This window comes from Aestuariimicrobium sp. G57, assembly GCF_050110855.1.
Lineage (GTDB): Bacteria > Actinomycetota > Actinomycetes > Propionibacteriales > Propionibacteriaceae > Aestuariimicrobium.
Window position 1 is genome coordinate 161,959 of record NZ_JBNINW010000005.1, and the last position, 57,671, is coordinate 219,629.

Annotated in this window: 52 protein-coding genes (1 of these 52 running past the window's edge); 27 read left to right on the forward strand and 25 right to left on the reverse strand. The window is 67.8% G+C overall.

Features of this window, described 5'->3' with window-relative positions; translation table 11 throughout:
- Positions 1–132: 132 nt before the first annotated feature.
- The 6 genes from ACQCX5_RS12445 (at position 133) to ACQCX5_RS12470 (ending at position 5,764) form a co-directional block, all read left to right on the forward strand.
- Positions 133–1,737: an ABC transporter permease subunit gene (locus tag ACQCX5_RS12445; RefSeq protein WP_434542348.1), complete on the forward strand. Its 1,605-nt coding sequence runs from the start codon at positions 133–135 to the stop codon at positions 1,735–1,737.
- 77 nt (positions 1,738–1,814) lie between these two features.
- Positions 1,815–2,672, forward strand: a complete 858-nt coding sequence (locus ACQCX5_RS12450; RefSeq protein ID WP_434542420.1) for a sugar ABC transporter permease — start codon at positions 1,815–1,817, stop codon at positions 2,670–2,672.
- 2 nt (positions 2,673–2,674) lie between these two features.
- Complete coding sequence (locus ACQCX5_RS12455) at positions 2,675–3,343, forward strand: hypothetical protein (protein ID WP_434542349.1); 669 nt, start codon at positions 2,675–2,677, stop codon at positions 3,341–3,343.
- A gap of 17 nt (positions 3,344–3,360) precedes the next feature.
- The gene (locus ACQCX5_RS12460) at positions 3,361–4,074 is read left to right on the forward strand and encodes an ABC transporter ATP-binding protein (protein ID WP_434542350.1); all 714 of its coding nucleotides are present in this window, start codon (positions 3,361–3,363) and stop codon (positions 4,072–4,074) included.
- Positions 4,074–4,838, forward strand: coding sequence for an ABC transporter permease (locus ACQCX5_RS12465; protein WP_434542351.1), 765 nt, complete (start codon positions 4,074–4,076; stop codon positions 4,836–4,838). The genes ACQCX5_RS12460 and ACQCX5_RS12465 overlap by 1 nt, the downstream gene beginning before the upstream one ends.
- On the forward strand, positions 4,826–5,764 hold the full coding sequence (locus tag ACQCX5_RS12470) for a COX15/CtaA family protein (protein WP_434542352.1): 939 nt from the start codon (positions 4,826–4,828) through the stop codon (positions 5,762–5,764). The genes ACQCX5_RS12465 and ACQCX5_RS12470 overlap by 13 nt, the downstream gene beginning before the upstream one ends.
- On the opposite strand, the gene ACQCX5_RS12475 is transcribed toward ACQCX5_RS12470, so the two are convergent.
- Entirely contained in the window at positions 5,728–6,141 is a 414-nt protein-coding gene (locus tag ACQCX5_RS12475) for a hypothetical protein (RefSeq protein WP_434542353.1), read from the reverse strand. The genes ACQCX5_RS12470 and ACQCX5_RS12475 overlap by 37 nt on opposite strands.
- Before the next feature lie 86 nt (positions 6,142–6,227).
- Positions 6,228–7,196 carry a heme o synthase gene (locus ACQCX5_RS12480; RefSeq protein WP_434542354.1) on the reverse strand — a complete coding sequence of 323 codons (969 nt, stop codon included), beginning with the start codon at positions 7,194–7,196 and terminating at the stop codon, positions 6,228–6,230.
- Positions 7,197–7,823: 627 nt separating this feature from the next.
- Here ACQCX5_RS12480 and tal point away from each other — a divergent pair.
- From tal to pgl, 4 genes are all read left to right on the forward strand, one after another.
- Positions 7,824–8,927: a transaldolase gene (gene tal / locus ACQCX5_RS12485; RefSeq protein ID WP_434542355.1), complete on the forward strand. Its 1,104-nt coding sequence runs from the start codon at positions 7,824–7,826 to the stop codon at positions 8,925–8,927.
- A 117-nt stretch (positions 8,928–9,044) separates the two neighbouring features.
- On the forward strand, positions 9,045–10,580 hold the full coding sequence (gene zwf / locus ACQCX5_RS12490) for a glucose-6-phosphate dehydrogenase (RefSeq protein WP_434542356.1): 1,536 nt from the start codon (positions 9,045–9,047) through the stop codon (positions 10,578–10,580).
- A 12-nt stretch (positions 10,581–10,592) separates the two neighbouring features.
- Positions 10,593–11,579 carry a glucose-6-phosphate dehydrogenase assembly protein OpcA gene (locus ACQCX5_RS12495; RefSeq protein ID WP_434542357.1) on the forward strand — a complete coding sequence of 329 codons (987 nt, stop codon included), beginning with the start codon at positions 10,593–10,595 and terminating at the stop codon, positions 11,577–11,579.
- Positions 11,576–12,316: a 6-phosphogluconolactonase gene (gene pgl, locus ACQCX5_RS12500; RefSeq protein WP_434542358.1), complete on the forward strand. Its 741-nt coding sequence runs from the start codon at positions 11,576–11,578 to the stop codon at positions 12,314–12,316. The genes ACQCX5_RS12495 and pgl overlap by 4 nt, the downstream gene beginning before the upstream one ends.
- Positions 12,317–12,393: 77 nt before the next feature.
- On the opposite strand, the gene ACQCX5_RS12505 is transcribed toward pgl, so the two are convergent.
- The 5 genes from ACQCX5_RS12505 to gap all read right to left on the reverse strand — a co-directional run bounded on the left by ACQCX5_RS12505 (position 12,394) and on the right by gap (position 16,321).
- The gene (locus ACQCX5_RS12505) at positions 12,394–12,750 is read right to left on the reverse strand and encodes an RNA polymerase-binding protein RbpA (RefSeq protein WP_434542359.1); all 357 of its coding nucleotides are present in this window, start codon (positions 12,748–12,750) and stop codon (positions 12,394–12,396) included.
- Positions 12,751–12,838: 88 nt separating this feature from the next.
- Positions 12,839–13,084 (reverse strand): preprotein translocase subunit SecG, encoded by a 246-nt coding sequence (gene secG, locus ACQCX5_RS12510; RefSeq protein ID WP_434542421.1) that lies wholly within the window; start codon positions 13,082–13,084, stop codon positions 12,839–12,841.
- A 157-nt stretch (positions 13,085–13,241) separates the two neighbouring features.
- The gene (tpiA, locus tag ACQCX5_RS12515) at positions 13,242–14,027 is read right to left on the reverse strand and encodes a triose-phosphate isomerase (protein ID WP_434542360.1); all 786 of its coding nucleotides are present in this window, start codon (positions 14,025–14,027) and stop codon (positions 13,242–13,244) included.
- The gene (locus tag ACQCX5_RS12520; protein ID WP_434542361.1) at positions 14,024–15,235 is read right to left on the reverse strand and encodes a phosphoglycerate kinase; all 1,212 of its coding nucleotides are present in this window, start codon (positions 15,233–15,235) and stop codon (positions 14,024–14,026) included. Before ACQCX5_RS12520 ends, tpiA begins: the two co-directional genes overlap by 4 nt.
- Before the next feature lie 81 nt (positions 15,236–15,316).
- The gene (gene gap, locus ACQCX5_RS12525) at positions 15,317–16,321 is read right to left on the reverse strand and encodes a type I glyceraldehyde-3-phosphate dehydrogenase (RefSeq protein WP_434542362.1); all 1,005 of its coding nucleotides are present in this window, start codon (positions 16,319–16,321) and stop codon (positions 15,317–15,319) included.
- A gap of 192 nt (positions 16,322–16,513) precedes the next feature.
- Between gap and ACQCX5_RS12530 the strand changes: the two genes are divergently transcribed.
- From ACQCX5_RS12530 to ACQCX5_RS12540, 3 genes are read left to right on the forward strand one after another with little or no spacing between them, the layout of a single operon-like run.
- Positions 16,514–16,981 carry a hypothetical protein gene (locus ACQCX5_RS12530; protein ID WP_434542363.1) on the forward strand — a complete coding sequence of 156 codons (468 nt, stop codon included), beginning with the start codon at positions 16,514–16,516 and terminating at the stop codon, positions 16,979–16,981.
- Positions 16,978–17,448 (forward strand): hypothetical protein, encoded by a 471-nt coding sequence (locus ACQCX5_RS12535; RefSeq protein ID WP_434542364.1) that lies wholly within the window; start codon positions 16,978–16,980, stop codon positions 17,446–17,448. Before ACQCX5_RS12530 ends, ACQCX5_RS12535 begins: the two co-directional genes overlap by 4 nt.
- Entirely contained in the window at positions 17,445–18,206 is a 762-nt protein-coding gene (locus ACQCX5_RS12540; RefSeq protein WP_434542365.1) for a hypothetical protein, read from the forward strand. Before ACQCX5_RS12535 ends, ACQCX5_RS12540 begins: the two co-directional genes overlap by 4 nt.
- Positions 18,207–18,211: 5 nt before the next feature.
- On the opposite strand, the gene whiA is transcribed toward ACQCX5_RS12540, so the two are convergent.
- From whiA to uvrC, 4 genes are all read right to left on the reverse strand, one after another.
- Positions 18,212–19,222 (reverse strand): DNA-binding protein WhiA, encoded by a 1,011-nt coding sequence (whiA, locus tag ACQCX5_RS12545; protein WP_434542366.1) that lies wholly within the window; start codon positions 19,220–19,222, stop codon positions 18,212–18,214.
- Between the two features lie 21 nt (positions 19,223–19,243).
- Entirely contained in the window at positions 19,244–20,209 is a 966-nt protein-coding gene (locus ACQCX5_RS12550; RefSeq protein WP_434542367.1) for a gluconeogenesis factor YvcK family protein, read from the reverse strand.
- Positions 20,206–21,042 carry an RNase adapter RapZ gene (gene rapZ, locus ACQCX5_RS12555; RefSeq protein WP_434542422.1) on the reverse strand — a complete coding sequence of 279 codons (837 nt, stop codon included), beginning with the start codon at positions 21,040–21,042 and terminating at the stop codon, positions 20,206–20,208. The genes ACQCX5_RS12550 and rapZ overlap by 4 nt, the downstream gene beginning before the upstream one ends.
- Positions 21,043–21,185: 143 nt before the next feature.
- The gene (gene uvrC, locus ACQCX5_RS12560; protein ID WP_434542368.1) at positions 21,186–23,156 is read right to left on the reverse strand and encodes an excinuclease ABC subunit UvrC; all 1,971 of its coding nucleotides are present in this window, start codon (positions 23,154–23,156) and stop codon (positions 21,186–21,188) included.
- Positions 23,157–23,234: 78 nt separating this feature from the next.
- Between uvrC and ACQCX5_RS12565 the strand changes: the two genes are divergently transcribed.
- A complete protein-coding gene (locus ACQCX5_RS12565; RefSeq protein ID WP_434542370.1) occupies positions 23,235–23,642 on the forward strand; it encodes a ubiquinol-cytochrome c reductase iron-sulfur subunit in 408 nt (135 codons plus the stop codon).
- A gap of 6 nt (positions 23,643–23,648) precedes the next feature.
- Here the strand turns inward: ACQCX5_RS12565 and uvrA are convergent, their stop codons facing one another.
- Positions 23,649–26,681, reverse strand: a complete 3,033-nt coding sequence (gene uvrA / locus ACQCX5_RS12570; RefSeq protein ID WP_434542423.1) for an excinuclease ABC subunit UvrA — start codon at positions 26,679–26,681, stop codon at positions 23,649–23,651.
- A gap of 116 nt (positions 26,682–26,797) precedes the next feature.
- Here uvrA and ACQCX5_RS12575 point away from each other — a divergent pair, with 116 nt between their 5' ends.
- Both ACQCX5_RS12575 and ACQCX5_RS12580 read left to right on the forward strand, forming a co-directional pair.
- Positions 26,798–27,550, forward strand: coding sequence for a maleylpyruvate isomerase family mycothiol-dependent enzyme (locus ACQCX5_RS12575; protein WP_434542371.1), 753 nt, complete (start codon positions 26,798–26,800; stop codon positions 27,548–27,550).
- 25 nt (positions 27,551–27,575) lie between these two features.
- Complete coding sequence (locus ACQCX5_RS12580; RefSeq protein WP_434542372.1) at positions 27,576–28,232, forward strand: MBL fold metallo-hydrolase; 657 nt, start codon at positions 27,576–27,578, stop codon at positions 28,230–28,232.
- Here ACQCX5_RS12580 and uvrB read toward each other — a convergent pair whose 3' ends face one another.
- The 5 genes from uvrB to rpsA form a co-directional block, all read right to left on the reverse strand.
- Positions 28,233–30,320, reverse strand: coding sequence for an excinuclease ABC subunit UvrB (gene uvrB, locus ACQCX5_RS12585; RefSeq protein ID WP_434542373.1), 2,088 nt, complete (start codon positions 30,318–30,320; stop codon positions 28,233–28,235). It lies immediately after the preceding gene.
- A gap of 41 nt (positions 30,321–30,361) precedes the next feature.
- Positions 30,362–31,375, reverse strand: a complete 1,014-nt coding sequence (locus ACQCX5_RS12590) for a hypothetical protein (RefSeq protein ID WP_434542374.1) — start codon at positions 31,373–31,375, stop codon at positions 30,362–30,364.
- The gene (locus tag ACQCX5_RS12595) at positions 31,375–32,604 is read right to left on the reverse strand and encodes a PrsW family intramembrane metalloprotease (protein WP_434542375.1); all 1,230 of its coding nucleotides are present in this window, start codon (positions 32,602–32,604) and stop codon (positions 31,375–31,377) included. The genes ACQCX5_RS12590 and ACQCX5_RS12595 overlap by 1 nt, the downstream gene beginning before the upstream one ends.
- A 70-nt stretch (positions 32,605–32,674) precedes the next feature.
- Positions 32,675–33,310: a dephospho-CoA kinase gene (gene coaE / locus ACQCX5_RS12600; RefSeq protein WP_434542376.1), complete on the reverse strand. Its 636-nt coding sequence runs from the start codon at positions 33,308–33,310 to the stop codon at positions 32,675–32,677.
- 105 nt (positions 33,311–33,415) lie between these two features.
- Positions 33,416–34,867: a 30S ribosomal protein S1 gene (rpsA, locus tag ACQCX5_RS12605; RefSeq protein WP_434542377.1), complete on the reverse strand. Its 1,452-nt coding sequence runs from the start codon at positions 34,865–34,867 to the stop codon at positions 33,416–33,418.
- Positions 34,868–35,210: 343 nt separating this feature from the next.
- Here rpsA and ACQCX5_RS12610 point away from each other — a divergent pair, with 343 nt between their 5' ends.
- Both ACQCX5_RS12610 and ACQCX5_RS12615 read left to right on the forward strand, forming a co-directional pair.
- A complete protein-coding gene (locus ACQCX5_RS12610; RefSeq protein ID WP_434542425.1) occupies positions 35,211–35,957 on the forward strand; it encodes a class F sortase in 747 nt (248 codons plus the stop codon).
- Between the two features lie 21 nt (positions 35,958–35,978).
- On the forward strand, positions 35,979–38,804 hold the full coding sequence (locus ACQCX5_RS12615; RefSeq protein WP_434542378.1) for an FAD-binding and (Fe-S)-binding domain-containing protein: 2,826 nt from the start codon (positions 35,979–35,981) through the stop codon (positions 38,802–38,804).
- A gap of 16 nt (positions 38,805–38,820) precedes the next feature.
- Here the strand turns inward: ACQCX5_RS12615 and dusB are convergent, their stop codons facing one another.
- The 5 genes from dusB to ACQCX5_RS12640 form a co-directional block, all read right to left on the reverse strand.
- Positions 38,821–39,969 carry a tRNA dihydrouridine synthase DusB gene (gene dusB, locus ACQCX5_RS12620; RefSeq protein WP_434542379.1) on the reverse strand — a complete coding sequence of 383 codons (1,149 nt, stop codon included), beginning with the start codon at positions 39,967–39,969 and terminating at the stop codon, positions 38,821–38,823.
- Positions 39,969–41,363, reverse strand: coding sequence for a glycine--tRNA ligase (locus tag ACQCX5_RS12625; RefSeq protein WP_434542380.1), 1,395 nt, complete (start codon positions 41,361–41,363; stop codon positions 39,969–39,971). Before ACQCX5_RS12625 ends, dusB begins: the two co-directional genes overlap by 1 nt.
- A 65-nt stretch (positions 41,364–41,428) precedes the next feature.
- Positions 41,429–41,737: an antibiotic biosynthesis monooxygenase family protein gene (locus ACQCX5_RS12630; RefSeq protein WP_434542381.1), complete on the reverse strand. Its 309-nt coding sequence runs from the start codon at positions 41,735–41,737 to the stop codon at positions 41,429–41,431.
- Positions 41,738–41,757: 20 nt separating this feature from the next.
- Positions 41,758–42,990, reverse strand: a complete 1,233-nt coding sequence (locus ACQCX5_RS12635) for a Dyp-type peroxidase (protein ID WP_434542382.1) — start codon at positions 42,988–42,990, stop codon at positions 41,758–41,760.
- Positions 42,987–43,514: a copper chaperone PCu(A)C gene (locus ACQCX5_RS12640; protein WP_434542383.1), complete on the reverse strand. Its 528-nt coding sequence runs from the start codon at positions 43,512–43,514 to the stop codon at positions 42,987–42,989. The genes ACQCX5_RS12635 and ACQCX5_RS12640 overlap by 4 nt, the downstream gene beginning before the upstream one ends.
- An 85-nt stretch (positions 43,515–43,599) precedes the next feature.
- On the opposite strand from ACQCX5_RS12640, the gene ACQCX5_RS12645 reads away from it, so the two are divergent.
- Positions 43,600–44,001: a Fur family transcriptional regulator gene (locus ACQCX5_RS12645; protein WP_434542384.1), complete on the forward strand. Its 402-nt coding sequence runs from the start codon at positions 43,600–43,602 to the stop codon at positions 43,999–44,001.
- A 3-nt stretch (positions 44,002–44,004) separates the two neighbouring features.
- Here the strand turns inward: ACQCX5_RS12645 and recO are convergent, their stop codons facing one another.
- Positions 44,005–44,799: a DNA repair protein RecO gene (gene recO / locus ACQCX5_RS12650; protein ID WP_434542385.1), complete on the reverse strand. Its 795-nt coding sequence runs from the start codon at positions 44,797–44,799 to the stop codon at positions 44,005–44,007.
- 81 nt (positions 44,800–44,880) lie between these two features.
- Here recO and ACQCX5_RS12655 point away from each other — a divergent pair, with 81 nt between their 5' ends.
- From ACQCX5_RS12655 to ACQCX5_RS12680, 6 genes are all read left to right on the forward strand, one after another.
- Positions 44,881–46,074, forward strand: a complete 1,194-nt coding sequence (locus ACQCX5_RS12655) for an ROK family transcriptional regulator (protein WP_434542386.1) — start codon at positions 44,881–44,883, stop codon at positions 46,072–46,074.
- A 132-nt stretch (positions 46,075–46,206) separates the two neighbouring features.
- Positions 46,207–47,805: a multiple monosaccharide ABC transporter ATP-binding protein gene (gene mmsA / locus ACQCX5_RS12660; protein WP_434542387.1), complete on the forward strand. Its 1,599-nt coding sequence runs from the start codon at positions 46,207–46,209 to the stop codon at positions 47,803–47,805.
- Positions 47,802–49,079 (forward strand): multiple monosaccharide ABC transporter permease, encoded by a 1,278-nt coding sequence (mmsB, locus tag ACQCX5_RS12665; RefSeq protein WP_434542388.1) that lies wholly within the window; start codon positions 47,802–47,804, stop codon positions 49,077–49,079. Before mmsA ends, mmsB begins: the two co-directional genes overlap by 4 nt.
- A 94-nt stretch (positions 49,080–49,173) precedes the next feature.
- Entirely contained in the window at positions 49,174–50,277 is a 1,104-nt protein-coding gene (locus ACQCX5_RS12670; RefSeq protein ID WP_434542389.1) for a substrate-binding domain-containing protein, read from the forward strand.
- A gap of 89 nt (positions 50,278–50,366) precedes the next feature.
- Complete coding sequence (locus tag ACQCX5_RS12675; RefSeq protein ID WP_434542390.1) at positions 50,367–51,467, forward strand: substrate-binding domain-containing protein; 1,101 nt, start codon at positions 50,367–50,369, stop codon at positions 51,465–51,467.
- Between the two features lie 18 nt (positions 51,468–51,485).
- Positions 51,486–52,280: an isoprenyl transferase gene (locus tag ACQCX5_RS12680; protein WP_434542391.1), complete on the forward strand. Its 795-nt coding sequence runs from the start codon at positions 51,486–51,488 to the stop codon at positions 52,278–52,280.
- A gap of 6 nt (positions 52,281–52,286) precedes the next feature.
- On the opposite strand, the gene leuA is transcribed toward ACQCX5_RS12680, so the two are convergent.
- Positions 52,287–54,032 carry a 2-isopropylmalate synthase gene (leuA, locus tag ACQCX5_RS12685; protein ID WP_434542392.1) on the reverse strand — a complete coding sequence of 582 codons (1,746 nt, stop codon included), beginning with the start codon at positions 54,030–54,032 and terminating at the stop codon, positions 52,287–52,289.
- A gap of 241 nt (positions 54,033–54,273) precedes the next feature.
- On the opposite strand from leuA, the gene ACQCX5_RS12690 reads away from it, so the two are divergent.
- Positions 54,274–55,746, forward strand: a complete 1,473-nt coding sequence (locus tag ACQCX5_RS12690; RefSeq protein ID WP_434542393.1) for an amidohydrolase family protein — start codon at positions 54,274–54,276, stop codon at positions 55,744–55,746.
- A 14-nt stretch (positions 55,747–55,760) separates the two neighbouring features.
- On the opposite strand, the gene ACQCX5_RS12695 is transcribed toward ACQCX5_RS12690, so the two are convergent.
- Positions 55,761–56,471, reverse strand: coding sequence for a DsbA family oxidoreductase (locus tag ACQCX5_RS12695; RefSeq protein ID WP_434542394.1), 711 nt, complete (start codon positions 56,469–56,471; stop codon positions 55,761–55,763).
- A gap of 116 nt (positions 56,472–56,587) precedes the next feature.
- Here ACQCX5_RS12695 and ACQCX5_RS12700 point away from each other — a divergent pair, with 116 nt between their 5' ends.
- Positions 56,588–57,671 carry the 5' portion of an FAD-binding oxidoreductase gene (locus ACQCX5_RS12700; protein WP_434542395.1) on the forward strand. 326 nt of this gene lie beyond the right edge of the window, so the window shows 1,084 of its 1,410 coding nt (coding positions 1–1,084); the start codon lies at positions 56,588–56,590; its stop codon lies off the right edge, out of view.

Below are 57,671 nucleotides of genomic sequence, written 5' to 3' on the forward strand. Positions count from 1 at the left end.
AGGAGGGGGAGACAGAGGGAAAGGGGTGGGCCGCGTCGGGGCGGTGGCCGCCCTCCCCCCCCCCCCCCCACCGCGCTGCCCTGCCCACCCCCGGTCTTCCCCGCACAGGTCGTCCCACCCAGAAAGTCGTCGATGAGCACCTCACTCGAAGAACGCGAAGCCCGCGGCACCAGGGCGCGCGCCACCTATTCCACGAGCCTGTGGGCCTGGGTGGTCAAGATCCTGCTGCTCGGCAGCGTGGCCGCCCTCTGCCTCACGGCCGCGTTGATCGCAGCCTCCAAGCAGTCGTGGCTGGTCATGGCGGCGTTCATCGCCATCGCCATCGTGGCGATGGTGGTCTACCTGCCGCCGAACCGGTTCCTGCCCGCGAAGTACCTGACACCGGGCCTGATCTTCCTGCTGGTGTTCACGGTCGGGGCCATGGCCTACACGATCTGGGTGGGCTTCACGAACTACGGCGACGGGCACAACAGCTCCAAGAAGGACGCGATCAACTCGATCATCCAGACCAACCAGGCGCGCGTGCCCGACACGCCGACGCTGCCCTCGACCGTGGTCGAGAAGGACGGTGCCCTCTGGCTCGCAGTCGTGGTCGACGAGGGCGGCACCAAGGTGGTGAAGGTCGGCAAGAACGACACCCCCGTCAGCACCGTGGACGGCGCCGAGCTGACCTCGCTGGGGGCGATCAGGGCCCTGCCCGGCTACCGTGTGCTGCCCTTCGCCGAGATCTCGCAGCGCTCCGCCGACGTGAGCGCCCTGCAGGTGCCGCTCACCGACAAGCCCGAGGACGGCTACTACCGCACCACCACCGGCTCGCAGGCGTTCGTCTACAACTCGACGATCACATACGACGCGGCCGCGGACACGTTCACCAACCCTGACGGGGTCGTCTACCGCGACAACGGCAACGGCAACTACGCCGCCGACGACGGCACGGTGATCGAGCCGGGCTGGCGAGTCGGCGTCGGGTTCGACAACTTCAAGTCGGCGTTCACCAACCCCGACATCCGCGGCCCGTTCATCTCGGTCACCGCATGGACGTTCGCGTTCGCCCTGCTGAGCGTCGCCACAACGTTCGTCCTTGGCCTTTTCCTGGCGATCGTGCTGAACGACCCGGGCATGGCGGGCCAGAAGGTCTACCGCACCCTGCTGATCCTGCCCTACGCGTTCCCCGCGTTCCTCTCGGCGCTGATCTTCGCAGGCCTGTTCAACCAGGAGTTCGGCTTCATCAACCAGGTGATCCTGGGTGGGGCCAACATCCCCTGGCTGCTCGACCCGTGGTGGGCCAAGGCCGCGCTGCTCATCACCAACCTGTGGTTGGGCTACCCGTACATGTTCCTGGTCGCCACCGGCGCGCTGCAGTCGATCCCCGAAGACATCCTCGAGGCTGCGAAGGTCGACGGCGCCTCGCCGTGGCGCACGTTCATGAGCATCAAGCTGCCACTGCTGATGGTGCCGCTGGCGCCGCTGCTGATCAGCTCGTTCGCCTTCAACTTCAACAACTTCACCCTCGTGTTCCTGCTCACCAAGGGCTGGCCGCAGTTCGAGGGCACATCGCTGAACGTCGGCCACACCGACATCCTCATCTCGATGGTCTACAAGCTGGCCGGCCTCGACGGCACCGCACGCCATGACTACGGTCTCGCGTCGGCCTTCTCGATCCTCATCTTCATCATCGTCGGTGTGGTCTCCTACCTCGGATTCCGCCAGACCAAGACCCTGGAGAACCTGAACTGATGAGCGCAGAACTGACCTCCACCGACTCCGGTGCCGCGCTGGCCACGACCGCCAGCGCCCTGCCACCTCGTCCCCGCATGTCGTTCGGACGCTGGGTCGCCGCCCGCGGCTGGCGCCACGTGATCGCCTGGGTGGCGATCGTGTTCGCGGCGTTCCCGCTGGTGTACGTGCTGTCGGCGTCGCTGAACCCGAACGGCAGCTTGACGGGCTCGAACACGCTGTTCACGACGTTCTCGCTCGACAACTACCGGCAGTTGCTCACCGACTCGCTGCGCCCCTATGGCCGCTGGTACCTCAACACCCTGTTCATCGCCGGCACCACGGCAGTCGGCACCGTGCTGCTCGGCGCAATGGCCGCCTATGCCTTCAGCCGCATGCGGTTCAAGGGGCGCCGGGTTGGTCTGATGAGCCTGCTGCTGATCCAGATGTTCCCGCAGCTGCTGATGGTGGTGGCCATCTTCCTGCTGCTTTCGCAGCTGGGCGACGTCATCCCGCAGCTGGGCATCGGCTCGGCGCTGGCGCTGATCATGGTCTACCTGGGTGGTGCGCTCGGCACGAACACCTACCTGATGTACGGCTTCTTCAACACGGTGCCGATGGCCCTCGACGAGGCCGCAAAGGTCGACGGGGCCAGCCATGCCCGCATCTTCTTCACCATCATCCTGCGGCTGGTCGCGCCCATCCTGGCGGTGGTGGGGCTGCTGAGCTTCGTCGGCACGTTCAACGAGTACGTGGTCGCGTCGGTGGTGCTGGGCAACGACCCGCGCCAGAACACCTTGGCGATCGGCCTGTACCAGTACGTCTCGACGGAGTTCAACAGCTACTGGCAGGTCTTCGCCGCGGGCGCGGTGCTGGCGTCGCTGCCGGTGCTGATCCTGTTCCTGTGGCTGCAGAAGTACATCGTCTCGGGCTTGACGGTGGGCGCGGTCAAGTAGCCGTGGACCACCTCGGCGAAACGTTCGTGGCTCGGGTCACGCTCAGGGTCAAGCCCGACGAGGTGCGCCCGGCCTTGGGCCATGACCTGCACGCACTGCTGCGAGCGCAGTGCCCCGTGCAGACGTTGCCGACCGAGCCCACGACCGGGCTGACTGTGCACGAGGCATGGTGGCGCATTCTTGCGGCTGATCAACTCGAAATGCTGCTGCAGGTGGGTGCCACGGTGCCCCAGACCCCTGCCCTGTTGGCTGAGTTCGTCCGGGTTGTGCTCGAGATCGCCGAGCACGTCGGCCAACCCGTCCCCGAGGCACTGCTCATCGACACCCCACCCCTGCTGGGCGGGTCGCCAAGCTCGCCACCGGACGCTACCGGCCTGCCCAGACTGGTCGCCGACCTCGCCATTGAAGACGTCGAACACGGCCACCCTTCCGCAGCCCTGTTCACCAGCCAGCAGGGCTTCGCCGAGGCCGTCCGGCCATGGGACTGCCTGGTGCTGCAGGACGAAGGGCCCAGCGTGATCGTCGACTGCGCCGCGGGGCCGGGAGCGCTTGCACACCTGGTGGCGACGTTCGCCGAGGGCATGGGTTCCGTGGGAGCTGCCAGGCTTCGGTGCCGGCTTTTCGCCACACCACCAGCAGGGGGTGACCTCGGCGCGGCTCGTCCCTCGTGAGCGCCTAGACTGTCCGGGTGCCCGACCTGCAAGACCCACTCAGCCTCACCGACGTCCACGTGCGGTTCGGCGACACGCAGGCCCTGGCGGGCCTCACCCTGCACGCCGCCGCCGGTCAGGTGACCGCGGTGCTGGGGCCGAACGGTGCGGGCAAGACCACGATGGTACGCTGCTGCACGGGGCTGGTGACGCCCGATTCCGGCACCATCAGCATCGTGGGCGCCGTGCCCGGCTCCCCCACCGCACAGGCCGAGGTCGGGGTGATGCCCCAGGCCGCCGGGGCCTGGAATGCGATCCGTGCCCGTGAGCTGCTCGTCCACCTCGGACGGCTGCACGCGAACCCCCACGACGCCGACGAGCTGTTGGCACTGCTGGGCATCGCGCACGTCGCGAAGACACCGTACCGGCGGCTGTCGGGCGGCCAGCAGCAGAGTCTCAACCTTGCCGCTGCCCTGATCGGCCGACCGCGGCTGGTCTTTCTGGACGAGCCCACCGCCGGCCTCGACCCGCACGTGCGCCAGAAGGTGTGGCAGGTCATCCGTGACCTGCGCGATGCCGGCGTCGCCGTGGTGCTCAGCACCCACCTGATGGACGAGGCCGAGGCCCTTGCCGACCAGGTCTGGATCATGAACGCCGGCCGCGTGACGGCGTCCGGAACCGTCGCCGAACTCACCCGCGAGGCGAGCCTCGAACAGGTGTTCCTCGCCACCACGACCCCCGGGGGCAAGTGATGATCGATCTGCGTCCGGCGCCGCAGGCGCGCCCCGCCGCCGCCCGCGTGCGCGCCCAGGGGCTGCTCGAGACCCGGTTGATGCTGCGCAACGGCGAACAACTGCTACTGGCACTGGTGATCCCCATCGTGGTGCTCGTCGGGGGCGAGATGTTCGCCACCCGCTTCAACCTGTCGCTGGACGCGCTGGTCGGTTCCGTGCTGGCCATGGCGGTGTGGTCGACGGCATTCACCTCGATCGCGATCGCCACCGGTTTCGACCGCAGGCAGGGTGTACTCGAGCGGCTCGCGGCCACCCCCCTCGGCCGGTCCGGGCTGGTGGGCGGCAAGGTGGTCGCCGTCGTGCTCGTCACCGCCCTGCAGTGGGTCGTGCTGCTGGTCGTGGCACTGGTGATCGGCTGGCGTCCCCACGTGTCGGCGCTCGCGACCATCGTGATGCTGGTCGGCGTGGTGCTGGCCGCCGCCGCGTTCACAGCGTTCGCGCTGGCGCTGGCCGGCACGCTGCGGGCCGAGGCGACGCTGGGGCTGGCGAACCTCGTCTACCTGGCGGGGCTGGTGCTCGGCATCGTCGTGCCGACACGTAGTTTGGGCGCGGCGGGCCAGGTCGTGGCATTGCTGCCGACCGGCGCGCTGGGCAATCTGTTGCGGGCGTGGTCGCAGGGCGGGGGCGTGACCTCGTCCATGGTGGTCGGTCCTGGCGTGCTGGCTGTCTGGGCGCTGGTGGGTGTGCTGCTGTCAAGAAAGGTGTTCAAGTGGACGTCGTGAAGCGCAGTTGGTGGGACCGGCTCACCGGCACCCGTGGTGCCCTGGTGGCGTGGACGACCGCGTCGCTGGTCGGCAACATCCTGATCATGGTCACCGGCGCATTCGTGCGCCTGACCGGGTCGGGACTCGGCTGCCCCACCTGGCCGCAATGCGATGCCGGCACCTACGTGCCCCACGGAGCGCTGGGCTACCACGGGATCATCGAGTTCGCGAACCGCACGCTCACGTTCGTCCTGGTCGTGCTGGCCCTGGGCGTGTTCATCACGGCAGTGCGCTCGGGCGCGGACGCCTTCACGAAGCGGTGGGCGTTCCTGGCGGGGCTCGGCATCCCGTTCCAGGCAGTCATCGGCGGCATCACGGTGCTGACCGACCTGAACCCCTATGTGGTGGCGCTGCACCTGCTGCTGTCGCTGGCACTGGTGGTGCTGCTGACCATCGTGCTGCTGCACGTGCGGGGGGTGCCGCGCACCCCCGTGCCGACGCTGACCAATGTGACCGCAAAGGCGGCATTCGTCTTCATGCTCATCGCCTGCTGGCTCGGCACCGTGGTCACCGGGTCGGGCCCGCATTCTGGTGGCGGCGGCGTCGCCCGCACCGGGCTCGACATCGAGTCGGTGGCCCGGGTGCATGCACTATCGGTGTGGGTCACCATCGCGCTCACCGTTGCCGTCGTGCTGCTGCTGTGGCGACGCCGCGCCACCGGGCTGCTGCGCTGGGCCCTGCTGCTGCTGGCAGTCGAGTTCGTGCAGGGTGGCATCGGTTATTACCAGTACTTCGCGGGCGTGCCGATGGTGCCGGTGCTGTTCCACCTGCTGTTCGCGGGTGTGGCAGTGTCGGCAGCCACGGCACTTGCCTATGTCACGACCAGCCGGGTGGTGTCAGTCTCGGATCAGCCGACGCCCTCGATCGCGGTCTCGAACAGCTGACGGGCGCCCTTGCCGAGCATCGCAGCAACGTCGCCGTCGTCCACGGCCATGGCCAGGTCGGCGGCCGCGAAGGCGGCTCCCAGCAGCACGTGCGAGTCGAATTCGTAGCCCTTGGGGCGGGGCGGGAACTTGCCCGGCCAACCGGTGCCGCACCAGTCGTCCAGGATCTCAGCGAAGTTCTCATACCCCGTGGCGGCCGAGCGGGTGAACACGGCAATCATGAGGGCTTCGCCGAGTTCTTTGGGTGGCAGTGGTTGCGGGTTGAGGGCGACGCGGCTGAAGGGCCCGACGTGCGGGTCGATCTTCTCCCAGAGTCGGGCGTCGTGCGAGGCGAGCAGGCGCCAGAAGGTGCGCTCGCTGGTGATGGTGTAGTTCATGGGGTTCCCCTTGTCGTGTGGTGGTTTCCGACACGGGGATGAGGTGCGCGGCGTCGGCGCTGATACGCGCTGTCGGCCGGGCTGGGTCAGAAGATCAGCGGATCGATCGCCGCGGCCAGGAAGACCAGCGCCAGGTAGCTGTTCGACCAGTGGAACAACCGCATCGGCTTCAGCGCCGCATCCCGCAGCCCGGCACGCGCACGGCGCAGCAGCTGGACGGCCTCCCACAGGAAGATGGCGCCGGTGACGGCGGCCACCAGCGGGTACAACCAGCCGGTCTGCGCCGCAGGCCACAGCGCCAGCGACGTCGCCACCGTGAGCACGCTGTAGACCAGGATGCGCGCGGCCACGCCCGGGGCGTCCATGACCACCGGCAGCATCGGCACCTTGGCGGCGGCATAGTCCTCGCGGTAGCGGAACGCCAGCGCCCACGTGTGCGGCGGCGTCCAGAAGAACACGATCAGGAACAGGATGATGGGCGGCCAGCCGATCGAGCCGGCGATGGCCGTCCAGCCGATCAGCGGCGGGAAGCAGCCGGCGATGCCACCCCACACGATGTTCTGCGAGGTGCGGCGCTTGAGCAGCATCGTGTAGATGAAGACATAGAACGCATTGGCCGCGAGCGCGAGCCCGGCAGAAAGCCAGTTGGCGCCGAAGCCGAGCACCAGCACCGAGGCGACCCCCAGGACGATGCCGAAGATGGTGGCGCGGGCGGGGCTGACCAGGTGCCGGGGCACCGGACGCCGGCGGGTGCGGCGCATGACCTCATCGATGTCGCGGTCGATGACGCAGTTGAAGACATTGGCGCTCGCGGCGGCGAACAGGCCGCCGAGCATGGTCCAGAGCGCGGTGAGCAGGGGCGGCACTCCCCCGGCCGCCAGGAACATCGCCGGGATCGTGGTGACCAGCAGCAACTCGATGATGCGGGGCTTGGTCAGTGCGACATATGCCTTGATGACATCTGCGAACGTGGCCTGCCGCGCCGGGGCCTCGGTGGTGAGGCGGTCGTCGAGCGCCTGGTGGGCGGCGCCGTGTGCGGGCAGGGGCGATGTCACAGAAATCCCTTATCAGACGGGGGGTGCGGTTGCCCCAGTGTACGACCTTTATACTGCTGGGCCCCAATCTGACCGGGACACGGCGCCGGGCCACCAGACGCCGGCGGGCGCCTGCGGCGTCCACGGGCGAGCACCCGCGCGGCCCGAGGTGCACGCCGACACCCTTCGGTGCACGGCGACACCCTCCTGCAGGTGTCAACGTGCACGCAGGGGTGTCAACGCGGACATAGGGTCGCCAGCAGATCCGCCCAACAACTAGCCAGCGGCACGTGACGCGTAATCATGTCACGCAGGTCGCTGGCTACTTGTTTCACAGATCAGGGAGGCCTTGTCACACCACGCCGCGTCCGAACATGCGCCGACGGGCGCCTGCGGCGTCCACGGACGAGCACCCGCGCGGCCCGAGGTGCACGCCGACACCCTTCGGTGCACGGCGACACCCTCCTGCAGGTGTCAACGTGCACGCAGGGGTGTCAACGCGGACATGGGGCGGCCACCACACCATCTGCCTGGTTCACCCATTGCTGAACCGCGCCACCGCCTCCAGCCATCCGCACTAGAGTGGAATCGAAGGTTGGTACCGCACCCGCCCGGCCAGGGCTGGGATGGATCGAAAAGGGAGAAACCATGACCGCAAACCCCAACACCGCCGCACTCAGCGACGCAGGTGTCTCCATCTGGCTCGACGACCTGTCCCGCGCCCGGCTCACGTCGGGCAACCTCGCCCAGCTCATCGATGAGCTCTCGGTGGTCGGCGTCACCACGAACCCCACCATCTTCGCCAATGCCCTGAGCAACGGCGCTGACTACGCCGACCAGCTGCGTGAGGTCGCCCCCCAGGGGCTTGACGCCGTCATCCGTGAGCTGACCTCCACCGACGTGCGCAACGCCTGCGACCTGTTCACCGAGATCTACAACGGCACCCAGGGTTACGACGGTCGCGTCTCGATCGAGGTTGACCCGCGCCTGGCCATGGACGAAGAGGCCACGGTGGCCCAGGCCGCCGAACTCCACGCCGCTGTCGGACGCCCCAACGTGCTCATCAAGATCCCGGCCACCAAGCCCGGGCTGGGTGCCATTCGCCGCACCATCGCCAAGGGCATCTCGGTCAACGTGACCCTGATCTTCTCGAACGACCGCTACGCCGAGGTGATCGATGCCTACCTGTCCGGGCTCGAGGACGCCGCGGCCGCCGGTATCGACCTGTCGACCATCCACTCGGTTGCCTCGGTCTTCGTGTCGCGCATCGACACCGAGATCGACAAGCGCCTCGATGCCATCGGCACCGACGAGGCCAAGGAGCTGCGTTCGCAGGTGGCCATCGCCAACACCCGCCTGGCCTACAAGCTGTACGCCGACCAGTTCGCCGTCGACCGCTTCAAGGCGCTCGAGGCCCAGGGTGCGCACCGCCAGCGTCCGCTGTGGGCGTCCACGGGTGTCAAGGACCCTGCGCTGCCCGACACCCGGTACGTGGTCGAGCTGGCCGTCGACGGCACCGTCAACACCATGCCCGAGAAGACGCTGCAGGCCGTGGCCGACCACGGTGAGATCAGCGGCGACCAGGTGACCGGCAACTATGAGCAGGCCGAGCAGGTCGTCGCCGCCGCCCAGCGGGTCGGCATCGACTTCGATGACGTGTTCGCCGTGCTCGAGGCCGAGGGTGTGAAGAAGTTCGAGGATTCCTGGAACGACCTGCTCGCCCAGACCCAGACCGAGCTCGACAAGCTCTGACCACCACCACACCAACCACCCCACCACCAGACGTCGGCGTCCCGGGCACCCTGTCCGGGACGCCCGCGCTTGTCCGGGCCCGCACCCCGCGGGTGAACCCCATCAGGAGACACTCCCTTGACCCGACCAGCCAGCTGGACCAACCCGCTGCGCGACCCCGCCGACTACCGCCTGCCCCGCATCGCCGGGCCTTCGGTGCTCGTGATCTTCGGCGTGACCGGCGACCTGTCGCGCAAGAAGCTGATGCCAGCCGTCTATGACCTCGCCAACCGCGGCCTGCTGCCCCCCGGCTTCGGCCTGGTGGGTTTCGCCCGCCGCGAATGGGCCGACCAGGACTTCGCCCAGCAGGTGCACGACTCGGTCAAGCAGCATGCGCGCACCGAGTTTCGTGAAGAGGTCTGGCAGCAGCTGCTCGAGGGCATCCGGTTCGTGCCGGGCCAGTTCGACGACGACGAGGCATTCCTGCGGCTCAAGGAAACCCTGCGCGAGCTCGACGAGACCCAGGGCACCGGCGGCAACCACGCCTTCTACCTGTCGATCCCCCCGTCGTCCTTCGACGCAGTCGTCACCCAGCTGAAGCGCCACGGCATGACCGAGAATCGCAATGGCCAGTGGAACCGCGTGGTCATCGAGAAGCCATTCGGCCACGACCTGGCTTCGGCCCAGCAGCTCGATGCCGTGGTCAGCTCGGTGTTCCCGCCCGAATCGGTGTTCCGCATCGACCACTACCTGGGCAAAGAGACCGTGCAGAATGTGCTGGCCTTCCGGTTCGCGAACCAGATGTTCGAGCCGATCTGGAACAACAACTATGTCAGCCACGTGCAGATCACGATGGCCGAGTCGATCGGCATCGGCGGGCGTGCGGGTTACTACGACGGCATCGGCGCGGCCCGCGATGTCATCCAGAACCACCTGCTGCAGCTGCTGGCCCTGACTGCGATGGAAGAGCCGAACAGCTTCGACGCTGCCCAGTTGCGCGTCGAGAAGCAGAAGGTGCTCGCGGCCACCCGTCCGCCCGCCGACCTGGACGCCGCCAGCGCGCGCGGCCAGTACCTGGCCGGCTGGCAGGGCGGCCAGCAAGTCAAGGGCTACCTCGACGAGGACGGCATCCCCGCCGATTCGACGACCGAGACCTATGCCGCGATCCGCGTCGACGTCGACAACCGCCGCTGGGCCGGGGTGCCGTTCTACCTGCGCGCCGCCAAGCGGATGCCGCGTCGGGTCACCGAGGTGGCGCTGGGCTTCAAGTCGGCACCGCACCTGCCCTTCAATGCCAGTGACACCACGGCCCTGGGCACGAACGCGCTGGTGCTGCGCATCCAGCCGGACGAGGGCATCACCATGCGTTTCGGCGCGAAGGTGCCCAGCACACAGATGGAGATCCGTGAGGTCTCGATGGACTTCGACTACGGCGGCTCGTTCACCGAGTCAAGTCCCGAGGCCTATGAACGACTCATCCTCGACGTGCTGCTCGGCGACCCGCCGCTGTTCCCGCAGCGCGAAGAGGTCGAACTGTCCTGGCAGATCCTGGACCCGTTCCTGGACCGCTGGGCCGAGCACGGTCGCCCCGAGGGCTACGCCCCGGGCACGTGGGGCCCGCAGTCCGCTGTCGACATGCTGGCACGTGACGGCCACACCTGGCGTCGTCCCTGAGGAGCTTGACTGATGATTCGCAACCTGACCAATACTGATTCCAGCTCGATCGTCTCGGCGCTCAGCAAGCTGCACGCCCAGGAGGGCCCCGCCACCGGCATGGTGCACACGCTCATCGTGGTGTGCAACGAACCGTTCCGCGAGCGCGCGCTGAACGCCGCACTCGATGCCGCCCGTGAGCACCCCTCGCGGGTGATCCTGGTGGTGCAGGGCTCGAACACGAGCGAATGCCTGTCGGCCGAGATCCGCGTCGGTGAGGGCGTGCCCGGCGACGTCGTGCTGCTCGACGTGCCGGCCAGCATGGACGCACACATCGACACGATCCTGCTGCCGCTGCTGCTGCCCGACTCACCGGTCATCGCCTGGTGGCCGGGCGAGAGCCCGCAGGACCCCGGCGACGACATCGTGGGACGCCTCGCGACCCGCCGCATCACCGACGCCGGCGGTGTCGACGACCCGCTGGCCGCCCTGGCGGTCCGGGCCCAGCACCACTCCCCCGGCGACACCGACCTGACCTGGACCCGGCTGACGTCATGGCGCGCCCTGCTCGCCACGGCGCTCGACCAGTACCACGGCAAGGTCACCGGCGCCGAGGTCTCGGCCGTCGCGCACAATGCCCCGGCCGAGCTGATGCGGTCGTGGTTGTCGTCCAGGCTGGGCATCGACGTCGCCCGCGTCGACACCGACGGGCCCGGCGTGACGGCCGTGCGGCTGCACACCCCCGACGGCGACGTCTCGCTCGAGCGTCCCAGCGGGTCGATCGCGGCCTACACGGTGCCCGGGCAGCCCACCCGCAGCGTGGCGCTCAACCGGCGCAGCATGAACGAGCTGATCGCCGAAGAACTGCGCCATTCGCAGCCCGACCTCGTTTTTGAGGACGCCGTGGGCGAATACCTGCGCCGCGCCGAGACGCATGGCGTGCGCACCACGATGCCGCGGGCACAGTTGAGCCCCGACGAGGTGCCCCTGGCCGCAGCCCATGAGAGGAGCCAGTCATGACCCGCACCAGCGCACCCCGGGTGCTGCGCTATGCGAATGCCGACGAGTTGGCCGAAGCGGTGGCGATGCAGCTGCTCGACCGCCTGGTCACGCAGCAGGCCTCGGGCGCGGTGCACCTGTGCCTGACCGGCGGGCGTATCGCCAACCGCATGTACGAGGCCCTGGCCACGCTGGCCGCCAACTCTGAGCTCGACTCATCCCGGTTGCATGTCTGGTGGGGTGACGAACGGTTCGTCGCGCTGACCGACCCCGACCGCAATGCCAGCCAGTCGATCGGCATCCTGGCCCGCACCATCACCCTCAACCCCGGCCAGACGCATGCCATGCCCGCCAAGGACGGCAGCGCCGACCCCGACGAAGCCGCGTTCAGCTATGCCCGTGAGCTCGGCGACACCGTGTTCGATGTCTGCCTGCTCGGCATGGGTGAGGACGGGCATGTGGCCTCGCTGTTCCCCGACCACCCCTCGTTCACCCAGCCGACCTCGGCGAGCGTGATCGGGGTGACCGACAGCCCCAAGCCGCCGCCGGAGCGGATGTCGCTGACGATGTCGGCCATCAACCGGTCGAAGGCCGTGTGGGTGCTCGTCAGCGGCGAGCCCAAGGCCGGGGCCGCCGCGCGGGCGATCCAGGGCGACCCGGCGCTGCCTGCATCGGCGGTGCAGGGACAGCAGGAGACCCTGTTCTTCCTCGACCAGGCCGCCGCGGGCCAGCTGCCCCGCTACAACTGCGCGCTGTAGTCGGCAACAAACAATGACGCCGGGCCCCGTTCATCGGGGCCCGGCGTCGTCGTTGCGTCAGACGTGTGTGTCCGGGATCAGTAAATGACCTCGCCCGCGGCGCGGCGGGTTCGCAGGTCGTACAGCGCCTCGGCCAGGATCTCGGCCGCCTCAGTCGCCGAACGACGTTCCTTCACATAGGCCAGGTGCGTCTTGTAGGGCACCGTCTTCGGCGGGGGCGGCGGGTTCTGCTGGTCCATGTTGGCGGGCAGGCCGCAGCGGGGGCAGTCCCAGGTCTCGGGCACCTGGGCCTCGGCCGAGAACGCCGGACGCGTCTCGTGATGGTTCGAACAGAAGTACGACACATGCAGGCGAGGGGCGCTGTCGCCGCGCTCGGCCTCTCCCATGGGTCCCGCACCGACACGACTTCCCCTGATGGCGCTGCCACCGACCACTTGTACTTCTCCTCTTGTGTGACGACGGACGACCAGGCGTCCGCCGCGTTCTGCAAATGCCAGGCCCACGCGGGCCGAGACGGACCGATCAGGCTCCCAACTTGTAGAGCATCAACAGGCCGAGAATGCACAGCAGCCAGATGACGCCGATGAAGATGGTGATGCGGTCAAGGTTTCGCTCCGCGACCGATGTACCGCCCATCGAGGTCGACATGCCACCACCGAACAGGTCAGACATGCCGCCACCGCGGCCCTTGTGCAACAGCACGGTCAGGCCCAGCAGCACGCTGGCCACGACCAGCACGATCGAGAGCGTCAGGATGGGCCAGCTCATCAGGGGAACCAAAGTCACCCGCACAGGTTACCCCACCAATGCCACCGGGCCACACTCGAGTGGGCCGGTTTCGCGCACAGCGCGTTCTGCCTTGCCGGGACGAGCACGTGCCCCGCTCCACAGGGGAACGGGGCACGTGTCCGGTACTGCTCTGGGCTCAGGCAGGAAGCGCGTAGAAACGCACAATGCCCGAGAACTCCTCGGGGTCGAGGCTGGCGCCGCCGACCAGGGCACCGTCGACATCGGGCTGTGCCATGATCGAGGCGATGTTGGCGGCCTTGACCGAACCGCCGTACTGGATGCGGATGGCATCTGCCGTGACCTGGTCGTACAGCGAGGCGACCTCGGCGCGGATGGCGCCGCAGACTTCCTGGGCATCCTCGGGGGTGGCGACCTCACCGGTGCCGATGGCCCACACGGGCTCATAGGCGATGACCAGACCGGCAACCTGCTCGGCCGGGATACCGGCCAGTGCCCCCTTCACCTGGGCGAGGGTGTACTCGACCTGGTTGCCCGCCTTGCGGACGTCCAGGCCCTCACCCACGCAGATGATCGGGGTGATGCCGTGCTCCAGGGCCTTCTTCGACTTGGCGTTGACCAGGGCATCGTCCTCGCCGTGGTACTGGCGACGCTCGGAATGGCCGATGGCCACGTACGAGCAGTTCAGCTTGGCCAGCATCTCGGCCGAGACCTCACCGGTGTACGCGCCCTTCTCCTGCGCCGAGACGTCCTGGGCGCCGTGAGCGATCGGCAGTCGGTCGCCCTCGATGAGGGTCTGGACGGTGCGCAGGTCGGTGAACGGCACGAGCACGACGCACTCTGACTGCTCGGTGTCCCACTGCTTGTCGTTCAGGGTCCAGGCCAGCTTCTGCACCAGGCCGACGGCCTCAACATGGTTGAGGTTCATCTTCCAGTTGCCGGCCATGATGGGCTTGCGGGTCACTTGTCCTCCTCCAGAACCGTCAGACCGGGCAGTTCCTTGCCCTCGAGGTATTCCAGCGACGCGCCGCCGCCGGTCGAGATGTGGCCGAAGGCCTCGTCGGCGAAGCCGAGCTCACGCACGGCCGCGGCAGAGTCGCCACCGCCGACGACCGACAGGCCGTCCACCTCGCTGAGTGCCTGCGCGACGGCCTTGGTGCCTTCGGCGAACTCGGCGATCTCGAACACACCCATGGGGCCGTTCCAGAAGACGGTCTTCGCGCCACGGACGGCGTCACCGAACAGCTTCTCGCTGTCGGGGCCGATGTCCAGGCCGACCTTGCCGGCGGGGATGGCGTTGGCGGGCACGACCTCGACAGCACCCTTGGGGGTCTTGTTCTCGAAGTCGGCACCGTCAGCCACGCGGATGTCGGTGGGCAGGATGATCTGCTTGCCGGCTGCGGCTGCCTCGTCCAGGTAGCGCTTGCAGGTCTCGATGTTGGTCTCGTCGACGATCGAGTTGCCGATCTCGAGGCCCTGGGCCTTCAGGAAGGTGAACAGCATGCCGCCGCCGATCACCAGGGTGTCGGCGACCTTGAGCAGGTTGTCGATGACAGCCAGCTTGTCGGCGACCTTCGCGCCACCCAGCACCACGACGAACGGGCGCTCGGGGTTGGTGGTCAGCTGGGCCAGGATGTCGGTCTCCTTCTTGACCAGGGTGCCGGCGGCGCTGGGCAGCAGCTTTGCGACGTCATAGACCGAGGCCTGCTTGCGGTGCACCACACCGAAGCCGTCCGAGACGAAGACGTCACCGAAGGCGGCGTACTTGGCGGCCAGGGCGGCGCGCTCGGTCTCGTCCTTCGACTCTTCGGCGGGCTCATAGCGCACGTTCTCGAGCAGCGCCACCTCGCCGTCGGCCAGCGAGTCCACGGTCTTGGCGGCCGACTCACCGACGACATCGCCGGCGAGCTTGACCTCGGTGCCGAGCAGCTCCGACAGGCGCCTGGCCACCGGGGCCAGCGAGTACTTGGGGTTCACCTCGCCCTTGGGACGACCCAGGTGGGCCATGACGGTGACGCGGGCGCCGGCCTCACGCAGTGCGTTCAGCGTGGGCAGTGCGGCGCGGATGCGGCCGTCGTCGGTGATGGTCTCGCCGTCGAGCGGGACGTTGAAATCACAGCGGATGACGACGCGCTTGCCGCGCAGGTCGCCAAGTTCGGAAACAGACTTCACAGCGATGCCTTTCGGGTTTCGGTGGGTGGGTACGACGAAGGGGTGGGGTGTGCACCCCACCCCTTCACTCACGGGGAAAGCTCAGAGCTTCTCGGCGACCAGCTCGGTCAGGTCGACCAGGCGGTTCGAGTAGCCCCACTCGTTGTCGTACCAGCCGACGACCTTCACCTGGTTGCCGATGACCTTGGTCAGGCCGGCATCGAAGATGCACGAGGCCGGGTCGGTCTCGATGTCCTTCGAGACGATCTCGTCCTCGGTGTAGGTCAGGATGCCCTTGAGCGGGCCCTCGGCGGCGGCCTTGATGATGGCGTTGATCTCTTCAACCGAGGTCTCGCGGCCAGCCTCGAAGGTCAGGTCGGTGGCCGACCCGGTGGGGGTGGGAACGCGCATGGCGTAGCCGTCGAACTTGCCCTTCAGCTCGGGCAGCACCAGCGAAACGGCCTGGGCAGCACCGGTCTTGGTGGGGACGATGTTCAGGGCGGCTGCGCGCGAACGACGCAGGTCCTTGTGGGGGCCGTCCTGCAGGTTCTGGTCGGCGGTGTAGGCGTGGATGGTGGTCATCAGGCCCTTGACGATGCCGATGCCCTCGTTCAGCGCCTTGGCCATGGGGGCCAGGCAGTTGGTGGTGCACGAGGCGTTCGAGATGATGTTGTGCTTGGCGGGATCGTAGTCGCCGTCGTTCACACCGATCACCACGGTGATGTCCTCGTTCTTGGCAGGAGCCGAGATGAGCACCTTCTTCGCGCCGGCCTTGATGTGGGCCTGGGCTGCGGTCGCGTCGGTGAAGCGGCCGGTCGACTCAACCACGATGTCCACACCGAGGTCGCCCCAGGGCAGGTTGGCCGGGTCCTTCTCTTCGTAGACGCGGATCTTCTTGCCGTCGACCGTGATCGACTCCTCGTCGAAGGTGATTTCGCCCGGGAAGCGACCGAGGATCGAGTCGTACTTCAGCAGGTGGGCGAGGGTCTTGTTGTCAGTGAGGTCGTTCACAGCCACGACATCCAGATCGGCGCCCTGCGCGAGCAGTGCGCGGAAGTAGTTGCGGCCGATGCGGCCGAAGCCGTTGATGCCAACCTTGACGGTCATGTGATCTCCTTCGAGAGCTCTTAGGTTTGCCCCCAGCCTAACGAATGGGTCACGGTTGTGGCGACGGGGGCCATGTGAAATTCACGCGGGGGCAGGTGTGCGACGCACGCCTGCCGTGCTGCACATTTTACCGCGGCACGACGAGCGCAGATGGGGGCCGGTTCTGACCCCGGACGCTCCTAGAGTCATCGCATGACTACCACCCCTCCCGGGCCAGTCGCGTTGACCCCGGACGACGACCCGTTCGCGCACCACGAAGGTCGTGGCGGGGTCGATGACCCCACTGTCTGGCTCGCGAGCTACCTGGCCGAGGCAGAACAGTTGGCCGCTCAGGCCGCCGCCGCCGAACAGGCCATGGCCGCCCAGCAGACCACCGTCGAGAACAAGTTCATGCGCATGTCGATGGGTCCCTCGGGCCAGATCACCGAACTGGTCTTCCAGCCTTCGGCGAACGCGGCCACGGCTGCCCAGCTGACCGAGGCCTTCCAGGAACTGCACATCGTCGCCGCCTCGGCCTCGACCCGGCAGACGATGAGAATCATGCAGTCGCTGGTCAGCCCGGACGACCCGTCGCTGCAGGCGATCGCTGAGTCCGTCTCACCCGCCGTGCGCGAGCAGATGGTCATCGACGAGGCAGCCGAACAGGCAGACCGGTCATGACCGCCCCCGACTACCGCAACCGGCCTTTCGCTGACGACCCGGACTGGGTCGCCGAAAACGGGATGACCGAACAGCCCGGCGCTCCACTGCCCACCGGTGGTGTGGGGACCACGCCGGTGCCGGGCGCCGGCTCGGCCACGTGGCAACTGGCCGAGTTCGAGGCCCATTCCAAGCGCCTGAACCGGGTGCAGGACACCGTGCACACCGTCTCGACCCAGGCCGAAGAGGCCATCGCCGGCACCCGCGATGCGTACGGCGTGCTGTTCGGCTGGGCGATCATGCCGTTCCTGAACCAGATCGGCGATGCCACCATCGACTTCTCCGACAAGCTTGCCGACGCCGTCGAGCGCAGCAGCGCCGCGATCCACCACACGATGCTCGCCTATGCCGACGCCGAAGACGCGAACCGGCAGGCGACCGCGGGCATCACCGCCGACATCCACTCCTATACCGGGGGACAGCCATGACCACCACCCAGAACGGCAACGGGCTGGCCGGCCTGCTGCAGACTGCCTCGACCGTGCTGGCCGACGGCAAGCTCGACGCCAGCGACATCCCGGCCGCCGGCAGCGGCGTGCTCGGCTTCCTCGGGGTCGACATCGATGCGGGCGGTGCGGCCGGGCAGTCGCCCCTGGGCCAACTGCTGCAACTGGTGGTCAGCAAGATCGATTTCCTGGCCAAGCCCCTCGAGAAGCTGCTGGGCAGCGCCGAACTGGTGCAGCAGCAGTCCCAGGCCTGGGTCACCGTCGGCCAGTCCTTCACCGAGGCCGGCCAGGACTACGCCGGCGGCGCGGCCGACCTGCCCCAGTGGACGGGCTCGGCTGCCACCGCCTACACCGAAGTGCGCGAGGCGGCCACGCCGATCTTCGGGCAGGCCGCACAGGGCGCGCAGTCGATGTCGATGCTGGTGGTCAAGGCCGGTGAAATGGTGGCGACCGTCCGCGCGTTCATCTGGGACATCCTCGCCACCTACATCGGTCAGGTCGTCCAGGCCGCACTCTCGGCCCTGGCCGCTGCCATCCCGAGCTTCGGCTCGTCCATCGCGGCGTTCGCCACCTGGTTCATCGGGTCGACCGCGACGATGGCGCAGAAGTTCTTCGCCATGCTGCAGAAGCTGCTGAAGGCTGCCGCCGAGTTCGGCAAGGCACTCGTCGAGGAGTCACAGAAGCTGAGGCAGTCGGCGAACAGCCTGGGCCAGTTTTCGGGGGCGCTCGCCCGCGCCTGAACCGCTCAGCGACCGGCGGCGCCCTGGTCCTCGGCCTCGTCCAGCATCGCCGTGGTCAGGTGTGCCTCGGTGTTGGGGATGCCGCGCTCCTCGGCGATCTTGTCTGCTGTGGCGAGCAGGCGACGGATGCGCCCGGCGATCGCGTCCTTGGTGAGCGGGGGTTCGTGCGCCTGGCCGAGCTCTTCGAGACTCGCGTTGCGCTGCTCGAGCCGCAGCCGCCCGGCGGCCAGCAGGTGGTCGGGAATGTCGTCGCCGAGGATCTCCATGGCCCGGGCCACGCGCGCCGAGGCCGCGACCGCCGCCCTCGCCGAACGGCGCAGGTTGGCGTCGTCGAAGTTCGCCAGCCGGTTCGCCGAGGCGCGCACCTCGCGGCGCATGCGCCGCTCCTCCCACGCCATGACACTCTCGTGCACACCCATCTGGGTCAGCAGCGCCGCGATGGCATCACCGTCACGGATCACGACCCGGTCGACACCACGCACCTCACGCGACTTGGCCGTGATGCCGAGCCGACGCGCGGCCCCGACCAGGGCCAGCGCTGCCTCACTGTTCGGTGTGGTGACCTCGAGCGACATCGAGCGCCCGGGCTCAGTGAGCGACCCATGCGCCAGGAAGGCACCCCGCCAGACGGCGACGTGGCAGCAGGTGCCCGAGCCGACCACGCTGGCGGGCAGACCACGGGCGGGGTGGCCCTTGGAATCGACCAGACCGGTCTGGCGGGCCAGTGAAGCGCCGTCCTGGACGACGCGCACGGTGTAGCGGGTGCCCTTGCGCAGACCCGAGCCCTGGATGATCAGCATCTCGGAATCGAGGCCATAGACCTCGAGGATGCCGGTGCGCAACCGGCGCGCCGCGGCCCCGGTGTCGAGCTCACACTCGATGACCAGGTGTCCCCCGCCGACGATGTGGATGCCGCCGCCGTAGCGGAGCATCGACACGATCTCGGCCCGGCGGCAGCACGGCTTCGAGACCTTGATCGTGCACAGTTCGGACTTCACCTGGGACGTCATGGCCATGGGTGAATCCTTCCACAGGCTTCAGCGTGACGCATCGGCCACGGCCATCGCGTCCTGGAAGGCCGAGGCCAGCCGCAGCGGGTCATGGCGTGGGCTGCCGTCGCGCATGGCGACGTCGGCCACCACGAGCCGGGCACCCAGTGACTCGGCGAACGCGGGCAGGTGTTTGTCGGCCTGGGCCGAGGTGGCGTCGGCGATGACCACGTCGAGGCGCAGCGTCGGCGCATGCTCTGCCAGCAGTTCGAGGTGCCGCGACGCGTTGTAGCCCGCGGTCTCGTCGGCCGGCCGCAGGTTCAGTGCCAGGATGCGCCGCGCACTGGTGCCGGTGATGGCCCGGCACAGGTCGGGGACGAGCAGGTGTGGCATCACCGAGGTGAACCACGAGCCGGGGCCGAGCACCACGTAGTCACTGGCCTCGATGGCGGCGACCGCCTCGGGGCAGGCGGGGGCATCCGCCGGAACCAGGCTGACCCGCTGCACCTGCCCCCGGGTCTTGGCGATGGTCGCCTGGCCCGCCAGTGTGCACGCCTCGTCCGGTGAGACGGGGTCAAGCCCCAGCACCTCGGCCTCGATGCCCAGCGGCACCGTCGACATGGGCAGCACCCGACCGCGAGAGTTCAACAGTTCGCCGACCATGTCGAGCCCCGCAACAGAATTGCCGAGCCGCTGCCAGATGCCGACGATCAGCAGGTTGCCGATGGCATGGCCACCCAGCGGGCCGTCACCCGGGAACCGAGTCTGCAGGATCTGCGCCCACGTGCGCCCGCTGTGGTCGTCACCGCAGAGCGCCGCCAGCGCCATCCGCAGGTCCCCCGGCGGCAGGCCACCGAATTCCTCACGGATGCGACCGGACGAGCCGCCGTCGTCGGCGACCGTGACTACTGCTGTCAGCTGGTCGGTGAGTCGGCGCAGCGCCGTGAGCGACGCCGACAGGCCGTGACCACCCCCGAGCGCCGTGACCCTGGGCAGGTGACCGAGGCTGCTCATTCAAGCCCCAGGTCGCGGTGGATGACGCCGACGTGGTAACCGGTGGCGCGCAGCCGACGGGCGAGTTCTTCGGACATGGCCGTCGACCGGTGCTTGCCGCCGGTGCAGCCGACGGCGATGGTGAGCTGGCGCTTGCCCTCGCGCACATAGCCGGGGGCCATGATGCCCATCAGCTTCTCGAGCTCGTCGAGCAGGTCACCCGCGCCGGGCTGGGCGAGCACATAGTTGCTCACCGGCTCTGACAAACCGGTCATCGGCCGCAGTTCGGGCACCCAGTGCGGGTTGGGCAGAAACCGCACGTCGAACACGAGGTCGGCATCGATGGGCAGTCCGTTCTTGAACCCGAACGACATGATCGCTATCCGCACCATCTGGTCGCGTTCGCCGCCGTAGGCGTGCGCGATGCGGCTGCCGAGCTGGTGCACGGTCAGGTTCGACGTGTCGATGACCATGTCGGCGTTGGCCCGCAGGGTCGACAGCAAGCGGCGTTCCTGGACGATGGCGTCGACCAGGCGACCGTCACCCTGCAGCGGCAGCGGACGACGTGAGGACTCCTGGCGTTTGACGATCACGGCGTCGGTGGCCTCGATGAACAGCACCTCGGGTTCGATGCCGTCCCCGGCGAGCGTGCTGAACGTCAGCGGCAGCTGCTCGACCAAGGCCGACGAGCGCACGTCCAGGATCACCGCCACCCGGTGCAGCCCGTTGACCTTCGCCACGCCCATCAGGTTTGGCAGCAGGATGGCCGGCAGGTTGTCGACCACGTACCAGCCGAGGTCCTCCATCACATGGGCGGCGGTGCGGCGCCCGGCGCCGGACATGCCGGTGATCACGACGAGACGCTGGCCCTGGCCGGCGAGGTCGGCCGAGCCGGCCGCACGCGGTGCCGGCGCCGTGGACGTCGATGTGCTGGTCAGGTCAGAGGTCACCGCTCCATCATGCCGCACGCCCTGCCCCGAGGGGGCGCCCGCGCCGCTCAGTTCTCGAGCACCTCGCCCGTGGTCAGGTTCACCGCCACCTGCGGCGTCTCGTCGGCCATGGCGTCGTGGACGGCCGTCGCGAGGGTGGCGCCGAACCCGGGCACCTGCGCGATCTCGTCGACAGTGGCACTGCGCAGCTTCTTCATCGACCCGAAATGTGTGACCAGGGCCTTGCGGCGCACCTCGCCCAGCCCCGGGACCGCATCGAGCGCCGACTGCAGCATCGCGGTGCTGCGGCGCCCGCGGTGGTGGGTGATGGCGAACCGGTGCGCCTCGTCACGCAGCCGCTGCAGCAGGTAGAGGCCCTCGCTGGTGCGCGGCAGGATCACCGGGAACTCTTCGTCTGGCAACCACACCTCTTCGAGGCGCTTCGCGAGCCCGACCACCGCGATGTCGGTGATGCCCAGGTCGTCCATGGCCCGCTGTGCGGCGGCGACCTGCGGTTGGCCGCCGTCGACGACGATCAGGGCCGGCGCATAGGCAAACTTGCGCGGTGCCCCCGTCGTGGCGTCGACCAGGGCGGGGCCATCGGCGGCGTCGGCCCGCAACGACTCGCGGTCATCGAGCAGGCGCTTCAGGCGCCGTGTCACCACCTCGTGCATGGCGCGCACGTCGTCCGAGCCCTCGAAGCTGCGGATGATGAAGCGCCGGTACTCGGACTTGCGGGGCAGGCCATCCTCGAAGACGACCATCGAGCCGACCACCTCGTGGCCCTGGGTGTGGCTGATGTCGAAGCACTCGATGCGCAGAGGCGGTTCGGGCAGCGCCAGCGCCCGCTGCACCTCTTCAAGCGCACGGTTGCGGGTGGTGAGGTCGCTGGCCCGCTTCATCTTGTGCTGGGCCAGCGACTCTGCGGCGTTGCGGGCGACGGTGTCCATCAGGGTGGCCTTGTCGCCGCGCTGCGGCACGCGGATCGTCACCCGGCTGCCGCGCACGCTGCTGAGCAGGTCGGCCATCACCTCGCCCGAGGTGGGCAGTTCGGGGACGAGGATCTCGCGCGGGATGGGCGAACCCTCGCCCGGGTCTGGGGTGGCATCGCCGTAGAGCTGCAGCAGGAATGCCTCGACGAGGTCGCCGAGGGGTCCGTCGTCGGCACGGTCGGCGATCCAGCCCCGCTCGCCGCGCACCCGCCCGCCACGCACATGGAACACCTGCACCGAGACCTCCAGGGGGTCGTCCGCGATGGCGATGACGTCGGCATCGGTGCCGTCGGCGAGCACGATGGCATTCTTCTCGGTGGCCTGGCGCAGGGCGAACAGCGAATCGCGCAGCACCCCGGCCCGTTCGAACTCGAGGTTGTCACTCGCCTCTTTCATGCGCCGCTCGAGGCGGCGGGTCAACTGCTGGCTGCGACCAGCCATGAACGAGCAGAAGTCGTCGACGATGTCGCGGTGGTCCTCGGGGCTGATCCAGCCCACGCAGGGGGCCGCACATTTGCCGATGTGTGCCAGCAGGCAGGGTCGTCCGCTCGCCTTCGCCGAGTTGAACACCCCCGACGAGCACGACCGCATGGGGAACACACGCAGCAGCAGGTCGACCGTCTCGCGGATCGCCCAGGCCTGGCCGAACGGGCCGTAGTAGCGGTTGCCCTTCTTCTTGGCACCGCGGCCCACGAACACGCGCGGCACCTCTTCTGACCACGTGACGCACAGCCACGGGTAGGACTTGTCGTCGCGGTACTTGACGTTGAACCGGGGGTCGTACTGCTGGATCCAGGTGTATTCGAGCTGCAGCGATTCGAGTTCGTTCTGCACGACGGTCCACTCGACCTTGGCGGCGGTGCGGACCATCGTCTGGGTGCGAAAGTGCAGGCCGGCAGGGTCAGCGAAATAGGAGTTCAGCCGCTGGCGCAGATTCTTGGCCTTGCCGACGTAGAGCACCGTGCCATGGGCATCCACGAACCTGTACACCCCGGGGTCGGTGGGGATGGTTCCCGGCGCGGGGCGGTACGTGGACGGATCAGCCATGCAGACGAGTCTAGGTCGCCCCTCTGACAGGCCCGGACGGCCCGATTAGTCTGTGTTTCAACCTCAGAAAGGCACCCCATGACGCCCGACCGCAGACACTTCATCCAATGGTCGCTGGCCGCCGCCGCGACCACCGCGGGGCTCGCGGGCTGCTCCGGTGGGGGATCTGGCATGCCGGCCAGCAGGGCCACCGGCCCGGTCACCGTGAAGGTGTCAGACGTACCGTCCGGTGGTGCGGTGATCCTCAAGGGCAAGGGTTTCGTCGTCGCGCAGCCGACGGCCGGTGAATTCAAGGCCTTTGACGCGATCTGTACCCACCAGGGCTGCGAGGTGAGCAACATCGACGGCGCCGACATCGTCTGCGGCTGCCACGGGTCACGGTTCAAGGTGGCGGACGGGTCGGTGGTGACCGGCCCCGCCCCGACGGGCCTGGCCGCGGCAAAGGTGACCCGCGACGGGGACACCCTCACCGTGACCGAGGCCTGACGGGCCTCAGAACTTCGGTGTCTTCGGCACCCGGGAGCGGGTGCTGGTGGCCCTGGCGGTCGTCTTCTTCGCCGCCGTCTTCTTCGCCGTCGTCTTCTTCGCTGCGGTCTTCTTGGCCGCGGTCTTCGCAGGAACGTCAGCGGTTTCCCCGTCCAGCAGGCTTGGTTCGGCTGAACCGACGGGCACCTCGACGCCCTTCAGCACGTCCGCAAGGAAGTGCCCAGTGTGCGACTCGGGGTTCTTGGCGACCTGTTCTGGGGTGCCCTGGGCCACGACGAGCCCGCCGCCCGAGCCGCCCTCTGGACCCATGTCGATCACCCAGTCGGCGGTCTTGATGACGTCGAGGTTGTGCTCGATCACCACGACGGTGTTGCCCCCGTCGACCAGCGCCCCCAGCACACCCAGCAGCTTGCGGATGTCTTCGAAGTGCAGGCCTGTCGTGGGTTCGTCCAGCACATACATGGTGCGGCCCGTCGACCGCTTCTGCAGTTCGGCCGACAACTTGACGCGCTGCGCCTCACCCCCCGACAGTGTCGTCGCCGGCTGGCCCAGCCGCACATACCCCAGGCCGACCCGGTCGAGGGTCTTCATGTAGCGGTGGATCGAACCGATCGGCTCGAAGAAGCCCACCGCCTCTTCGATGGGCATGTCGAGCACCTCGGCGATGTTCTTGCCCTTGTAGGTCACCTCGAGCGTCTCGCGGTTGTAGCGGGCGCCGTGGCACACCTCGCACGGCACGTAGACGTCGGGCAGAAAGTTCATCTCGATCTTGATGGTGCCGTCGCCCATGCAGTTCTCGCAGCGACCGCCCTTCATGTTGAACGAGAACCGGCCCGGCTGGTAGCCGCGCACCTTGGCCTCGGGGGTCTGGGCGAACAGGGTGCGGATCTTGTCGAACACGCCGGTGTAGGTGGCAGGGTTCGATCGCGGGGTGCGCCCGATCGGCGACTGGTCAACGTGGATGATCTTGTCGATGTGGTCGGCACCATCGATGCTGCGGTGGCGTCCCGGGATCGCCTTGGTGCGGTAGATCCGCTTCGCCAGTGCCTTGTACAGGATCGAGTTCACCAGCGACGATTTGCCCGACCCGGACACCCCCGTCACGGCGATGAACTGGCCGAGCGGAAAGCTGACTGTCACATTGCGCAGGTTGTTCTCGGACGCCCCCTGCACCGTCACCATGCGGCCGGTGGCGGGCCTGCGGGCCGCCGGCAGCGGGATGCTGCGTCGTCCTGACAGGTACTGGCCCGTGAGCGACTCCTCGCTGTCCAGCAGTTGCTGCACGGGGCCGCTGACGACCACTCGGCCGCCGTGCTCGCCGGCGCGCGGGCCGATGTCGACAGCCCAGTCGGCCACCCGGATGGTGTCCTCGTCGTGCTCGACCACGATGAGCGTGTTGCCCAGGTCGCGCAGCTTGAGCAGCGTCTCGATGAGCCGGCGGTTGTCGCGCTGGTGCAGTCCGATCGACGGCTCGTCGAGCACGTAGAGCACCCCGACCAGGCCCGAGCCGATCTGCGTGGCCAGCCGGATGCGCTGCGCCTCGCCGCCGGACAACGTGCCGGAGGCCCGCGACAGCGTCAGGTAATCGAGGCCGACGTCGAGCAGGAAGCGCAGCCGCAGGTCGATCTCTTTGAGCACGAGCGCACCGATCTTGCGTTCGCGTTCCGAGAGTTCGAGGCCTTCGATGAACGCCGAGGAATCCTTGATCGACATGGCCGAGAGTTCGGCGATGTTCTTGCCGCCGACCGTCACCGCCAGCGACGAGGGCTTGAGGCGGGCCCCCTGGCAGACGCTGCACGGGATCTCGCGCATGTACTCGCCGAACCGCTCACGCATCGCATCCGATTCCGCATCAGCGTGGCGCCGTTTGACGTAGTGGATCGCGCCCTCGAACTTCTGGGTGAACGAGCGCACGCGTCCAAACCGGTTGCGGTACCGCACGACGACGGGGTCACCGACGCCGTTGAGCAGCACCTTGCGCGCCTTGGGGGTCAGGTCGCGCCACGGGGTGTCGACCCGGAACCCCTCGTTTTCACTGAGCGCCTCGTAGACGTGCTCGAAGTGCGAAGCCACTTGCGGGGTGTTCCAGACGGCGATGGCACCCTGGGCCAGGCTGAGCGAGTCGTCAGGCACGAGCAGGTCGGGGTCGACCTCCATGGTGGTACCGAGACCGGTACAGGCGGGGCAGGCACCCCAGGGGGCGTTGAACGAGAACTGGCGTGGTTCGAGCTCTTCGATCGAGATGTCGTGCTCATTGGGGCACGCCAGCTTCTCGGAATAGCGGCGCTCACGCTGGGGGTCGTCGGTCGGCAGGTCGACGAACTCGACACCGACCACGCCGTGGGCCAGGTTGAGCGCCGTCTCGACCGAGTCGGTGATGCGCTGCTTGGCCGAGGCCTTGATGGCGATGCGGTCGACCACCACGTCGACATCATGCTTCTTCTGCTTGTCGAGCGTGGGCGGGTTGGTCAGCTGGATCGTCTCACCGTCAACCCTGGCCCGGCTGAAGCCCTGCCCTGACAGGTCTGCGAACAGGTCGACGTATTCGCCCTTGCGGCCACGGACCACCGGCGCCAGCACCTGCAGGCGCGTGCCCTCGTCCAGGTTCATCAGGCGGTCGACGATCTGCTGTGGCGTCTGCCGGGTGATCGGCTCGCCGCATTCGGGGCAATGGGGGTGGCCGACCCGCGCATACAACAGGCGCAGGTAGTCGTGCACCTCGGTGATCGTGCCCACGGTCGAGCGCGGGTTGCGGCTGGTCGACTTCTGGTCGATGGCCACCGCGGGGCTGAGGCCCTCGATCAGGTCCACGTCCGGTTTGTCCATCTGGCCCAGGAACTGGCGCGCATAGGACGACAGCGACTCGACATAACGGCGCTGGCCCTCGGCGAAGATGGTGTCGAACGCCAGGGACGACTTGCCTGACCCCGACAGCCCCGTGAACACGATCATCGCGTCACGGGGCAGGTCGAGGGAGACGTCACGCAGGTTGTGGGTTCGGGCACCGCGGACGACAAGACGTTCATTCACGCCTAGCATCGTATGCGCTGGCACTGACAAAACCTGACCGCGAAGATGGCGGACGATGGGTTCGGAGCCCACCAAGGGGGCGGACCGATGGGCATTGTGCACGGTTGAGCACTACGGTGGAGGACATGGACGCACCCGGGAGCACCGAAGGAGACCACGCGGTGGCCCTCGACGTGGCTGCCGTGCGCCACCGCAAGATGGAGGCGACGCAGCACTTGTTGGGCGCGACGATCCGCCTCAGTGACCAGGAATGGCAGGCGCCGAGCCTGTTGCCGGGCTGGACCCGGGCCCATGTGGCCACGCACCTCGCCCGCAACGCCGACGGCCTGCGCCGGGTGTTGCGCGGGTACCTGGACGGCCTGCCCGTGGGCATGTACGACTCGGAACAGCAGCGTGAACGCCAGATCGAACGTGGCTCGGAACGCCAGGGGCTCGACCTGCAAATTGACCTCGACACCTCTGCCGGTGCGCTGAGCGAGACGATGGCCGAGGTGTTGGCGCTTCCCCGCGAACGACTCGCGGACGGGATCAACCTGCGACCCGGGATCACGGTGCCGGTCGGTTTCGTACCGTTGGCCCGACTGTCCGAGGTGGTGCTGCACTGTGTCGACCTGGGCGTCGGCTACCGCATTCGCGACATCGAGCCCGACATCGCCCGATGGGCGCTGGAATGGCACACCTACCGGCTCGCCGACCGCGACACGCTGCCGGTGCTCGAGATCACGTCGTCGTCGGGCCTGAAGGCCACGATCGGGCAACTCGGTGAGCCGACGCGAGTGCAGGGCAGCGACCGCGACCTGGTCGGCTGGCTCACCGGCCGCAGCGACGGCAGTGGCGTGGCCGGATCTGATGACGTCGTCCTGCCGCTTGTCGGCTGACGCCCACCCACCACCAGGAGGAATCGTGACCAATTACCACGTCGACCCCCAGGGGCAGCCACTGACCGTCGACCTCGGCGGCGGCCTGACCTGCACCAAGGTCTCTCTCGGCGAGATGGACAACAACGGCTACCTGCTCACCGGCGCCGGCCCCTCGGTCTGGATCGACGCCGCTGCCGAACCCGAGCGCATCAGCGAGGTGCTGGCCGGGCGTGACCTGCCGGCAGTGGTCACCACCCACCGCCACTACGACCACATCGCTGCCACCGCCCAGGTGATGGGGGCCACCGGCGCCGTCGGGTTCTGCGGCACCCCGGACCGCGAGTCGATCGAGCAGGACACCGGCACCGAGCAACAGGGCGTCTGGACCGGCGACACCATCGCCGCCGGACCGGGCAGCCTCGAGGTCATCGGCATCGTCGGCCACACCCCCGGCTCAATCACCCTGGCCTGGGTGCCGTCCGAGGGGCCGGCGCACCTGTTCACGGGCGATTCGCTGTTCCCTGGCGGGGTGGGCAAGACGTGGTCGCCCGGCGACTTCGCCACCCTGTTGGACGACGTGAGCACCAACATCTTCGACCGGTTCGGCGACGACACGGTGGTGCACCCCGGTCACGGCGATGCCACCACACTGGGCGCCGAGCGGGCCTCGCTGCCCGAATGGCGTGCCCGTGGCTGGTGACTACTTGTTCGCCTCGATCATCTGACGCAGCTCTTTCTTGAGGTCGGCGATCTCGTCACGCAACCGGGCCGCCAGCTCGAACTGCAGTTCATGGGCCGCCTGGTGCATCTGGTCGGCCAGCTCTGTGATCAGTCCCGCCAGTTCGCTGGCGGCCATGCCGGCTGTGTTGAGGTCGCGCTTCTCACCCAGCGCCGGCACCGGCTGGCCCTTGCGGCCACCACCCGTGGCCTGGCGCACCAGCTTGTCGGTGTCGGCGTCCTCACGGGCGAGCATGTCAGTGATGTCGGCGATCTTCTTGCGCAACGGCTGCGGGTCGATGCCATGTTCCTTGTTGTATGCCACCTGGATGTCACGACGACGGTTGGTCTCGTCGAGCGCGGCCGCCATCGACGGGGTGATCTTGTCGGCGTACATGTGCACCTGGCCCGCCACGTTGCGCGCGGCTCGTCCAATCGTCTGGATCAGGGAGCGTGCCGAGCGCAGAAAGCCCTCTTTGTCGGCGTCCAGAATCGCCACGAGTGACACCTCGGGCAGGTCGAGGCCCTCACGCAGCAGGTTGATGCCGACCAGCACGTCGTACTCCCCCAGCCGCAGCTCGCGCAGCAGTTCGACGCGCCGCAGCGTGTCGACCTCCGAGTGCAGGTAGCGGGTGCGGATGCCGTTCTCGAGCAGGTAGTCGGTGAGGTCCTCGGCCATCTTCTTCGTCAACGTGGTGACCAGCACCCGCTCGTCGCGCTCGACGCGCAGCTTGATCTCGCCCATCAGGTCATCGATCTGGCCCTTGGTGGGCTTCAGGATCACCTCGGGGTCGACCAGGCCTGTCGGGCGGATGATCTGCTGCACGAAGCCGTCGCTGCGGGCCATCTCGTACTCCCCCGGCGTGGCCGACAGATACACCGTCTGCCCGATGCGGTCGACGAATTCCTCGAACCGCAGGGGCCGGTTGTCCATGGCCGAGGGCAGCCGGAAGCCGTGCTCGACCAGGGTGCGCTTGCGCGACATGTCGCCCTCGTACATGCCGCCGATCTGCGGCACCGTCACGTGCGACTCATCGATGACCAGCAGGAAGTCTTCGGGGAAGTAGTCGAGCAGGCAGTTCGGCGCACTGCCCCGGGACCGCCCGTCGATGTGCATCGAGTAGTTCTCGATGCCCGAGCAACTGCCGATTTGGCGCATCATCTCGATGTCGTAGGACGTGCGCATGCGCAGTCGTTGGGCCTCGAGCAGCTTGCTCTGCCCTTCGAGTTCGGACAGCCGCTGGGCCAGCTCGGCCTCGATGCCACCGATGGCGCGTTCCATGCGCTGCGGGCCGGCCGAATAGTGCGAGGCGGGGAAGATGTAGATCTCGTCGTCGGTGGTCAGCACCTCACCGGTGAGCGGGTGCAGTGTCGACAATGCCTCGATCTCGTCGCCGAAGAACTCGACCCGCACCGCGTTCTCTTCATACATCGGGAAGATCTCGAGGGTGTCACCGCGCACCCGGAACGTGCCGCGGGTGCCGGCGAGGTCGTTGCGGGCGTACTGCATCTCGACCAGGTGGCGCAACAGCCTGTCGCGCTCGTGTTCTTCACCCACGCGCAGGGTGACCATCTGGTCCAGGTATTCCTGGGGCGTGCCCAGGCCATAGATGGCCGACACTGTCGCCACCACGATGACGTCACGCCTGGTCAACAGCGAGTTGGTGGCCGAGTGGCGCAGCCGCTCGACCTCTTCGTTGAGCGAGGAGTCCTTCTCGATGTAGGTGTCAGTCTGCGGCACATAGGCCTCGGGCTGGTAGTAGTCGTAGTACGAGACGAAGTACTCGACCGCATTGTCGGGGAAGAACTGGCGCAACTCGTTGGCGAACTGGGCTGCCAGCGTCTTGTTGGGCTGCATGACCAGCATGGGTCGCTGCACCCGCTCGGCGAGCCAGGCCACCGTGGCCGTCTTGCCGGTGCCCGTGGCACCCAGTAGCACGACATCCTGCTCGCCGGCGTTGATGCGTCGCTCGAGCTCGTCGATCGCCGCCGGCTGGTCGCCGGCGGGGTCGAAGTCCGAGACCACCGTGAACGGGGCCACCCGACGCTGAATGTCACCTACTGGACGCATGACGACAACCCTATGCCGCCCCTACGACAAAACCAGTTCACTCAGCCAGCAGCCAAAGACCTCATGCCCGAGCGGGTCACCCGCGAGTAGTCATCACTGAGCTTGTCCAGGTCGGACCGGGGGTCATAGATCAGGGTCGACATGACCGAGACCTTGTCTGCCCCGCGCACCGCGATCACCGTGTTCACGCCCACCGCCTGCGACCCCGACGAGTTCGTCCGGGTGCCGCTCATATGCCCTTCCGAGACATCGAGCTTGGGGTCGTCATTGAGCTTCTTGACGGGGTCCTTCTTCGACTTGGTCAGCTTCTTCGCCATCTGGGCCATGTAGTCATCGACCCACTGGTTGCTGGTCTTCGTCCCCGCGGGGAAGACCTGCAACGTGATGGTGTTGCCGTCCGCGTCAGTGACCTCTGCGGTCGTCTCGTCCTTGCTCATGCCCGTGAGCTTCCACCCCGCCGGGATCGTGAAGGTCACGTCACCCGCCAGTGTCAGCGTGCCACCCTGCGCTGTGGGCGACGGGGTGGCGGATGGTGAGCTCGTGGTCGGGCTGGTGGTCGTCGAGGGCGTGCTGGTCGGGGACGCGGTGGTCGATGCCGAGGGGCTGGTCGAGACCTGCACCTCGGCGTCCTTCTTGCCCATGGTGCTGACCAGCGCACCGATGCCGGACGCCACCAGGATGCCGATCACGATCAGCCCGATGACCATGCCGTTCGAGACCTTCTTGCGGGGAGGCTGACCCCCGCCACCGGCACCGTAGGTGGGCTGGGGCTGGTACGGCGGCGGCGACCCGAACTGCTGCTGTGGCCCGCCGTAGGGCTGCTGCTGGGGCGGGTAGCCCTGCTGTTGCGGATACGGTTGCTGGGGCGGTTGTCCACCGCCCCAAGGGACGCCTGCAGGGGGCGCTGACGCCACCGGCTGGTACGACGTGGCCTGTTGGGCCGGGTTCTGCGGGAACGGGGCACCTTGTGCCGGGTACTGGTTCGGGTACTGCCCCTGACCGGGGAACTGCCCCTGACCCGGGTACTGGCCGTCAGGACTCTGGTTGCTGCTCATCAGCGGGCCTCCTCATCGTCCCAGCGCGCGGAATCAGGGGTCATCGGCGGCGGCCCGACGTCGGGTTCAGTCGCCCCACCCTGGTGCCCCGCTGCCGTCGCCTGGATGGCCGTGCCACAGGCACCGCAGAAAGCGGCCCCGGCCATCAGCGGCATCTCGCAGGCCGGGCAGTGGTCGAGCACACCGTCGGCCCCCACCGGTGCCGCCCCGTGGAAACGTGCGGCCTTTTCGAGCGCGGCCTCGAGCAGGCCCGTCTGCAGCACGCCACGCACCCGAAGCACCAGCCCGACCAGCAGCAGTGCACCCCACGCCAGCGACAACACCAGGCCCAGCCAGGTGGCCTCAACCAGGCTCAACAGGTACACCCCGCCGAAGTACGCCACATTCCACAGGACCGCCTCGAGCACCGCCATGAAGTACCGGGGGGTGAACCCGTCGTAACCGCGCCCGAGCCCCGCGAACTCCGCGCAGGCGATGCCGGTGGCCGTACCGATGACCAGCGGCTTGATGAACCCTTCGAGCACCATCAGGCTCGTCCACGTCACCGCGCCCTGGCCCGGGTCGTTGAACCCTGCCTGCACGAGCGACCAGTGCCGCACCAGCGTGTCACCGGTCGCATAGGCCACACCCGAGATGATCCCGAAGGTGAGCCCGTCCATCAGGTCGTCGAACTGGGGGCGCGAGGCGAGCAGCACCGGGCCGACCTGCCGGATCAGCTCACCCACGACGGGCACCAGCACCGCCATGATCAGCACACCGGTGACCGAGACCGTCGAACCGCTGCCGTCGACGGTGCCCGCCGAAAGGCTGGACGGCATCCACGAGCGCCACAACAGGGTGAACCCGACGGCCAACGCCCCGGTCAGCAGAAAGGCCAGGCCCGTCACCGGGATGGGCGCATCCTCCCAGAGGTTCACGTCATAGAGGTAGACGATGTAGACGATGGGGACCGCGAACGCCGCGACCATCAGCGCAATCGGCGTCCAGCCGAGCAGCGCCGCCACCACGGCCACCGCGAGCGCGATGCCGAAGGCGATCTGGTAGGTGCGGGGGCGTTCGGCGGCACCGGTCGGCATGATCGTCGAGACCAGCCTGAACGAGCGCACCGGCTCGTCCGGCTTCACGACGAAGCTGCGTCGTTCAGCGGTTCCCGAGGACAGTTGGTGCCCACACACGTGGCAGTACAGCGCCCCTGTCGCCAACTCCGTGGTACAACGCGGACAGTTCACGAGTCTCCCTTCACCCTGCACTTCGCCGAGCACAGTTCTGCCGCCATGCTCCCAGTCAGAGGGTCAGTTGTCACGGGTTCGTGGCGACGAGCTCGCGCCACAGTGCGTCAACCTGCTGTGGCAGCGGCGCGGCGTGGTCGGTGTTGTCGATGACATGGGTGGCGACGGCGAGACGCTGGGTGCGGGTGGCCTGGGCGGCGATCCGGTCACGCGCCTGCTGCGGCTCGAGGCCGTTGCGGGCCACCAGCCGGCGCAATTGTTCGTCCGGGTGCGCGTCGACCACGACCACGGCGTCGAACCGGTCCACCTGACCGGTCTCGACCAGCAACGGGATGACCTGCACCACCACGGCACCCGGTGCGGCGGCATCGGACAGTTCACGCGAGCGGCGGATGATCAGCGGGTGGGTGATGGCCTCGAGGTCGCGGCGGGCCTGCGGGTCGCTGAACACGATGCGGCCAAGCGCTGCGCGGTCGAGCGCACCATCCGGGGTGAGCAGGTGCCGGCCGAACCGCTCGACCACCTGTGCCAGCCCGTGCGTGCCCGGGGCCACCACCTCGCGGGCGATCACATCGGAATCGATGATGACCGCGCCATGCCGTTCGAGCAGCTCGGCGACGGTGCTCTTGCCTGCGGCGATCCCCCCGGTCAGCGCCACCCTGCGACGTCGTCCGGTCGGGATGATGGTGGCAGTGGCGGGGCTCATGGCCGCCATTCTGTCAGGTCAGCACCGAGCAGATCAGCACACACAGGACGGCCCCGCACCTGGGGTGCGGGGCCGTCCTGGGCTTGCAGTGCTACGAGCTGTGGCTCAGTTGCCGGTCAGCTTGTCACGAAGGGCCTGCAGGGCCTCGTCCGAAGCGAGCGAACCCTCAGCGGGCTCCTCGCTGGCGGCCGAGTAGCTGCTGGCGGTGCCGGCGTCGGTCGCGGCCTCGCGGTCGGCAACCTCGGCGTCCTGCACCTGGCGCTTGTGCGCCTCCCAACGGGCCTGGGCTTCGGCGTACTGCTGCTCCCAGGCGCGCTGCTGGTCCTCGTAGCCTTCCTTCCACTCGTTGGTCTCCGGATCGAAGCCCTCGGGGTAGATGTAGTTGCCCTGCTCGTCGTAGTTGGCGGTCATGCCGTACAGCGACGGGTCGAAGTCGTCAGCGGCGACGTCGACACCCTCGTTGGCCTGCTTGAGCGACAGCGAGATGCGACGACGCTCGAGGTCGATGTCGATGATCTTGACCATGACATCGTCGTTGACGGCGACAACCTGCTCGGGGATCTCGACGTGGCGCTCGGCCAGCTCCGAGACGTGCACCAGGCCCTCGATGCCCTCTTCGACGCGGACGAACGCACCGAAGGGCACCAGCTTGGTGACCTTGCCGGGCACGATCTGGCCGATCTGGTGGGTGCGGGCGAAGGTCTGCCACGGGTCTTCCTGGGTCGCCTTCAGCGACAGCGAGACGCGCTCGCGGTCCATGTCGACGTCCAGCACCTCGACGGTGACCGGGGTGCCCACCTCGACAACCTCGCTCGGGTGGTCGATGTGCTTCCAGGACAGCTCCGAGACGTGCACCAGGCCGTCGACGCCGCCGAGGTCGACGAACGCACCGAAGTTGACGATCGAGCTGACGACGCCCTTGCGGATCTGGCCCTTCTGCAACTGGGTGAGGAACGTGTGGCGCACCTCGGACTGGGTCTGCTCGAGCCACGCACGGCGCGACAGCACCACGTTGTTGCGGTTCTTGTCGAGCTCGATGATCTTGCACTCGAGGTCCATGCCGACATACGGCTGCAGGTCACGGACGCGACGCATCTCGACCAGCGACGCGGGCAGGAAGCCGCGCAGGCCGATGTCGACGATCAGACCACCCTTGACGACCTCGATCACCGAACCGGTGACCACACCGTCCTCTTCCTTGATCTTCTCGATGGTGCCCCACGCACGCTCGTACTGGGCACGCTTCTTCGAGAGGATCAGGCGGCCTTCCTTGTCCTCCTTCTGCTGGACGAGGGCCTCGACCTCGTCACCGACCTGGACGACCTCGAAGGGGTCCACGTCGTGCTTGATGGAGAGTTCCTTGGAAGGGATGACACCTTCGGTCTTGTAACCGATGTCGAGCAGGACCTCGTCCCGGTCGACCTTGACGACGGTACCGGTGACGATGTCGCCGTCATTGAAGTACTTGATGGTGGCGTCGACGGCCTCGAGGAAGGCTTCGGGCGATCCGAAGTCGTCGACTGCGACCTGAAGAGAGGCCTCGGTGGAGGAGGTCATGTAGTAGGGCTCCGATGAATTGTCTGAATGACCGGTGCGCTGCGACAGGCTGCCGTGACCATGGCCCAGGATCTGGGACCATGACGGTGCCGGGTTCCCAGAGCGGGGGCTCAGCAGGCGGATGATCTGACGTTCGGGCCGTGACCTGGTGGCGCGCTTCCCCATCTGTCCGAGTCCACGCAGTCCACAGTGCTTGTCCAGACTATCGTTGCCGCACGGTGAGGGTCAATCGGAGTACCCTGTGCGGCCACTGGCTTGGCCTTCGGCAGCGGCGGGTTAGGATCGTGCTGGCCGCGTCGGCACCCAGGCACGGCGCACCGGCTTGTGACTGAAGGGCTCCTCCATGCGCAAGAAGTACGTCGTCGGTTCCAGCATCCTGCTGGTGCTGGTCCTGATCGCCGTCATCGTCGCCGTCCAGCAGTCGCGCAGCAACACCGCACAGGGCCCCGTGGGTGTGCCGACCACCGCAGCCACCGCCGACACCACCCCCACCGCCACCGCGAGCAATGTGGGCCCCGGGTCGTCCGGGTCGCAGGCCCTGCCCGCAACAGCCGAGACGAGCGTGGGCAGCACCGCCCCCACCCGGGTCGCCGCCAACGGCTGCATGCTTGACCTGACCCCGATCGTGCCCACGAAGTTCAGCATTGACCGCATGAAGGTGAATTCGCCGGTGCTGTCGCTGGGCGAGGACGAATCGGGTGCTGCGGCCGCGCCGCCCAAGAACGCGTCGCACTCCGTCGCCTGGTGGAAGAACGGGCCGGCGATCGGCTCGTCCAAGGGCCACGCCGTGCTGAGCATCCACACGTACCAGAACGGACAGGCACTGGGCAATGAGCTGTATGACCAGTCAGCCGGATTCAAGACCAATGACCTCGTGCGACTCGTCGATGACCAGGGACGCACCCAGTGCTACACGCTCGAGAAGACCACCAAGGTGTGGGTCAAGGACTACGACCCCAATTCCGATGTGCTGTACAAGTTCGACGGTGCGCCCCGCGCAGTCATCGTGATCTGCTGGGACTACAACAAGTCCAGCAAGGAATGGGATTCGCGCATCCTGTACTACCTCAAGCCCGTCGCCCAGGGGTGATTCGCGGCTAGTCTGGCGCCCATGCAGCGCAGCAGCCACTCCCCCGTCCACGAAGCACTCCTCGCCGACCTGCGGCGGGCGCTTCCGCCGGGGGCCTGCCGCACCGGCGCGCTCGACCTGGCCACCGCTGCCGTCGACGCCAGCCACTACCTGCTCGTGCCCGAACTGCTCGTGCGGGCCTCGGGGGCGGCCGATGTGGCCATGGTGATGCAATTGGCCCGCCAGCACCACCGTCCGGTGACGTTCCGGTCCGGGGGCACCAGCCTGTCGGGCCAGGGCCTCAGCAAGGGCGTGCTGGTCGACACCCGCGCCGCGTTCCGTGACATCGAGGTGCTCGACGATGGCGCGCGGGTGCGCGTCGGCCCGGGCCTGACCGTGCGCCAGGTGAACAGCCACCTGGCGCGGCTGGGGCGCAAACTCGGCCCCGACCCGGCCTCGGAATCGGCCTGCACCATCGGCGGCGTGGTCGCCAACAACTCCTCGGGCATGACCTGCGGGGTGGTCGCCAACACCTACCAGACCCTCGACTCGCTGGTCGTGGTGCTGCCATCGGGCACGGTCGTCGACACCGGCGCCGTCGACGCCGACGACCGGCTGGCGGCCGACGAGCCGGCACTGTACGACACCCTGCTCGCATTGCGTGAGCGCGCGCTGCCCCACCGCGACGACATCGCCCGGCGCTGGTCGCTGAAGAACACCATGGGCTACGGACTGAACTCGCTGGTCGACCACGACCGCCCCGCGAAGATCCTGGAACACCTGATGGTGGGATCCGAGGGCACGCTGGGATTCATCGCCGAGGTGACCATGCACACCGTCCCGGTGCTGCCGAAGGTCGCCACCGGGTTGCTGATGTTCGACTCGCTCAAGGCCGCCACCAGCGCACTGCCCGACCTGGTCGCGACCGGGGCCGCCGTGGTCGAACTGCTCGACGAGATCTCGCTGAACGTGTGCCGCGAAGACCCCGCCATCACCACGATCCCCCAGCGACCCGTGCCCGGCGAGGCAGCATTGCTGCTCGAATACCAGACCGCGGACGAGGCAGCGCTGGGCGAACACATCGCGCTGGCCCAACAGGCGTTCAGCGGGCTCGCACTGCGCGAACAGCCGATCCTGACCGACGACGCCGCCTCCCGGGTGGAACTGTGGGCACTGCGCAAGGGCCTGTTCGCCAAGGTCAACGAGGCCCGGCCGAGCGGCACCACGGCCCTGCTCGAGGACATCGCCGTGCCGGTGCCGACGCTGGCAGGGGTCTGCGAAGACCTGCAGCGGCTGTTCGAGCAGCACCGCTACGGCGACTCGGTCATCTTCGGACACGCCAAGGACGGCAACATCCACTTCATGATCAACGAGGACTTCAACAACCCGGCGAGCCTGCCGCGCTACGAGGCCTTCACCGAAGACATGGTGGCGCTCGTCCTCGACGCACAGGGCACGTTGAAGGCCGAGCACGGCACCGGACGCATCATGGCACCGTTCGTCGAACGCCAGTACGGGCCCGACCTGTACCAGTTGATGAAGCAGGTCAAGCAGGCGTTCGACCCCCACGGCGTGCTCAACCCAGATTCGGTGCTGACCGACGACCCGCTGGTGCACCTGGCCGACCTGAAGCAGACGCCGATGGTGCAGCACGAGGTCGACCGCTGCGTCGAGTGCGGCTACTGCGAACCGGTCTGCCCCAGCCAGTTCCTGACCCTGACGCCGCGGCAGCGCATCGTGGCCCAGCGGGCGATCGCCGATGCCGAGGCCCGCGGTGACCATGCGCTGGCCGAGCAGCTGCGTGCCGAAGAGGTCTACCCCGTCACGCAGACGTGCGCCGTCGACGGCATGTGCCAGACCGCCTGCCCCGTCAACATCAACACCGGCGACCTGGTGCGCCGGCTGCGTCGCGAGTCGGCGCCGAAGGCGATGGACGCGGCATGGGCCGGCGCGGCGAAGGTCTGGGACCCGTTCACGGTGGCGGCATCGGCGGCCATGAGCGTGGTCGACGCGCTGCCGGCCCCCGTGGTCGAGGTCCCGTTGAACGCTGCCCGCACGGTGGTGAGCCACGAGCTGCTGCCCGCTTTGTCGCCCGAGCTGCCGAGCGGTGGGGCGCGACGGCACGCCAGCCGTCGTGATGTCGACGCCGAGGTGGTCTACCTGCCGGCCTGTGTGCAGACGATGTTCGGCGACCCCGACGGCATCCCGCTGCAGGACCGGGTGTTGTCGCTGCTCGATGCCGCCGGGGTGTCGGTGACGATGCCCGAGGCCGTGGCGTCGCTGTGCTGCGGCACGCCCTGGAAGTCGAAGGGCTACCAGACCGGCTTCGACACCATGAGCCGCAAGCTCGCTGATGAATTGTTCGAGGCCACCGACGGCGGGCGACTGCCGGTGATCAGCGATGCCGTCTCGTGCACCGAGGGCATGCTGGTCTCACTCGAGCACCAGTCGTCGCGGCTGCCGCGCGGTGTGCACTTGCAAGTGCTCGACGTGACCACCTACCTGGCTGGCCTGGCCGACCGGTTGCCGCCGACGCGCAGGGTGGCCCGGGCTGCGGTGCACCCCACCTGCGCCAGCACCCAGCTGGGCACGACCAAGGACATGCTGGCCCTGGCCCGGTTGGTCGCCGACGAGGTGGTGGTGCCGACCGATTGGCGCTGTTGTGCCTTCGCGGGTGACCGTGGCCTGTTGCATCCGGAGCTCACCGCGTCCGCGACTGCCGGTGAGGCCGCCGAACTGGCTGGGCAGCAGTTCGACCTGTACCTGTCGTCGAACCGCACCTGCGAGATGGGCATGACCCGTGCGACGGGCCAGACCTACCGGCACGTGGTCTCGGCGCTGGACGACGCGGTGCGCGCAGCTCGCTGAGAAGGTTGTCGGCCCCTCAGCCGCCGCTCGTCTCCAATTCGGCCTCACTCAGGTCGAGGTCGGCACCCGAGGTGTCGTCCAGCCAGCCCTGCGGCATGGCGACCTTGCCCCTGGGGCTGCCCTGGCGCCCGCGGGGTCGTCCCAGCTCGGCCACCGGGAACGGCGCGTCGGCCTCGAGCTGGGCCAGCAGCGGGTCGAGTTCATCGAATGACGAGACCATCGCCAGTGCGTGGCGCAGCTCTCCCCCGACCGGGAAGCCCTTGAAGTACCACGCCATGTGTTTGCGCAGGTCGGTCAGGCCGTGCTTCTCGCCCATGATCACCGAGAGCAGTTCGCCGTGTCGGCGCACCATGCGCGCCACCTCTCCCAGGGTCGGCAGCGTCTGCGTGGCCCGCCCGGCGAAGGCGTCGGCCAGGTCCCTGAACAACCATGGACGACCCAGGCAGCCTCGTCCCACGACGACCCCGGCGGCACCCGTCTGCGACATCATCGCCAGGGCATCCGCAGCCTCCCAGATGTCGCCATTGCCCAGCACGGGGATGTCGACATGCTCGACCAGCCGGGCAATGTGGTCCCACGACGCCTGTCCCGAATAGCCCTCGGCCACCGTGCGCGCATGCAGCGCAATCGCGGCGCACCCCGAATCCTGGGCGATGCGCCCCGCATCGAGGTAGGTCATGTGGGCGTCATCGATGCCGACCCGCGTCTTCATCGTGACGGGCACCCCGTACGCATCAGCCGCCCGCACCACTACCTCGAGAATGGCGGCCAGCCGGTCACGCTTCCACGGCAGCACGCCGCCGCCGCCCTTGCGGGTGACCTTGGGCACGGGGCAACCGAAATTCAGGTCGACATGGTTGACGCCGTACTTCTCGCACAGGATCGTCGTGGCATCGGCCACCATGGACGGCTCGACGCCGTACAACTGCACCGAACGGATCCTTTCGGCCGGCGAGAACGCCAGCATCGCGTGGGTGCGACGGTCTTTGTAGACCAGCGCCCGCGAGGTGATCATCTCGCAGACATACAGCCCGGCGCCCTGCTCGAGGCAGAGTTCCCGGTAGGCGGCGTTCGTGATGCCCGCCATGGGCGCGAGCACGACCGGGGTGTCGATGGTGACGGCCCCCGGTCGGCTCGGCGCATCCAGCGTGAGTGCTGGGTACATCAGCACCCGACAAGGCGCTGGGCCAGCCAGCCCTCGACCTGGTCGAGCGCCACGCGCTGCTGCGTCATGGTGTCGCGCTCACGAATCGTCACGGCCTGGTCTTCGAGGGTCTCGAAGTCGACGGTGATGCAGTACGGGGTACCGATCTCGTCCTGGCGGCGGTAACGCTTGCCGATGGCCTGCGAATCGTCGAAGTCGACATTCCAGTTCTGGCGCAGCTGCGCGGCGAGGTCGCGCGCCTTCGGCGACAGGTCCTCGTTGCGCGACAGCGGCAGCACCGCAGCCTTGACGGGGGCGAGGCGGTGGTCGAGGCGCAGCACGGTGCGCTTGTCGACGCCGCCCTTGGTGTTGGGCGCCTCGTCCTCGGTGTATGCCTCGACCAGGAACGTCATCAGCGACCGCGACAGCCCCGCAGCCGGTTCGATGACATAGGGCACGAAGCGCTCGTTGTTGGGCTGGTCGTAGTACGACAGGTCCTGGCCCGAATGCTTCGAGTGGGTGCCCAGGTCGAAATCGGTGCGGTTGGCGATGCCCTCGAGCTCGCCCCATTCCGAGCCGGCGAAGCCGAAGCGGTACTCGATGTCGACGGTGCGCTTCGAGTAGTGCGACAGCTTCTCTTGCGGGTGCTCATACAGGCGCAGGTTGTCACGCTCGATGCCGAGCCCTGTGTACCAGTTCATGCGCTCATTGATCCAGTACTCGTGCCATTCCTCATCGGTGCCGGGCACGACGAAGAATTCCATCTCCATCTGTTCGAACTCGCGGGTGCGGAAGATGAAGTTGCCCGGCGTGATCTCGTTGCGAAAGCTCTTACCGGTCTGTGCGATGCCGAACGGCGGCTTCTTGCGCGTGGTCTGGACGACGTTCGCGAAGTTCACGAAGATGCCCTGGGCCGTCTCGGGGCGCAGGTAGTGCAGGCCGGACTCGTCCTCGATGACACCCAGGTACGTCTTGAGCATCATGTTGAACTCACGCGGTTCGGTCCACATGCCGCGGTTGCCACAGTTCGGGCAGGCGATCTCGGACAGCGGGATCGACTCAGGGTCGATGTCGCCACCCTTCTTGGCGGCCAGCGCCTCTTGCATGTGGTCGACGCGGAATCGCTTGTGGCAGCTGGTGCACTCGGTCAGCGGGTCGGTGAACTCACCGACGTGGCCCGAGGCCACCCAGGTCTGGCGGGGAAGGATGATCGAGGAGTCCAGGCCGACGACATCGTCACGGCTGGTCACCATCGCACGCCACCACTGGCGCTTGATGTTCTCCTTGAGCTCGACACCGAGCGGTCCGTAGTCCCAGGCGGCGCGGGTGCCGCCATAGATCTCGCCCGAGGGGAACACAAACCCCCGGCGCTTGCACAGGCTCACGACGCTGTCGAGTTTGCTCACAGTGGCCACGTTCAACTCCAAGTCCTCATTGGCGCGCGACACCAGGCTGGTGTGCGCAACAGGCTTGGGCAAGCCTAGCCGCCCCGCGGCAGGTTGATGCCCACGTCAGCGGGGTCGGCATAGGCCGAGGCCTCGTCGATGGCGAGGCTCAGCAGGGGCACGATCACGGTCTTCGACTCGAACCCGTTGAGCGCGCGTCGATAGCTGCCGACCTGGTCCCAGTGGTGCACCAGCGCCCACAGGTCGGGTTCGTCCAGGTTCTGCACCAGGTCGATCGAGACCAGCCCGGCCTTCGTACGGAACAATTCCACGGCGGCGCTGGCCTGGGCCACGAAGACATCACGCTGGGCCTCGGGCACACGGAAACGGTTGACGACGAGCATGCCGCAGAGCCTACGGCTGCTCAGCCGAACAAACCCGATGCCACCACGCCGTCCTTGCCGAACCCGCCCGGGACCGCGAAGACCGCCGAGCCGATGGCCGTGGTCCACTCGTTCAACGCGTCCGATTCGTCCAGCCGCTTCTGCACCGGCGTGAACACCTCGGGCACCGATGACTGGAAGGCCATGAACACCAGACCCGACGTGGCGACAGCCAAGCCGTCGCGCTGTTCGGTGACCGAATAGTTCACCGAGCGGCGCAGCATCGTGCGCCCGCGGTTCTCGGACGGGTGCGCCAGCCGGGCATGCGCGTTCAGGGGAATCACCGGCTGCCCGTCGGGGCCCTTCGCCGCCAGGTCGAGCTGGTCGAACTCGGACGAGCCGGTCAGCGGTGCGCCGTCGGCCAGGTTGCGGCCCATCGCCAGTTCCTGGCGGTCGCGGACGAGTTCATCCCACGTCGTCAGGTTCATCTCGATGCGCCGCACGACCAGGGTGGTGCCACCGCTGAACCACGCCTGGTCGTCCTCGGCCCAGATCATCTCGGCCGAGTTGGCGGTGACGTTGCCGGTGCCGTCGACCTGCCCGAACAGGTTGCGCCCGGTCACCGGAAGTCCATCGGCCCCCACGCCCCGCCATGACCCTTGCTGCGACCAGCGCAGCGACGCAAACGTGCGGGCGTCCCGGGTGAGGATGCGTTCCGCATACGCGACGGTGGTGGGGTCGTCGGCAGAGATGAGCACCAGCAGGTCTCCCCCGCTGTATTCGGGGCGCAACTTGTCATGCTTCATGGGCGGCACGTCGGCCAGCCCGGCCGGCTTCCTGTCGACCAACCCCGGGATGCGGAAGACCCCCGGCCCGAACCCGAAGGTGACGCTGAGTGACACGTTCGGCTGGGCCAGGTCGGGCTGTGGGTCCCCCGGCACGGGAACACCCGACATCAGCGCCTGTGCGTCGTGGCTCCAGATGGTCATCAGCCGGCGCAGCGCGTCCTTCGTCGTGCCCGGGTTGAGGTCGAGCGCCAGCACCGTCGTGGCCGCAGGCACCCGGGTGGTGATCCCGGCCTGGTGCGCCCCGTGCGAGTCCCACGTGCGCCCGCGGGCGTCGTCCGGGTTGAGGCTCGGCACCGTGGACGAACCCTGTCGCTCGCCTGCGTTGAGCGCCGCCGCGGTGCCCAGCGCCGCCGCGGTGGCGGCGCCGGTGGCAGCGAGCCCGAACAGCCCGCGACGGCCGAGCCCGGGGGTGGGGTCGGTGCTCACGGCGTCGGTGACCCGCTCGGGGTGTGGTAGTGGTCCTCCTCCTCGGTGAATTCCTTCACCATGGCCTTGACCGTTTCGACCTGGCCGTTGTCGAACTCGAGGGTGAGGGTGACCTCGTCGCCGATCGGCAGGGCCTTCGTGAGGCCCATCAACATGATGTGGTTGCCGCCCGAGACCAGGTGGCGGTGCGAGCCCGGTTCGATGATGACCGACTCGACCTGGCGCATCACTTTTTTGCCCTCGACCGTCGCCATCTCGTGCAACTCGGTCGACGTGGCCACCTCGCAGCTGGCCTTCACCAGGGCGACCGGCTTGTCCGAGGGGTTCGCGAGGTCCATGAAGGCGGCGCTCATGGTCACGTCCTTGGCGCCGTCGGTGGTGCGCACCCAGGGTTGCGAGACGATGATCTTCGGCGTCTCGGTGGGTGTGCCCGAGGGCTCGTCGGAACCGCAGGCAGCGAGGCTGCCCGCGGCAGTCAGGGCGGCGCCACCCAGGGCAAGGCGCAGGAATCCACGTCGAATCACCCGGTCAGGGTACCTGCGGGGGCAGCCGGACCCCGAATCATGGTGAGCCCGGTCACAGCGGCCACGCGGGTAGCATGGCAGCATCATGTCGACCCCAGCACGCACCTCGTCACCCGTCCGCCAGACCCGCCAGCGGGCCGCCATCCGCGACCTGTTCGCCGGCGGCGACGAGTTCCGGACGGCCCAGCAGGTGCACGGCGTGCTCGAACGCCAGGGCGACAAGGTGGGGCTGGCCACCGTCTATCGCGCACTGCAGGCGATGGCCGAGGCGGGCGAACTCGACGCGGTGCGTTCCCCCGACGGCGACATGACCTACCGGGCTTGTTCGTCGGGCCACCACCACCACCTGATCTGCCGCAACTGCGGCAAGGCCGTCGAGATCGAGGCCAGCGCCGTCGAGGCGTGGGCCGACAGGGTGGCGGCGCAGTACGGGTTCCGCGATGCCGGCCACGAGCTCGAGATGTTCGGGCTCTGTCAGGACTGCTGAGGATCAGGACTGCTGGGGGTCGCGCCCCTGCCAGCTGCGTTCGAGGTAGTTCATCGTGCGCAGCCCGTGGTCGAGGTGCCACTGGGTGTAGGCGCTGACCATGCCCGTCACCTGTCGATGCACCGGTACGGCCGCGCCCGTGATCACGTCCCAGGCACCGGTGAGCAGCCCCTGCAGCAGCAATTGCTCGTCCGCCGTGACCCGCACCGACCCGGGAGCGCGGTGGCGCAGGCAGACCAGCCCACCGGCCATCGGTGAGAACCAGACCTGGTCGGGCTGGCCGGGTTCGGGCAGCGCGACCCCGCAGCGGGCACACGCATCGAGCGTCGGCGCATAACCCGCAATCGCCTGGGCACGCAGCAGGTACGAGTTGAGCACCATCGGCGCTGTCCGCGCCGAGGCTTCGGGTCGGCCGGTCTGGGCCAGTGTGCGCACGGCCCCGGCGAGCAGCAGGTACTGCTGGAGCGCCGGTTCACCCTCGACGGGCACGAGCTTGTCGACGGTCTCGAGCATCACCTGGCCAGCGGTGAACAGCTCATAATCGGCGGTCAGCGGGTCGGCCCAGGCGTGCAATTGCACGGCCTGGGTGACGATGTCGAGGTTGCGGCCCTCGGCCAGCTGCAGGTCGACGTGGCTGAACGGCTCAAGCCGGCCGCCGAACTTGCTCGACGTGCGGCGCACACCGCGCGCCACCGCGCGCACCTTGCCGTGCACGCGGGTGAACACGGTGATGATGCGGTCGGCCTCGCCCAGCTTGTGGGTGCGAAGCACGATCGCCTCGTCACGGTAGGTGGGCATGGTGCCCATTCTTCCACCGGACTTGCCCGCACTTGCGTTCAAGTCTTGACTACAAGCCCGCGTGCACAGATTATTGGCACCATGTCACGCGGCACCGCTGCCCCCCGGGCCAATCGCAATCCGGGTTCGCAGCCTGCCCTGCGACGGCAGAACACCCAGCGCGTGCTCGAGACGCTGGCCCAGGGCGGCCCCACCACCCAGGCCAAGCTGGCAAGGGCCACCGGCCTGTCGACGGGCACGATCTCGAACATCGTCAAAGACCTGCACGCCGAGCACAAGATCATCACCCGCCCCGTCGTCGACTCGGGACGCCGGGCCATCGAGATCTCGCTCAACGATTCGCGCACCGCCGTCGGGCTCGACATCGATGCGACCTCGATGCGCATGGTGCTCACCCACATGGACCACGCGGTCATCAGCGAGGTCATCGCCCCGCTGCCGTTCGGCCACCGCCCGGCCGACACCCTGCGCCGGGCACGCATGCTGATGGACGAGCACCTCGACCGCGCGGGCATCCCCCGCGGCGACGTCATCGGGGTGGGGGTCAGCCTGCCGACGATCCTCGACCATGAGCGCAAGCCGCTGGTGCATGACCCAGGCTTCCCGGAATGGTTCGGCAATGACCTGGCAGCCCTGGCCGGGTCGACGTTCACCCAGCCCGTGCACTTCGAGAACGATGCCAACGTGCAGGCATTGGCCCACGTGACCTGGGGACCCTATTCGCTCAGCAGCATTGTGGCCACGGTCAAGGCGTCCTCGGGCATCGGCGCCGGGTTGATGGTGCACGGCCACATCATGCGAGGTGCGTTCGGCGGCACCGGCGAGATCGGCCACCTGCAGATCGTGCCGCTGGGCGAACTGTGCCACTGCGGCAACCGTGGTTGCCTGCAGGCGGTCGCGTCAGTCGACCACGTCCTCGCGAACATCCGGCGCGTCAAACGGCTGCACGACACCCCGAGCATCGACGACGTGGTGGCGCTCGCCCGCCGCCGCGACCCTGCGGCACTCAAGGTCTTCGACGAGGCCGGGCGCGCGATCGGCACGGCACTGGCCAGCCTGGTCACGCTGGTCAACCCCCACGCCATCGTCATCTCGGGCCCGTTGGCGCCGGTCGGTTCGGCGCTCCTCGACCCCATCTCGAGATCCATGACCCGGTATGCGCACCCCGCCATCGGCCCGCGTACCGTGGTGTCGATGTCACAGCTCGGACCCCGGGCCGAGGCCCTGGGCGCCGCTGCCCTGGCCGCCCAGAGCGCTGTCGCTGCGGCATCCTGAACCCGTTTGATCACAATTTCGACACGAGACCGCAGGCCATGCGTTCAAGAGTTGACGACAAGTTTGCTGCTCCCTAACGTATGTGGAGCGGCTATGCCCCAGCCGGACGAAGAAGTCAGAGAAGGAGGCACGATGACCGACCCACATGTCATCCTGTCGATGCGCCACATCACCAAGACGTTCCCCGGTGTGAAGGCGCTGGACGACGTGAACCTCACGGTGCGCCGCGGCGAGATCCACGCCATCTGCGGCGAGAACGGCGCTGGCAAGTCCACGCTCATGAAGGTGCTCTCGGGCGTCTACCCGCACGGCAGCTACACCGGCGAGATCGAGTTCGACGGCCGGGCCGGCGAGTTCGCGAACATCAGCCAGTCCGAGGCTGCCGGCATCGTGATCATCCACCAGGAACTGGCGCTGGTCCCCGAGTTGTCGATCACCGAGAACATCTTCCTCGGCAACGAGCAGACCCGTTTCGGGGCGATCGACTGGCCGGCCACCACGCACAGGGCCACCGAACTGCTGGCCCGCGTCGGGCTCGTTGAGAACCCGTCGACCCCCATCAAGAATCTGGGCGTCGGCAAGCAGCAACTGGTCGAGATCGCCAAGGCGATGACCAAGAACGTCAAGCTGCTGATCCTGGACGAACCCACGGCCGCACTGAACGAGACCGACTCCGAGCACCTGCTCGACCTGCTGCGCGGGCTGCGCTCGCGGGGCACCACCTGCATCATGATCAGCCACAAGCTCAACGAGATCACCGAGATCGCCGACAGCATCACCATCATCCGCGACGGCCGCACCGTCGAGACGCTGCCGGTCACCGCCGACATCGACGAGAACCGGGTCATCCGCGGCATGGTGGGCCGGCCGCTGTCGTCCCGGTTCCCCGACTACACGCCGAACATCGGCGAGGAGTTCTTCGTCGTCAAGGACTGGACCGTTGCCCACCCGCAGACCCCCGATCGGCTCATTTGCAAAGGGTCAAGCTTCACGGTCAAGCGCGGTGAGATCGTCGGCTTCGCGGGGCTGATGGGTGCCGGCCGCACCGAACTGGCCCGGTCGCTGTTCGGCCACAGCTACGGCACCTTCAGGGGCGGCGAGGTCACCATGGATGGCCGCCCCATCAACGTCTCGTCCGTGCCGCACGCCATCAAGAGCGGGCTCGCCTATGTGACCGAAGACCGCAAGGTGCTGGGGTTCAATGCCCTCGACACGATCGAGCAGACGACCGTGTCGGCCGGGCTCGACCGGATCAGCAACTGGGCCGGCGTCATCGACGAGAACGCGCAGTTCAATGCCGCCGAGGACTACCGTCGCCAGCTGCGCACCAAGACCCCATCGGTCAAGGAGTACATCAGCAAGCTCTCGGGCGGCAACCAGCAAAAGGTCGTGCTGTCGAAATGGCTGTTCACCCAGCCCGACCTGCTGATCCTCGACGAACCCACCCGCGGCATTGACGTGGGTGCCAAGTTCGAGATCTACGGCATCATCCAGCAGCTGGCGAGCAGCGGCAAGGGCGTCATCGTGATCAGCTCTGAACTGCCAGAACTGTTGGGCCTGTGCGACCGCATCTACACGATCGCCGAGGGCGCCATCACCGGCTGCCTCACGCGGGACGAGGCCGACCAGGAGTCGCTGATGCGACTGATGACGATCGGCACGACCAAGACCCATACCGACATCAACCCCGAGGACCTCCTCGAACAACCCGCCGACAGGATCGAACAATGAAATACCTGAAGCAGCTTTTCAGCGGCGATGTCCGCCAGTTCGGCATGCTGTTTGCCCTGCTGGCACTGATCATCTTCTTCCAGTGGCAGAGCGGCGGCAACGTGCTGACGCCCACCAACATGATGAACCTGCTGAACGGCAACTCCTACATCCTGGTGCTGGCCATTGGCATGGTGCTGGTGATCATCGCCGGCCACATCGACCTCTCGGTGGGCTCGGTGGCGGCCGTGGTGGGCATCTCGGTGGCCCTGATCATGCGCGACTGGAACGTGAACTGGTTCGTCGGCATCCTGATCGGTCTTCTCATCGGTGCCGTCATCGGGGCCTGGCACGGGTTCTGGGTGGCCTACGTGGGGATCCCCGCGTTCATCACCACGCTGGCCGGCATGATGCTGTTCCGCGGCATGAACCAGTGGATCGGCAAGTCGAACACGATCCCGGTGCCGGCCGAGTTCCAGAAGATCGGGGCGGGCTACCTGCCAGAGATCGGCCCCAACACCGGCTTCAACAACCTGACCCTGCTGCTCGGCATCCTCGCGATCGCCCTGCTGGCCGTGGCCACGTTCCGCCGCCGTGCGACCCAGGCCAAACTTGGCGCGGCCAACGACCCGCTGTGGGTCGACGTCACCAAGATCGTCGTCATCGGTGCCGTGCTGGCCTATCTGACCTACCTCTTCGGCACCGGCCGCAGCGGCACGTCATTCCCGATCTCGGGCCTGATCCTGGTGGCCCTGGTGATCCTGTACCAGTTCATCTCGCAGCGCACCATCATCGGTCGCCACGTCTATGCCGTCGGCGGCAACAAGCACGCCGCCGAGCTGTCGGGTGTCAAGACCAAGCGGGTGAACTTCCTGGTCATGATGAACATGTCGATCCTCGCCGCCCTCGCGGGCATGATCTTCGTGGCCCGCTCCACCGCGTCCGGCCCGTTCGACGGAGTCGGCTGGGAACTCGACGCGATCGCGGCCGTGTTCATCGGTGGCGCCGCAGTGTCGGGCGGTGTCGGCACCGTGACGGGGTCGATGATCGGCGGCCTGGTGATGGCTGTGCTCAACAACGGCCTGCAGCTCATGGGCATCGGCGCCGACGCCACCCAGATGATCAAGGGCATGGTGCTGCTGATCGCCGTCGCCTTCGACGTCTACAACAAGTCGCAGGGCAAGCCGTCGATCACCGGGCTGATCACCAGGAACTTCGGTCCCAAGAAGCCGGCCACGGTCGACGCAGTCGAAGAACAGCCCGACAGGACGCCGGTCACGGCGTCGCAGGAATGACCCTGTTCCCCCATTGACGAGGGCGACGATCATCGACGCCCACGATCTTCCACACACCCACCGGCCAACGACGGCCACACAGGAAGAAGGAATCATGAAGAAGTTCACCAAGGCGCTCGTCGCCCTGGTCGCGGCCGGTGCGCTGGCACTGACCGGTTGCGGCAACAGTGAGCGTGACGGCAGCGGCACCCAGTCAAGCGGTGCGGCTGGCGGGTTCGACAAGGGCGCCCTGATCGGTGTGGCGCTGCCCCAGAAGACGTCGGAGAACTGGGTGCTCGCCGAGCAACTGTTCAAGGACGGCCTGAAGGAAGCCGGCTACGAGTCCGACGTGCAGTTCGCCAACGGCGGTGTCTCGGAGCAGCAGAACCAGATCCAGGCCATGGTCACCAAGGGCGCCAAGGTCATCATCGTCGGCGCCATCGACGGCTCGCAGCTGGGCACCCAGCTGAAGGCCGCCAAGGACGCAGGCATCACCGTGATCGCCTACGACCGCCTGCTCAAGAACACCGACGCGGTTGACTACTACGTCGCCTACGACAACTTCAAGGTCGGCCAGCTGCAGGGCACCGCCCTGCTCGAGGGCCTCAAGGCACGCAAGGGCAGCGGCCCCTGGAACATCGAGCTCATCGCCGGTTCGCCCGACGATGCCAACAGCCAGGTGTTCTTCGACGGCGCCATGAGCGTGCTCAAGCCCGAGATCGACAAGGGCACCCTGGTGGTCAAGTCGGGCCAGACCTCGTTCTCGCAGGTTTCGACCCAGGGCTGGAAGGCCGAGAACGCCCAGAAGCGTTTCGACACCATCATGAGCTCGACCTACGCCGGTGCCACCGAACTGCACGGCATCCTGTCGCCCAATGACACCCTGGCCCGCGCCGCCATGACGTCGGTCAAGGCCGCCGGAAAGGCCCTGCCGGTCGTCACCGGCCAGGACTCCGAGGTGGAATCGGTCAAGTCGATCATGGCCGGCGAGCAGTACTCGACCATCTACAAGGACACCACTGCGCTGGTGAAGCACTCGATCACCATGGTGGGCGACCTGCAGTCGGGCAAGAAGCCCGAGGTCAATGACGACAAGTCCTACAACAACGGCGTCAAGGTCGTTCCGGCCTACCTGCTCGAGCCGAAGATCGTCACCAAGGACAACGCCGCCGAGGTCTACAAGGACGACAAGACCCTCGGCCCGCTGACCAAGGCCTGATCAGCTGCGCTCACATCAACCACTCGCCGCCGGCGGTGGCTCGGGATCTCAATCCCGGGCTGCCGCCGGCGGTTCGCTAGTCTGGTCGCGTGCAGCAGCCGACCGCGACCAGTACCGGACGAGCGATGCGCCGACGGCTGGCGCTGGTGCTCGCCGTGCTGCTGGCAACCCTGGGGCTGGCGGGCTGCACCGAGACCAAGGTGACGTCGCAGGCGGTGCGACTCAGCGCGCGCAGCGCCACAGTGCTCGCGCTGCTCAACCCCGGTGCCATCCGCCCGCCCGGCACCGTGCCGCTGGCTGACGCCCTGCGCACGGCCTTGCCGGCGGCCACGATCACTGAAACCGCTGCCCACGACGACCAGGCCATGCAGGTCGAACAGGCTGGCAACAAGGGCATCGGCATCCTGCTGGTGCAGCCCGTCGATGCCCAACGCATTGGCCCCGCGCTGAAGAAAGCGCACAAGGCCGGTGTGCTCGTCGTCACGGTGGGTGAGATCCCCAAGGACGTCGGCGGCATCGACCTGCACATCGGCTGGGACGAGTTCAGCATCGGCGAGCAAGAGATCGCCAGGCTCGCGGCCACCCTCAAGAACGCCGACAGCACCCAGCACCTCGAGATGTTCGCCGGACCCCGCGACAGCCTCACGGCCATGGCCCGGTTCAACGGGGCCATGTTCGCCCTCAAGGCGCTCAACGAGGCCGGCACCCTGACGGTAAAGTCGGGCCAGACGAACTTCGGCACGGCTGCCGTCGAGTCCGGCGATCAGGCCGCGGCCGCCAAGCGGCTGGCCACCACCTACCAGGCCACCTACCCCCGCCATGAACTGGCCGCGGTGGTGATCCCCGACGATGCCATGGCCCCGACGATCAGGCAGGTTGCTGCCGACGCGGGGCACAAGCCGCCGCTGCTGCTCTCGTCCGGGGCAAGCACTGAGGGCGTCAGGGACGTGATGGCCGGCACGATGCTGACCACGCAGTACCGTGACGCGGCCGTGCTCGCCGCCGCGATCGCCAGGACCGTGACCACCATCACCAGCGGCGCCGAGCTGACGGTGAACCCGCAATCGAGCAGGCGCAACCGGCTGCGCAAGACCCCCGCCGTGCTCGTCTCGCCCCAACTGGTCAGCAAGGACAATGCTGCCAAGGTGCTGGCGGGCAATCCGGTGCTCGCGCCGCTGACCCACGCCTGAGGCCACTAGGCTCGCAGGGTGAGCCCGACAGCCCCCCGCCGCCAGCCGACGCCCCACCCCAGCGGGGCTCGTCCACCGCACCTGCCCCCGGACGCGCTGCCGCAGCACGTGGCCATCGTCATGGACGGCAACGGACGCTGGGCCAAACAGCGCGGCCTGAAGCGCACCGAGGGCCACACGATGGGTGAGGCGTCGCTGCTCGACGTCATCCACGGGGCGATCGAGATGGGCATCCCCTACTTGTCGGCGTACGCCTTCTCGACCGAGAACTGGAAGCGCTCACCCGACGAGGTGCGTTTTCTCATGGGGTTCAACCGTGATGTCATCCACCGTCGGCGCGACGAACTCAACGACCTGGGCGTGCGCATCGTGTGGGCGGGCAGGCGCCCGCGGCTGTGGCGCAGCGTGATCAACGAGCTCGCGACCGCCGAGGCGATGTCACGGCACAACTCGACCCTGACGCTGCAGTTCTGTGTGAACTACGGCGGGCGCGCCGAGATCGTCGACGCGGTGCGCGCCATCGCGGCCGAGGCGGCGGCGGGCCGCCTCGACCCCGACCGGATCAGTGACAAGACGATCGGGCGCCACCTGTACAACCCTGATGTGCCCGATGTGGACCTGTTCCTGCGCTCATCAGGTGAGCAGCGCACGTCGAACTTTCTGCTGTGGCAGTCGGCCTATGCCGAGATGATCTTTCTTGACCGGCTCTGGCCCGACTTCGACAGGCGTGACCTGTGGCGGGCGGTCGAGATGTACGTGCACCGCGACCGCCGCTTCGGCGGGGCGGTGCCGAATGAGGTCACCGCCCCGTAGCAGGGTTCAGGCCTGGGCGCGGTTCACCGCCGAGGCCACGGCCTTCAGCGACGCCGTGAGGATGTCTGCGTCGATGCCCACGCCCCAGTAGACGTCGGCGTCGTCGTCCTCGCCGACCTCGGTCTCGACATAGGCCGCGGCCTGCGCGTCACCGCCGGCGGTCAGCGCGTGCTCGGAATAGTCCAGCACCTTCACCTTGACCCCCAGCTGGCCCAGGGCGTCGACGAAGGCCGACAGCGGGCCGTTGCCCTCGCCCGAGACGGTCTTCTGCTCGCCATGCCAGTTCACGATCGCGTCGATCTGGTAGCTGCCGCCGTTCGAGATCTGGCGCGACTTCACCACCTCGAGCGGGCTGGTCCGGTCCAGGTACTCGCGCGAGAACTGGGCCATGATCTCGGCCGGGGCGATCTCGCCACCCTCGGTGTCGACATGGCGCTGGACGACGCGGCTGAACTCGATCTGCAGTCGGCGGGGCAGGTCGAGCTTGAACTCGCTCTTCATGATGTAGGCCATGCCGCCCTTGCCCGACTGCGAGTTCACGCGGATCACGGCCTCGTAGGTGCGGCCCACGTCGTGCGGGTCGATCGGCAGGTACGGGGCCTCCCAGGCGACCTCGTGCAGCCCCACACCCTCGGCGTCGGCCTGCTTCTCGAGCGCCTCCAGCCCCTTCTTGATGGCGTCCTGGTGCGAGCCCGAAAAGGCGGTGTAGACCAGGTCACCGGCATAGGGGTGGCGCGGGTGCACGGGCAGGCCGGTGCAGTACTCGACGGTACGGCGCACCTCGTCGATGTCGCTGAAGTCGACCTTGGGGTCGATGCCCTGGCTGAACAGGTTCAGGGCCAGGGTGACCAGGTCGACGTTGCCGGTGCGCTCGCCATGGCCGAACAGGCAGCCCTCGACGCGATCAGCGCCGGCCATCATGCCCAGCTCTGTCGCGGCGACGGCCGTCCCCCGGTCATTGTGCGGGTGCAGCGAGACGGCCACGTTCTGGCGGTGGTTGACGTGGCGGGTGAAGTACTCGATCTGGTCGGCATAGGTGTTGGGCGTCGACCGCTCGACCGTGGCGGGCAGGTTGAAGATGATCTCGCGGCCCTCGCCCGGCTGCCACACGTCGGCGACGGCATTGCACACCTCGACGGCGAAGTCGGTCGGGGTCTGGGTGAAGATCTCGGGGCTGTACTGGTAGCCGAACTCGACATCACCCAGGTTGGCCTCGGCATGCTTCATCACCAGTTCGGTGCCGCGGATCGCCAGCGCCTTGGTCTCTTCTGCACTCATGCGGAACACCACCCGGCGGAACAGTTCGGCCGTGGCGTTGTACATGTGGATGGTCGCCCGCCGGGCACCCACCAGCGACTCGGCGGTGCGCGCGATCAGGTCTTCACGGGCCTGGGTCAGCACCGAGATGGTGACGTCCTCGGGAATGGCGTCCTGCTCGATCAGGTGGCGCACGAAGTCGAAGTCGGTCTGCGAGGCCGACGGGAAGCCGATCTCGATCTCTTTGTAGCCCAGCTTGACCAGCAGGTCGAACATGCGGCGCTTGCGGGCCGGGGTCATCGGGTCGATCAGCGCCTGGTTGCCGTCACGCAGGTCGGTCGAGAGCCAGCGCGGCGCCTTGTCGATGCGCTTGGTGGGCCAGGTGCGGTCGGGCAGGTCAACGGGGACGAACGGGGTGTACCGCCCGAACGGCATGGGGCTGGGCTGCTGGGTGGGTACAGGCTGCGGACGGGTGCCAAACGTGTTGGTGCTCATGGTTTCCTCACTGAAAGCTGTCGGTGGTGGCGATGGTCCCTGTGGCCGGCGCTGGGCCGGGGGACGACATCGCGGTGGCGGGCACGACCAACTCCGCAGCGAGGGAGCCGCCGGGTGGGTTCACCGGGCCTCGCTGCGGCAGTGAAGAAGCCGCCGTCCGAACATGATGCGTCCAAGGTACACCCCTTCGCCGCATGGACGACCACCGTTCGCATGGCGGGTCTGGTGTTGACTGGGGCGCATGCCCATCACCCTCGCCAATGTGCGCCACCTCGACCTGGTCACCGGCGAGGCCTCGTCGCCCACCGACCTGCACATCGTCGACGGGCACCTGGCCCGCGCACCACATCCGGACGCCACGATCATCGACGGCCGCGGCGGCATCGTGATGCCCGGCCTCTGGGATGCCCACGTCCACATCGTGCAGTGGGCCATGACGAGCCGCTGGGTCGACGTGTCACCCGCGGGCTCCCCCGCCGAAGCCGCACAGCTGATGGCAGAAGCCGACCAGACCAGCGACACCGTGCTGGTCGGCTTCGGGTTCCGCGATTCGCGCTGGGCCACCGCGCCACAGGCGAGCGACCTCGACGCCGTGATCACCGAACGGCCCGTGGTGCTGCTGTCCGCCGATGTGCACTCGGCATGGCTGAACACCGCCGCGCTGCACCACTTCGGCCTCGACATCGCGGTGCACGACAACGGCCTGCTGCGCGAGCACCACGCCTTCGTCCTGCAGACCCGGCTCGTCGACCAGCCGAGCGCAGTCATCGATGGCTGGGTCGCCCAGGCCTGTCGCGCTGCCGCCGCGCTCGGCGTCGTCGGGTTCGTCGACCTGACCATGGACGAGAACATCACCTCGTGGCAGCGCCGCTTCAGCCACGGCTTCGACACGCTGCGGGTGCGGGCCGGGGTCTACCCGCAACACCTCGAGTCCGTCGCCACGCGCGGCCTGCGCGGTGGCCAGGTGCTGGACGACCACGGCCTGCTGACCCTCGGCCCGCTCAAGGTCATCACCGACGGCTCGCTGACGGCACGCACCGCATGGTGCCACCACCCCTACGCCATCACCGGCATCGGTGACCCCGCACCGGGGTTCGAGTACGGCACCTGCAACGTGCCCCTCGACGATCTGGTGGCACTGATGATGCGGGCCAACGCGCTGGGCATGGAATGCGCCGTGCATGCGATCGGTGACCGCGCCGTGGCACAGGCGCTGGCTGCCTTCGCCGAGACCGAGGCGCGCGGCAGCATCGAGCACGCCCAACTGGTCGACCCGGCAGACATGCCCCGCATGGCCGCATTGGGGGTGCGCGCCAGCGTGCAGCCGGCACATGTGCTCGATGACTGGCAGGCCATCGACACCTTGTGGCCCGGGCAGGCCCGCAACGCCTACCCGTTCGTGGGGCTGGCCTCGTCCGGTGTCGAACTTGCCCTGGGGTCCGACGCGCCCGTCGCCCCGCTCAACCCGTGGCTCGCCATCGAGTCTGCGGTGCGGCGCTCGTCCGGAACCCACGAGTCATGGCACCCCGAACAGGCGCTCACGCTCTCGCAGGCGCTGCGGGCCTCAACCCGCGGCGTGCACCAGCTGGTGGTGGGGGCACCGGCTGACCTTTTGGTGCTGCCGGTGAACCCGTTCGAGCTGGCCGATGACCAGGTGCATGCGCTGCGTCCCAACCTCACGATGGTGGCCGGACGCATCACGCATCAGCGCTGATCAGCAGCAGCCACTCAACAGCCCTCGGGCCCGCAGGCCTCGCCGGCGCCACCGTCCACGTTGATCAGCGAGGGCTTCTGCTGGGGCTTCAGTTCCTCCCAGGTCTGGCGCAGCGCCTGCTCGAACAGCTCCGGCGGCTGGGCACCCGAGACGGCGTACTTCTCGCCGAACACGAAGAACGGCACACCGGTCACGCCGATCTGGCGGGCGACGTCGAAGTCTTCCTGCACCTCGGCGTGGATGCTCGGATCAGCAAGGCCTTCGGCCACCTGCTCGGCGGTCAGACCCGATTCGAGGCCGATGCGCGTCAGCACGTCGACATCGCTGATCACCTCGCCGTCGGCGAAGTGGGCGGAGAACAGTTTGTGCTCGGCGGCATTGACGTCACCGCCGTGGCGACCGATCGTCTTGAGCAGGTGATGTGCCTTGAGCGAGTTCGCCGGACGCACGGAGGCAGTGTCCATCGGCAGGCCCTCGCCGGCCGCGGCCTGCTCGACACCGGCGTGCAGCTGCTTCACCTGCTCGCGGGGAATGCCCTTGCGCTCGGCAAGGTAGTCGGTCTCGGTGCCCTCGTAGGTCTCGGGAAGCGACGGGTCGAGCTGGTAGCTGTGCCAGACGACCTCCACGTCCTCACCGAACGCCTCGGCACCCTTGGCAAATCGGGACTGCCCCACGTAGCACCAGGGGCAGGCAATGTCGGACCAGATGTCAACGCGCAAACTCATGAATGAATCCTTTCATATTCAACCAAGCACAACGCCAGCGGGGTCGGACTTGTTCCTGTATCACTGGACCAACGGGAAGTTCCTCACCCGTGAGCACGATCAAGGTGGGGGTAACGATGGCGCGTCCCAGAACGGCCTCAACGACGTGGCGGTCGCGCATCGACAGCCACCAGCACATCTCGCACGACTCGATCGCCAACCTGGGTCACGACTGGTCGCGGGTCGCCGACCCCGATGAGTCGCCCCAGTACCCGGCGAAGGTGTACCTGCCCCGCACGGCTGAGGACGTCGCTGCCGCCGTGATCGAGACCCGCCAGTTGGGCCAGCGGCTGGTGGTGCGCAGCAAGGGGCATTCCAGCAACCACCTGGTGACCCCGCACGGCCCCGGCACCGCCGTGCTGTTGACCCAGGTGATGGACCAGGTGCTGGCCATCGACGCCGACGCGGGCACCGCGACCGTGCAGGTCGGGGTGGCGAATGCCGCGCTCGACGACCTGCTGGCCGAACGCGGTCTGGGGCTACCGGTGGTGGGCGACCACCGCGACATCACCGTCGGCGGGTTCTTGTCGGTGGGCGGCATCAGCCCCACCTCGCACCGCAACGGCCTGTTCGTCGAGCGGGTCGTCGAGGTCGAGTTCGTGGACGCCGAGGGTGTCATGCAGCGCTGCGGGCCGCAGGATCGTCCGGAGCTCTACTGGCAACTCGCGGGCGGGCTGGGTCGTGGCGGCATCATCACGCAGGCCACGCTGCAGGTCGTGCCCATTGACAAGTACCGCACGGTGCTGGCTAACGACCAGACCCACTACCGCAGCTTCGAGGCCTACCTGGCCGCCACCACGCAGAAGTTGCGCGACCCCGGCGATGCCTGGGCCGCCCGCGGCATGTGGCTCGACCTGGGAAGGGGCAGGGGGCTGGGCCAGTTCTCGAGCTACCACGCCACGCCGGCAAGCACCGGCAAGGCCCTTGCCGACAAGGCCAGCCACGAGGTGCTGCACCGCATCGGGTTGGCGGCCGGCACCGTGCCCGCGGGCATCGACAAGGCCCTCAAGCTGCTCGGCACCGCGGCGACGATGTATGCCCCACCGTTCGCCAGCATGAAGAATGTCGAGTTCTTCAGCGACAAGCTCATCGATTCGACGGTGGGCGACCCGACCCGCATGTTGATCGCGCTGGTGCCGCTCGACGTCTACCCGGCGCTGG

Coding starts and splice junctions, on each gene's coding strand:
- ACQCX5_RS12445 (WP_434542348.1), top strand. CDS start 133: ATGAGCACCTCACTCGAAGAACGCGAAGCCCGCGGCACCAGGGCGCGC.
- ACQCX5_RS12450 (WP_434542420.1), top strand. CDS start 1,815: ATGTCGTTCGGACGCTGGGTCGCCGCCCGCGGCTGGCGCCACGTGATC.
- ACQCX5_RS12465 (WP_434542351.1), top strand. CDS start 4,074: ATGATCGATCTGCGTCCGGCGCCGCAGGCGCGCCCCGCCGCCGCCCGC.
- ACQCX5_RS12475 (WP_434542353.1), bottom strand. CDS start 6,141: ATGAACTACACCATCACCAGCGAGCGCACCTTCTGGCGCCTGCTCGCC.
- tal (WP_434542355.1), top strand. CDS start 7,824: ATGACCGCAAACCCCAACACCGCCGCACTCAGCGACGCAGGTGTCTCC.
- ACQCX5_RS12495 (WP_434542357.1), top strand. CDS start 10,593: ATGATTCGCAACCTGACCAATACTGATTCCAGCTCGATCGTCTCGGCG.
- pgl (WP_434542358.1), top strand. CDS start 11,576: ATGACCCGCACCAGCGCACCCCGGGTGCTGCGCTATGCGAATGCCGAC.
- secG (WP_434542421.1), bottom strand. CDS start 13,084: ATGAGCTGGCCCATCCTGACGCTCTCGATCGTGCTGGTCGTGGCCAGC.
- gap (WP_434542362.1), bottom strand. CDS start 16,321: ATGACCGTCAAGGTTGGCATCAACGGCTTCGGCCGCATCGGCCGCAAC.
- ACQCX5_RS12530 (WP_434542363.1), top strand. CDS start 16,514: ATGACTACCACCCCTCCCGGGCCAGTCGCGTTGACCCCGGACGACGAC.
- ACQCX5_RS12535 (WP_434542364.1), top strand. CDS start 16,978: ATGACCGCCCCCGACTACCGCAACCGGCCTTTCGCTGACGACCCGGAC.
- ACQCX5_RS12540 (WP_434542365.1), top strand. CDS start 17,445: ATGACCACCACCCAGAACGGCAACGGGCTGGCCGGCCTGCTGCAGACT.
- whiA (WP_434542366.1), bottom strand. CDS start 19,222: ATGGCCATGACGTCCCAGGTGAAGTCCGAACTGTGCACGATCAAGGTC.
- ACQCX5_RS12550 (WP_434542367.1), bottom strand. CDS start 20,209: ATGAGCAGCCTCGGTCACCTGCCCAGGGTCACGGCGCTCGGGGGTGGT.
- uvrC (WP_434542368.1), bottom strand. CDS start 23,156: ATGGCTGATCCGTCCACGTACCGCCCCGCGCCGGGAACCATCCCCACC.
- ACQCX5_RS12565 (WP_434542370.1), top strand. CDS start 23,235: ATGACGCCCGACCGCAGACACTTCATCCAATGGTCGCTGGCCGCCGCC.
- uvrA (WP_434542423.1), bottom strand. CDS start 26,681: ATGCTAGGCGTGAATGAACGTCTTGTCGTCCGCGGTGCCCGAACCCAC.
- ACQCX5_RS12575 (WP_434542371.1), top strand. CDS start 26,798: ATGGACGCACCCGGGAGCACCGAAGGAGACCACGCGGTGGCCCTCGAC.
- uvrB (WP_434542373.1), bottom strand. CDS start 30,320: ATGCGTCCAGTAGGTGACATTCAGCGTCGGGTGGCCCCGTTCACGGTG.
- ACQCX5_RS12590 (WP_434542374.1), bottom strand. CDS start 31,375: ATGAGCAGCAACCAGAGTCCTGACGGCCAGTACCCGGGTCAGGGGCAG.
- coaE (WP_434542376.1), bottom strand. CDS start 33,310: ATGAGCCCCGCCACTGCCACCATCATCCCGACCGGACGACGTCGCAGG.
- rpsA (WP_434542377.1), bottom strand. CDS start 34,867: ATGACCTCCTCCACCGAGGCCTCTCTTCAGGTCGCAGTCGACGACTTC.
- ACQCX5_RS12610 (WP_434542425.1), top strand. CDS start 35,211: ATGCGCAAGAAGTACGTCGTCGGTTCCAGCATCCTGCTGGTGCTGGTC.
- ACQCX5_RS12615 (WP_434542378.1), top strand. CDS start 35,979: ATGCAGCGCAGCAGCCACTCCCCCGTCCACGAAGCACTCCTCGCCGAC.
- dusB (WP_434542379.1), bottom strand. CDS start 39,969: ATGTACCCAGCACTCACGCTGGATGCGCCGAGCCGACCGGGGGCCGTC.
- ACQCX5_RS12630 (WP_434542381.1), bottom strand. CDS start 41,737: ATGCTCGTCGTCAACCGTTTCCGTGTGCCCGAGGCCCAGCGTGATGTC.
- ACQCX5_RS12645 (WP_434542384.1), top strand. CDS start 43,600: ATGTCGACCCCAGCACGCACCTCGTCACCCGTCCGCCAGACCCGCCAG.
- recO (WP_434542385.1), bottom strand. CDS start 44,799: ATGCCCACCTACCGTGACGAGGCGATCGTGCTTCGCACCCACAAGCTG.
- ACQCX5_RS12655 (WP_434542386.1), top strand. CDS start 44,881: ATGTCACGCGGCACCGCTGCCCCCCGGGCCAATCGCAATCCGGGTTCG.
- mmsA (WP_434542387.1), top strand. CDS start 46,207: ATGACCGACCCACATGTCATCCTGTCGATGCGCCACATCACCAAGACG.
- mmsB (WP_434542388.1), top strand. CDS start 47,802: ATGAAATACCTGAAGCAGCTTTTCAGCGGCGATGTCCGCCAGTTCGGC.
- ACQCX5_RS12670 (WP_434542389.1), top strand. CDS start 49,174: ATGAAGAAGTTCACCAAGGCGCTCGTCGCCCTGGTCGCGGCCGGTGCG.
- leuA (WP_434542392.1), bottom strand. CDS start 54,032: ATGAGCACCAACACGTTTGGCACCCGTCCGCAGCCTGTACCCACCCAG.
- ACQCX5_RS12690 (WP_434542393.1), top strand. CDS start 54,274: ATGCCCATCACCCTCGCCAATGTGCGCCACCTCGACCTGGTCACCGGC.
- ACQCX5_RS12695 (WP_434542394.1), bottom strand. CDS start 56,471: ATGAGTTTGCGCGTTGACATCTGGTCCGACATTGCCTGCCCCTGGTGC.